Source organism: Yoonia sp. JB2-21 (assembly GCF_055693545.1).
On the sequence record NZ_JBVFUC010000001.1, the window covers coordinates 1512501 to 1569263 of the forward strand.

Annotated in this window: 53 protein-coding genes, 1 tRNA gene, 2 pseudogenes and 1 riboswitch (1 of these 57 cut by a window edge); of the genes and pseudogenes, 27 read left to right on the forward strand and 29 right to left on the reverse strand. The window is 56.1% G+C overall.

The annotated features are described in order from the left end of the window. Positions 1 to 278: 278 nt before the first annotated feature. On the forward strand, positions 279 to 752 hold the full coding sequence (locus tag ACZ1G5_RS07575) for a fasciclin domain-containing protein (RefSeq protein WP_472732259.1): 474 nt from the start codon (positions 279 to 281) through the stop codon (positions 750 to 752). A gap of 72 nt (positions 753 to 824) precedes the next feature. Continuing rightward, positions 825 to 2849: a fasciclin domain-containing protein gene (locus ACZ1G5_RS07580; RefSeq protein WP_472732260.1), complete on the forward strand. Its 2025-nt coding sequence runs from the start codon at positions 825 to 827 to the stop codon at positions 2847 to 2849. Positions 2850 to 2887: 38 nt separating this feature from the next. Here the strand turns inward: ACZ1G5_RS07580 and clpB are convergent, their stop codons facing one another. Further along, entirely contained in the window at positions 2888 to 5503 is a 2616-nt protein-coding gene (gene clpB / locus ACZ1G5_RS07585) for an ATP-dependent chaperone ClpB (protein ID WP_472732261.1), read from the reverse strand. Between the two features lie 373 nt (positions 5504 to 5876). On the opposite strand from clpB, the gene pyrF reads away from it, so the two are divergent. Continuing rightward, on the forward strand, positions 5877 to 6593 hold the full coding sequence (gene pyrF / locus ACZ1G5_RS07590; protein WP_472732262.1) for an orotidine-5'-phosphate decarboxylase: 717 nt from the start codon (positions 5877 to 5879) through the stop codon (positions 6591 to 6593). A gap of 37 nt (positions 6594 to 6630) precedes the next feature. On the opposite strand, the gene ACZ1G5_RS07595 is transcribed toward pyrF, so the two are convergent. From ACZ1G5_RS07595 to ACZ1G5_RS07610, 4 genes are all read right to left on the reverse strand, one after another. Then, positions 6631 to 6903 carry an NfeD family protein gene (locus ACZ1G5_RS07595; protein ID WP_472732263.1) on the reverse strand — a complete coding sequence of 91 codons (273 nt, stop codon included), beginning with the start codon at positions 6901 to 6903 and terminating at the stop codon, positions 6631 to 6633. Then, the gene (locus ACZ1G5_RS07600; RefSeq protein WP_472732264.1) at positions 6903 to 7796 is read right to left on the reverse strand and encodes an SPFH domain-containing protein; all 894 of its coding nucleotides are present in this window, start codon (positions 7794 to 7796) and stop codon (positions 6903 to 6905) included. Before ACZ1G5_RS07600 ends, ACZ1G5_RS07595 begins: the two co-directional genes overlap by 1 nt. Positions 7797 to 7838: 42 nt before the next feature. Further along, positions 7839 to 9089, reverse strand: coding sequence for a D-amino acid dehydrogenase (locus ACZ1G5_RS07605; protein ID WP_472732265.1), 1251 nt, complete (start codon positions 9087 to 9089; stop codon positions 7839 to 7841). A gap of 108 nt (positions 9090 to 9197) precedes the next feature. Beyond that, a riboswitch (glycine riboswitch) is annotated at positions 9198 to 9285 on the reverse strand. 94 nt (positions 9286 to 9379) lie between these two features. Then, a complete protein-coding gene (locus tag ACZ1G5_RS07610) occupies positions 9380 to 9838 on the reverse strand; it encodes an NUDIX hydrolase (protein WP_472732266.1) in 459 nt (152 codons plus the stop codon). Between the two features lie 94 nt (positions 9839 to 9932). Here ACZ1G5_RS07610 and ACZ1G5_RS07615 point away from each other — a divergent pair, with 94 nt between their 5' ends. After that, a complete protein-coding gene (locus ACZ1G5_RS07615; RefSeq protein ID WP_472734293.1) occupies positions 9933 to 11186 on the forward strand; it encodes a DNA polymerase IV in 1254 nt (417 codons plus the stop codon). A 215-nt stretch (positions 11187 to 11401) separates the two neighbouring features. After that, entirely contained in the window at positions 11402 to 12916 is a 1515-nt protein-coding gene (locus ACZ1G5_RS07620) for an ABC-F family ATP-binding cassette domain-containing protein (protein ID WP_472732267.1), read from the forward strand. A gap of 43 nt (positions 12917 to 12959) precedes the next feature. On the opposite strand, the gene ACZ1G5_RS07625 is transcribed toward ACZ1G5_RS07620, so the two are convergent. Further along, the gene (locus tag ACZ1G5_RS07625; RefSeq protein ID WP_472732268.1) at positions 12960 to 13820 is read right to left on the reverse strand and encodes an SDR family oxidoreductase; all 861 of its coding nucleotides are present in this window, start codon (positions 13818 to 13820) and stop codon (positions 12960 to 12962) included. Between the two features lie 78 nt (positions 13821 to 13898). Further along, entirely contained in the window at positions 13899 to 14762 is an 864-nt protein-coding gene (locus tag ACZ1G5_RS07630) for an N-formylglutamate amidohydrolase (RefSeq protein WP_472732269.1), read from the reverse strand. 154 nt (positions 14763 to 14916) lie between these two features. Between ACZ1G5_RS07630 and ACZ1G5_RS07635 the strand changes: the two genes are divergently transcribed. From ACZ1G5_RS07635 to ACZ1G5_RS07650, 4 genes are all read left to right on the forward strand, one after another. After that, positions 14917 to 14991 (forward strand) — tRNA-Val (locus ACZ1G5_RS07635). 81 nt (positions 14992 to 15072) lie between these two features. Further along, positions 15073 to 15198 carry a type B 50S ribosomal protein L36 gene (gene ykgO / locus ACZ1G5_RS07640; RefSeq protein ID WP_008231708.1) on the forward strand — a complete coding sequence of 42 codons (126 nt, stop codon included), beginning with the start codon at positions 15073 to 15075 and terminating at the stop codon, positions 15196 to 15198. A gap of 34 nt (positions 15199 to 15232) precedes the next feature. After that, positions 15233 to 16597 (forward strand): oxidoreductase, encoded by a 1365-nt coding sequence (locus tag ACZ1G5_RS07645; RefSeq protein ID WP_472732270.1) that lies wholly within the window; start codon positions 15233 to 15235, stop codon positions 16595 to 16597. 208 nt (positions 16598 to 16805) lie between these two features. Next, the gene (locus ACZ1G5_RS07650; protein ID WP_472732271.1) at positions 16806 to 17957 is read left to right on the forward strand and encodes a DVUA0089 family protein; all 1152 of its coding nucleotides are present in this window, start codon (positions 16806 to 16808) and stop codon (positions 17955 to 17957) included. A 101-nt stretch (positions 17958 to 18058) separates the two neighbouring features. Here ACZ1G5_RS07650 and ACZ1G5_RS07655 read toward each other — a convergent pair whose 3' ends face one another. The 6 genes from ACZ1G5_RS07655 to ACZ1G5_RS07680 all read right to left on the reverse strand — a co-directional run bounded on the left by ACZ1G5_RS07655 (position 18059) and on the right by ACZ1G5_RS07680 (position 25342). Further along, positions 18059 to 19111 carry a Hint domain-containing protein gene (locus ACZ1G5_RS07655; RefSeq protein WP_472732272.1) on the reverse strand — a complete coding sequence of 351 codons (1053 nt, stop codon included), beginning with the start codon at positions 19109 to 19111 and terminating at the stop codon, positions 18059 to 18061. 92 nt (positions 19112 to 19203) lie between these two features. Continuing rightward, positions 19204 to 20676 (reverse strand): peptidoglycan-binding domain-containing protein, encoded by a 1473-nt coding sequence (locus tag ACZ1G5_RS07660; protein WP_472732273.1) that lies wholly within the window; start codon positions 20674 to 20676, stop codon positions 19204 to 19206. 128 nt (positions 20677 to 20804) lie between these two features. Continuing rightward, a complete protein-coding gene (fdhF, locus tag ACZ1G5_RS07665; protein WP_472732274.1) occupies positions 20805 to 23573 on the reverse strand; it encodes a formate dehydrogenase subunit alpha in 2769 nt (922 codons plus the stop codon). A gap of 137 nt (positions 23574 to 23710) precedes the next feature. Next, positions 23711 to 24568 carry a PA2778 family cysteine peptidase gene (locus ACZ1G5_RS07670; protein WP_472732275.1) on the reverse strand — a complete coding sequence of 286 codons (858 nt, stop codon included), beginning with the start codon at positions 24566 to 24568 and terminating at the stop codon, positions 23711 to 23713. Then, complete coding sequence (locus tag ACZ1G5_RS07675; protein ID WP_472732276.1) at positions 24526 to 24927, reverse strand: PA2779 family protein; 402 nt, start codon at positions 24925 to 24927, stop codon at positions 24526 to 24528. The genes ACZ1G5_RS07670 and ACZ1G5_RS07675 overlap by 43 nt, the downstream gene beginning before the upstream one ends. A gap of 127 nt (positions 24928 to 25054) precedes the next feature. Further along, positions 25055 to 25342 (reverse strand): YggT family protein, encoded by a 288-nt coding sequence (locus tag ACZ1G5_RS07680; protein WP_472732277.1) that lies wholly within the window; start codon positions 25340 to 25342, stop codon positions 25055 to 25057. A 137-nt stretch (positions 25343 to 25479) separates the two neighbouring features. On the opposite strand from ACZ1G5_RS07680, the gene ACZ1G5_RS07685 reads away from it, so the two are divergent. The 7 genes and pseudogenes from ACZ1G5_RS07685 to ACZ1G5_RS07715 all read left to right on the forward strand — a co-directional run bounded on the left by ACZ1G5_RS07685 (position 25480) and on the right by ACZ1G5_RS07715 (position 31845). Further along, positions 25480 to 26025 (forward strand): acyl-CoA thioesterase, encoded by a 546-nt coding sequence (locus ACZ1G5_RS07685; RefSeq protein ID WP_472734294.1) that lies wholly within the window; start codon positions 25480 to 25482, stop codon positions 26023 to 26025. A gap of 66 nt (positions 26026 to 26091) precedes the next feature. Then, the gene (locus ACZ1G5_RS07690) at positions 26092 to 27468 is read left to right on the forward strand and encodes an MFS transporter (RefSeq protein ID WP_472732278.1); all 1377 of its coding nucleotides are present in this window, start codon (positions 26092 to 26094) and stop codon (positions 27466 to 27468) included. Continuing rightward, entirely contained in the window at positions 27453 to 28355 is a 903-nt protein-coding gene (gene mepA / locus ACZ1G5_RS07695) for a penicillin-insensitive murein endopeptidase (protein WP_472732279.1), read from the forward strand. Before ACZ1G5_RS07690 ends, mepA begins: the two co-directional genes overlap by 16 nt. Then, entirely contained in the window at positions 28356 to 29207 is an 852-nt protein-coding gene (locus tag ACZ1G5_RS07700) for an esterase-like activity of phytase family protein (RefSeq protein ID WP_472732280.1), read from the forward strand. A 77-nt stretch (positions 29208 to 29284) separates the two neighbouring features. Beyond that, positions 29285 to 29926, forward strand: a complete 642-nt coding sequence (locus tag ACZ1G5_RS07705) for a queuosine precursor transporter (protein WP_472732281.1) — start codon at positions 29285 to 29287, stop codon at positions 29924 to 29926. A 312-nt stretch (positions 29927 to 30238) separates the two neighbouring features. After that, positions 30239 to 30651: pseudogene (gene arfB / locus ACZ1G5_RS07710) on the forward strand (alternative ribosome rescue aminoacyl-tRNA hydrolase ArfB). Positions 30652 to 30747: 96 nt separating this feature from the next. Continuing rightward, entirely contained in the window at positions 30748 to 31845 is a 1098-nt protein-coding gene (locus ACZ1G5_RS07715; protein ID WP_472732282.1) for a GGDEF domain-containing protein, read from the forward strand. A 119-nt stretch (positions 31846 to 31964) separates the two neighbouring features. Here the strand turns inward: ACZ1G5_RS07715 and pncB are convergent, their stop codons facing one another. Beyond that, the gene (gene pncB, locus ACZ1G5_RS07720; RefSeq protein WP_472732283.1) at positions 31965 to 33257 is read right to left on the reverse strand and encodes a nicotinate phosphoribosyltransferase; all 1293 of its coding nucleotides are present in this window, start codon (positions 33255 to 33257) and stop codon (positions 31965 to 31967) included. Between the two features lie 70 nt (positions 33258 to 33327). Here pncB and ACZ1G5_RS07725 point away from each other — a divergent pair, with 70 nt between their 5' ends. Beyond that, positions 33328 to 33864, forward strand: a complete 537-nt coding sequence (locus ACZ1G5_RS07725; RefSeq protein ID WP_472732284.1) for a hypothetical protein — start codon at positions 33328 to 33330, stop codon at positions 33862 to 33864. 39 nt (positions 33865 to 33903) lie between these two features. Further along, positions 33904 to 34761: a DMT family transporter gene (locus ACZ1G5_RS07730; protein WP_472732285.1), complete on the forward strand. Its 858-nt coding sequence runs from the start codon at positions 33904 to 33906 to the stop codon at positions 34759 to 34761. On the opposite strand, the gene pncA is transcribed toward ACZ1G5_RS07730, so the two are convergent. After that, positions 34758 to 35351, reverse strand: coding sequence for a bifunctional nicotinamidase/pyrazinamidase (gene pncA / locus ACZ1G5_RS07735; RefSeq protein WP_472732286.1), 594 nt, complete (start codon positions 35349 to 35351; stop codon positions 34758 to 34760). The two genes, ACZ1G5_RS07730 and pncA, sit on opposite strands and share 4 nt — an antisense overlap. A gap of 113 nt (positions 35352 to 35464) precedes the next feature. Here pncA and ACZ1G5_RS07740 point away from each other — a divergent pair, with 113 nt between their 5' ends. From ACZ1G5_RS07740 to ACZ1G5_RS07750, 3 genes and pseudogenes are all read left to right on the forward strand, one after another. Beyond that, positions 35465 to 36712: an Hsp70 family protein gene (locus ACZ1G5_RS07740; RefSeq protein WP_472732287.1), complete on the forward strand. Its 1248-nt coding sequence runs from the start codon at positions 35465 to 35467 to the stop codon at positions 36710 to 36712. 23 nt (positions 36713 to 36735) lie between these two features. Next, a pseudogene (gene trhO, locus ACZ1G5_RS07745) lies at positions 36736 to 37640 on the forward strand (oxygen-dependent tRNA uridine(34) hydroxylase TrhO). 9 nt (positions 37641 to 37649) lie between these two features. Continuing rightward, positions 37650 to 38696 carry an AbrB family transcriptional regulator gene (locus ACZ1G5_RS07750; protein WP_472732288.1) on the forward strand — a complete coding sequence of 349 codons (1047 nt, stop codon included), beginning with the start codon at positions 37650 to 37652 and terminating at the stop codon, positions 38694 to 38696. Here ACZ1G5_RS07750 and gyrB read toward each other — a convergent pair. Together gyrB and ACZ1G5_RS07760 are read right to left on the reverse strand one after the other, a co-directional pair. Beyond that, positions 38693 to 41107 carry a DNA topoisomerase (ATP-hydrolyzing) subunit B gene (gyrB, locus tag ACZ1G5_RS07755; RefSeq protein ID WP_472732289.1) on the reverse strand — a complete coding sequence of 805 codons (2415 nt, stop codon included), beginning with the start codon at positions 41105 to 41107 and terminating at the stop codon, positions 38693 to 38695. The two genes, ACZ1G5_RS07750 and gyrB, sit on opposite strands and share 4 nt — an antisense overlap. 107 nt (positions 41108 to 41214) lie before the next feature. Further along, positions 41215 to 41805: an NAD(P)H-dependent oxidoreductase gene (locus ACZ1G5_RS07760; protein WP_472732290.1), complete on the reverse strand. Its 591-nt coding sequence runs from the start codon at positions 41803 to 41805 to the stop codon at positions 41215 to 41217. 104 nt (positions 41806 to 41909) lie between these two features. On the opposite strand from ACZ1G5_RS07760, the gene ACZ1G5_RS07765 reads away from it, so the two are divergent. After that, complete coding sequence (locus ACZ1G5_RS07765; RefSeq protein WP_472732291.1) at positions 41910 to 42509, forward strand: TetR/AcrR family transcriptional regulator; 600 nt, start codon at positions 41910 to 41912, stop codon at positions 42507 to 42509. Here the strand turns inward: ACZ1G5_RS07765 and ACZ1G5_RS07770 are convergent. The 9 genes from ACZ1G5_RS07770 to ACZ1G5_RS07810 form a co-directional block, all read right to left on the reverse strand. Next, on the reverse strand, positions 42493 to 43113 hold the full coding sequence (locus ACZ1G5_RS07770) for a LysE family translocator (protein ID WP_472732292.1): 621 nt from the start codon (positions 43111 to 43113) through the stop codon (positions 42493 to 42495). The two genes, ACZ1G5_RS07765 and ACZ1G5_RS07770, sit on opposite strands and share 17 nt — an antisense overlap. Continuing rightward, positions 43110 to 43541, reverse strand: a complete 432-nt coding sequence (locus ACZ1G5_RS07775; protein ID WP_472732293.1) for a VOC family protein — start codon at positions 43539 to 43541, stop codon at positions 43110 to 43112. The genes ACZ1G5_RS07770 and ACZ1G5_RS07775 overlap by 4 nt, the downstream gene beginning before the upstream one ends. After that, positions 43538 to 44638, reverse strand: coding sequence for a DNA replication/repair protein RecF (gene recF, locus ACZ1G5_RS07780; RefSeq protein WP_472732294.1), 1101 nt, complete (start codon positions 44636 to 44638; stop codon positions 43538 to 43540). Before recF ends, ACZ1G5_RS07775 begins: the two co-directional genes overlap by 4 nt. Beyond that, entirely contained in the window at positions 44635 to 45753 is a 1119-nt protein-coding gene (dnaN, locus tag ACZ1G5_RS07785; RefSeq protein ID WP_472732295.1) for a DNA polymerase III subunit beta, read from the reverse strand. The genes recF and dnaN overlap by 4 nt, the downstream gene beginning before the upstream one ends. A gap of 128 nt (positions 45754 to 45881) precedes the next feature. Next, a complete protein-coding gene (dnaA, locus tag ACZ1G5_RS07790; protein WP_472732296.1) occupies positions 45882 to 47219 on the reverse strand; it encodes a chromosomal replication initiator protein DnaA in 1338 nt (445 codons plus the stop codon). Between the two features lie 599 nt (positions 47220 to 47818). Continuing rightward, on the reverse strand, positions 47819 to 48082 hold the full coding sequence (gene rpsT, locus ACZ1G5_RS07795) for a 30S ribosomal protein S20 (protein ID WP_472732297.1): 264 nt from the start codon (positions 48080 to 48082) through the stop codon (positions 47819 to 47821). 160 nt (positions 48083 to 48242) lie between these two features. Beyond that, complete coding sequence (locus tag ACZ1G5_RS07800; protein WP_472732298.1) at positions 48243 to 49019, reverse strand: enoyl-CoA hydratase; 777 nt, start codon at positions 49017 to 49019, stop codon at positions 48243 to 48245. 63 nt (positions 49020 to 49082) lie between these two features. Further along, complete coding sequence (gene mutM, locus ACZ1G5_RS07805) at positions 49083 to 49934, reverse strand: bifunctional DNA-formamidopyrimidine glycosylase/DNA-(apurinic or apyrimidinic site) lyase (RefSeq protein ID WP_472732299.1); 852 nt, start codon at positions 49932 to 49934, stop codon at positions 49083 to 49085. After that, positions 49934 to 50599 carry a hypothetical protein gene (locus tag ACZ1G5_RS07810; RefSeq protein WP_472732300.1) on the reverse strand — a complete coding sequence of 222 codons (666 nt, stop codon included), beginning with the start codon at positions 50597 to 50599 and terminating at the stop codon, positions 49934 to 49936. Before ACZ1G5_RS07810 ends, mutM begins: the two co-directional genes overlap by 1 nt. 87 nt (positions 50600 to 50686) lie before the next feature. Between ACZ1G5_RS07810 and ubiE the strand changes: the two genes are divergently transcribed. Together ubiE and ubiB are read left to right on the forward strand one after the other, a co-directional pair. Beyond that, positions 50687 to 51439: a bifunctional demethylmenaquinone methyltransferase/2-methoxy-6-polyprenyl-1,4-benzoquinol methylase UbiE gene (gene ubiE, locus ACZ1G5_RS07815; RefSeq protein ID WP_472732301.1), complete on the forward strand. Its 753-nt coding sequence runs from the start codon at positions 50687 to 50689 to the stop codon at positions 51437 to 51439. Position 51440: 1 nt separating this feature from the next. Next, on the forward strand, positions 51441 to 52970 hold the full coding sequence (gene ubiB / locus ACZ1G5_RS07820; RefSeq protein WP_472732302.1) for a 2-polyprenylphenol 6-hydroxylase: 1530 nt from the start codon (positions 51441 to 51443) through the stop codon (positions 52968 to 52970). 10 nt (positions 52971 to 52980) lie between these two features. Here ubiB and ACZ1G5_RS07825 read toward each other — a convergent pair whose 3' ends face one another. From ACZ1G5_RS07825 to ACZ1G5_RS07835, 3 genes are read right to left on the reverse strand one after another with little or no spacing between them, the layout of a single operon-like run. Then, on the reverse strand, positions 52981 to 53400 hold the full coding sequence (locus tag ACZ1G5_RS07825) for a FlgD immunoglobulin-like domain containing protein (RefSeq protein WP_472732303.1): 420 nt from the start codon (positions 53398 to 53400) through the stop codon (positions 52981 to 52983). A gap of 46 nt (positions 53401 to 53446) precedes the next feature. Continuing rightward, on the reverse strand, positions 53447 to 53647 hold the full coding sequence (locus ACZ1G5_RS07830; RefSeq protein WP_472732304.1) for a flagellar hook capping FlgD N-terminal domain-containing protein: 201 nt from the start codon (positions 53645 to 53647) through the stop codon (positions 53447 to 53449). A gap of 9 nt (positions 53648 to 53656) precedes the next feature. Beyond that, on the reverse strand, positions 53657 to 54997 hold the full coding sequence (locus ACZ1G5_RS07835; protein WP_472732305.1) for a flagellar hook-length control protein FliK: 1341 nt from the start codon (positions 54995 to 54997) through the stop codon (positions 53657 to 53659). Positions 54998 to 55101: 104 nt separating this feature from the next. Here ACZ1G5_RS07835 and ACZ1G5_RS07840 point away from each other — a divergent pair, with 104 nt between their 5' ends. The 3 genes from ACZ1G5_RS07840 to ACZ1G5_RS07850 all read left to right on the forward strand — a co-directional run. Then, positions 55102 to 55398 carry a rod-binding protein gene (locus tag ACZ1G5_RS07840; RefSeq protein ID WP_472732306.1) on the forward strand — a complete coding sequence of 99 codons (297 nt, stop codon included), beginning with the start codon at positions 55102 to 55104 and terminating at the stop codon, positions 55396 to 55398. After that, entirely contained in the window at positions 55388 to 55729 is a 342-nt protein-coding gene (locus tag ACZ1G5_RS07845; RefSeq protein WP_472732307.1) for a hypothetical protein, read from the forward strand. Before ACZ1G5_RS07840 ends, ACZ1G5_RS07845 begins: the two co-directional genes overlap by 11 nt. Positions 55730 to 55933: 204 nt before the next feature. Further along, positions 55934 to 56763: the 5' portion of a flagellin gene (locus tag ACZ1G5_RS07850; RefSeq protein WP_472732308.1), read on the forward strand. The gene runs 709 nt beyond the window's last position; the window shows 830 of its 1539 coding nt (coding positions 1-830); its start codon is at positions 55934 to 55936; the stop codon falls past the right edge of the window.

Here is a 56763-nt window from a genome sequence, read left to right on the forward strand (position 1 = left end):
GGCTCTCCGTTCGTTTCGATTCTTCAGATCATATAGGTGAGAACGCCTGAAAGATGTCTCACGTTGCCGCCAGAACATTGAAATGTTCTCAAATTAGGGCGTTTCAATCACAAAAACTCACGCATCTGTGACTGGAAGACCGAAAAGGCCGGGGCTTAGGCGGACTTTCAAAAGGGTCAAGTCACATAGGCGGATTTACCCGATGATCTAAACCCAACCACCTCCGTAAAAGTTTCATTGCCAACAAGATGGCACAAACAAAATCTGGGAGATTACAAATGCTACGCAGAACTTTTATCGCACTGACAACAACCGCCGCTCTGACAACACCCGCTTTCGCGATGGACAAGAAAGACATCGTGGACACAGCTGTTGAAGCAGGCAGCTTTACGACGCTCGTTGCAGCCGTCGAAGCCGCTGGTCTGGTCGAAACATTGAAAGGTGAAGGTCCATTCACAGTGTTCGCGCCAACCGACGAAGCTTTCGCAGCCCTGCCAGAAGGCACAGTTGAGGGTCTGCTTGCTGATCCAGACGCACTGGCAGCGATCCTGACATACCATGTCGTCCCTGGCAAAGTGATGTCCACTGACCTGTCAAACGAAATGATGGCGACAACGGTCAACGGTGCCGACGTGACAATCATGACCGAGGGTGGCGTCATGGTTGACGGTGCAAACGTCGTGACGGCCGACATCGAAACATCAAACGGCGTGATCCACGTGATTGATGCGGTGATCCTGCCAGCAAGCTAATCGGCAGTATATAAGAGGCGGCCAGTGTGGCCGCCTCTTTTTTATTAATTTTCAAACACGGGTAGGGGCACCATGAAAACCTTTGTAGGCTTAGCCATATCTAATCCAGAATTCAGCATTCTGGTCCAAACTCTTCAATTCATCGACGCCAATTTACCGGAGTCCAACCTTGTTGGAACGTTGGACGATCCAGCACAATCCTTGACGGTTTTTGCACCAACAAACGCGGCGTTTGGCCAGTTGGCCGTTGATCTGGGCTTTGTTGGTGATGCATCAGACGCTGCCGCAGTTACGACATTTTTGACAGAAAACGTACCTGCTACGACATTGAATTCGGTTGTGACATATCACGTCGCGGGCGGTGCCCTGAAAGATACGGACATTGCAAACGCAGGCAGTGTGCAAACCATCCAAGGCAGTGCCATCGGTGCAGGTGCATTGCCCAGCCTGATGGATTTGGACCCTGATTTGGCCGACCCAACATTGATCGACACAAACATTAAGGCCGCCAACGGCATTCTGCACGTGATTGACCGTGTTTTATTGCCCATCGACCTGCCACCCGTCGCGCCACCGGCCGAGCCAGCAGCACCGACAATCGTTGATATCGCAGCGGGTAACCCCGATTTCAGCATTCTGGTTGACACACTCACATTCATTGACGCCAACCTCGAGGGGTCTGATCTGTTGGGCGCATTGTCCAACCCCGATGCAGGCCTGACCGTATTTGCGCCAACAAACGCGGCCTTTGGTCAATTGGCGGCTGATTTGGGCTTTGACGGCGATCCGGCTGACACTGGTGCGGTGACAACGTTCCTTGTCGAAAACGTCGATGTGGGGACTTTAAATGCCGTGGTCACGTACCATGTGTCACCGGGCGTACAGACAGCGGCGGACATCACGACCGCGGGGTCTGTAGAAACGTTGCAAGGGGCAAGCATTGGTACCGGCGAATTGCCAACACTGACCGACCAAGAACCCGATCTGATTGATCCATCCTTGATTGCCACAGACATCGAAGCCAGCAACGGCATCGTACATGTCATTGACCGTGTCCTGCTGCCCGTCGATCTGGAAGGCAATGACGCGCCCAGCATCACCGAAATCGTAGCCGCATCTGGCGAAGGGTTTGACGCTAATGCGGCGGACTTTGACATCCTGCTCGAAGCTGTGAAGACCGCAGGTCTTGCTGATACACTGGCAGACGCTAATGTTGATCTGACAGTTTTTGCTCCGACGGATGAGGCGTTCGTCAACCTTGCCCGTGACCTTGGGTTCCACGGCACAGACGAAGGTGACGCATGGGGTTTCCTTGTGGATGCGCTGACCGTCATTGGCAAAGGCGATCCAATCCCGTTACTGACCGAAGTGTTGACGTACCATGTGGCAGGCCAATCGCTGCAGGCCAGCCAAGTCTTGGGTGCAGACGCGATTGAAACCTTACAAGGCGGCACGTTGGGTGTCGAAGGCACCAGCATCATCGACAACGATCCCGACTCGTTTGACGCTGAACTGATTGCGACAGACATTCAGGCCAACAACGGTGTTGTGCATGTCATCAACGAAGTGTTGATCCCAACGGATCTGCTAGCTGGCAAGAAAACTGACTTGAAAATCGGTGATGATGGGCGGGACTTCTTCTCAACCGGACGCGGCGATGATTTCGTTTCGTCAAAGGGCGGTAATGACTTTGTCTTCCTTGGGTCTGGCGATGATGTGGCGCTGGCTGGCGACGGCAATGACTTTGTGTTTGGGGGTCGCGGCGCTGATCATATTGATGGCGGCGCGGGTCGCGATAAGATCTATGGCGGTTCCGGTAATGACACGATTACTGGTGGCACCGGCAATGACACCATGTTCGGCGGGCGCGGCGCAGACACATTCGTCTTTAACGAAGGCGATGGCCGCGACAAGATCTGGGACTTTAACAGCAAAGGTGACCAGATTGACCTCAGCGGAACTGACATCGAAAGCTTTGGTCAGCTCAACATCAGTGGTGGCTTCTTTGGCGCCCATATCGACCTTGGCAATGGCGACAGCATTGACCTTGCCGGGGTGCGATCATCCACCCTGAGCGAAGAAGACTTTATCTTCTGAAGCCAGAAAAAGGGCGCCTCGTGGCGCCCCTTCATCGTTTAATGAACCACTGCGTCTTCGGGTGGTTGTCTATTGCTCGATGACACCCGGTCACCCACCAACAGCCCATCAACACCGGCACTCACCGTGATTGCGTCGCCGTCCATAACATCACCGGCAAGGATCATTTCCGCCAGTTGGTCTTGTAACGCGCGCTGAATAACCCGCTTGAGCGGACGCGCACCGAACACCGGATCATAGCCTTCTTCTGCCAGCCACTTTAGCGCGGCCTCGTCCAGATCAAGCGTAATGTTCCGCCCAGCCAGGCGCTTTTCAAGCCGCTTAAGCTGGATCGTGACAATCCCGGCCATGTCTTCGCGGGCCAAACGATCAAAGATGATCGTCTCGTCCAGTCTGTTCAGGAACTCGGGCCGGAAGTGCGCGCGCACGGCATCCATCACATCGCGTTTCGCTTGTGTGGCATCCGCACCGTCAGGCAATTGGCTCAGCGCCTGCGCCCCAAGGTTTGACGTGAGGATGATCAGCGTTTGCTTGAAATCGACCGTGCGGCCCTGACCGTCGGTCAGCACACCGTCATCGAGCACCTGCAACAGTACGTTGAACACATCCGGGTGGGCCTTTTCGACCTCATCAAACAGGACAACCTGATAGGGCCTGCGACGGACCGCTTCGGTCAGCACACCGCCTTCGTCATAGCCGACATAGCCCGGAGGCGCGCCAATCAAACGGGCGACCGCGTGTTTCTCCATGAACTCTGACATGTCGATGCGAACCATCGCTGAGTCGTCGTCGAACAGGTAGTCGGCGACGGCCTTGGTCAACTCGGTCTTACCCACACCAGTTGGTCCAAGGAACAGGAAGGACCCCAAGGGCCGGTTCTCATCATTCAGCCCAGCGCGGGCACGCCGCACGGCGTTGGCCACAGAACGCACGGCCGGTTTTTGACCGATCACGCGCTTGCCAAGCTCTTCTTCCATGCGCAGCAGCTTGTCGCGTTCACCTTCCAGCATTTTCGAGGTCGGGATACCGGTCCAACGCTCAACCACCTCGGCGATCTGCTCGGGGCGCACGGCTTCTTCGACCATCAGATCGTCGTCGCCTTCTTCAACCTTGGCGACCAGACGTTCCAGTTCCGGGATCACGCCGTAAGATAGCTCACCCGCTTTCGCGAGGTTGCCTTCACGCTTTGCGATATCCAACTCAGCCCGCGCACGATCCAGCTTTTCCTTTGCGTCGCGCGTGCTTTCCAGCTTGTCCCGCTCGGCCTGCCATTTCGCGGTCATCTCGGACGCGCGATCCTGCAGGTCGGCCAGTTCCTTCTCCAGCTTCTCCAGACGATCTTTGGAGGCTTTGTCGTCCTCTTTCTTCAACGCTTCGGATTCGATCTGAAGCTGCAGGATCTGACGATCCAGCGCGTCCAGCTCTTCGGGCTTGCTGTCCACTTCCATGCGCAAACGGCTTGCGGCCTCGTCCATCAGGTCGATGGCTTTGTCGGGCAAGAAGCGGTCAGTGATATAGCGGTGCGACAGCGTCGCTGCCGCAACCAAGGCGCTGTCGGAAATGCGGACACCGTGGTGGAGTTCATACTTCTCTTTGATACCACGCAGGATGCTGACGGTATCCGTCACAGTCGGCTCCTCAACCATCAGCGGCTGGAACCGGCGGGCAAGGGCCGCGTCTTTCTCAACATATTTCCGGTATTCATCCAATGTCGTGGCACCCACGCAATGTAGCTCACCCCGCGCAAGCGCTGGTTTGATCAGATTGGCGGCATCCATCGCGCCATCGGCCTTACCTGCCCCAACAAGGGTGTGCATTTCGTCGATGAACAGGATGATTTCGCCCGCTGCGGCCTCGATCTCTTTAAGGACCGCTTTTAAGCGTTCCTCAAACTCACCGCGATATTTTGCACCGGCGATCAAGGCACCCATATCCAGCGCCATCAGTTTCTTGTTGCGCAGGCTCTCAGGTACATCACCGTCAATGATGCGCAGGGCCAGACCTTCGGCAATCGCCGTCTTACCAACGCCCGGTTCACCGATCAGCACTGGGTTGTTCTTGGTGCGGCGCGACAAAACCTGCATCGCGCGGCGGATTTCTTCGTCGCGACCAATGATCGGGTCAATCTTGCCCTGCTCTGCCGCTTCGGTCAGGTCGCGGGCATATTTCGCCAGTGCCTCAAAGCTATCCTCGGCCGTGGCACTGTCAGCTGTGCGGCCTTTGCGGATGTCGTTGATGGCTGCATTCAGGCTCTGCGCCGTGACATCGCCCGCATCCAAAGCATCCTTCGCTTTGGACTTCACCAAAGCAAGTGCTGTCAGCAGACGCTCAACTGGTACAAAGCTGTCACCGGCTTTCTTGGCGACCTTTTCCGCCTCAGCCAGAACCTTGGCCGTGATGTTATCAAGATAAACCTGCGCGCCCTCGCCCGTAACCTGGGGCAGCTTCGCAAGGCTTGCGTCGACAGCAGACAACACCGCCTGCGGGTTACCGCCCGCGCGTGTGATCAGGTTGGAGGCCAACCCTTCTTCGTCATCCATCAATGCCTTGAGCAGATGTTCAGGCGCGAATCGCTGGTGGTTTTCGCGCATTGCGATCGTCTGGGCGGCCTGTACGAAGCCGCGCGACCGCTCGGTGAACTTGTCTAAGTTCATGGGTCTCTCCTTTATTAAGCGCCCGGATTATGCGGTGCCCGCTATGCAGCACACCGTTGTTGGGCCTCATCAAAGAAAATGGGGGCTGGTTGCCCCACCTGCAAGACGTGACCATTGAATTTTCGACAACGGGGGGAGACCGGACGGATTATTCCCCGCGCAATTTTGACACGGATAGGGCAAAACGGCCTTGTTGAGACTGACCTTAAGTCTCTGGCCTAAATGCCACTCATACGACCCCCCTTCTTGGTCGTCTTTGGTGATGACGATCAAGACGCAATGGCGCAGCCCCGGGAGAGGCGGCGCCATTGCAATTTGCACCTTCCCACAGCAATCGCTAGACCCCTTGGAAATCAGCCAAGGAGCCCAGCAAATGTCCGATGACCGTTTGATCGTAGCGATGGATGTGCCGCATGTCCTTGACGGGCTAGAACTGGCGAAAACGCTAGGCGACAGCGTGAGCTTTTATAAAATCGGTCTGGGGATGCTGACAGGCGGCGGTCTGGCTTTGGCCAATGAACTCAAGCAAGAGCATGGCAAACGCATCTTTTTGGATATGAAATTCTTTGACATCGGGGCCACGGTCGAGGCCGCGGTGCGCGGTGTCGCACAATTTGATCTGGATTTCCTGACGGTACATGGCGATCCGCATGTGGTGCGGGCCGCGCGCGAAGGGGCTGGCGGGTCAGACATGAAGATCCTTGCCGTGACAATTCTCACCTCACTAGACCGCGACGATCTTGATGCCTCCTGTATCAAGGCAGGCAACATCGCGGATCTGGTGCAAGAGCGCGCAGGCCTTGCCCTCTCCAACGGGGCTGACGGCGTCATCGCCTCACCTCAAGAGGCCGCATTGATCCGCGCCCTGCCGGAAGCAGAAGGCAAGCTTATCGTGACCCCCGGCGTCCGCCCAGCCGGCGCCGCCTTGGGCGACCAAAAGCGGGTCATGACACCTGCCCGGGCGATCGCAAATGGTGCTGATCACGTCGTTGTCGGGCGCCCGATCTGGCAAGCCGAAGACCCCAAATCCGCAGCGCAAAGCATCTTGGCCGAACTGGCCTCCCCCCAAGCAAAAACCCCCAACCACTAGGGCCGGGGGCTTTTCATGTTGTGTCGTTTGATGAGGGTCAGTCGTTGACGTCAGTATCCCAGATTTTGACCTGACCGGTTTTCAGACCGAAATACTTGCGCATCGCCAAGTATGATATCAGCGACAGCACCGCAAAAATCACAAGCGTCAGTGCCAGACCTGATGCAGAAATTCCAAACAGGATCAGCAAGCCCATCATCGCCGCACCAATTGCAAACCCCAGAAAGATATAGCCGGGGACCAACACTTCAAGCGTTGCGAGGACAAGCGCCCCTGACATCCAAACCCACCATTCCGTCCAAAGTGGCATTATCCACGTCCTTTCAACATTGCGAAAGCATTTGAGAAAGCATCGACCGCATTGGCAGGCAAGACGACTGTCTGGCTACCCGCACCATCGCCCAGCTTCTGCAAAGCTTCGACCTGCTTGAGCGCGACCTGATATTGCGCCGCCTCCAAGCCATTTTCAGCAATCGCCACCGCAACAACCTGCGTTGCATAGGCTTCCGCGTCCGCCAGAATGCGACGCGCCTTCGCGTCCTGTTCAGCGGCATAGAGTTCCGCGTCCGATTGCAGCTCGACCGCGCGCTTTTGGCCTTCAGCCTCTGTCACCTGTGCACGGCGCGCACGTTCGGCGTTCAGCTGTTGCAGCATCGCTTCACGCGTTGCTTGGTCAAGGTTCACGTCCAGAATTTCGGCGCGCGTCACTTCGATGCCCCAATCATCAACCTGTTCGGCCACTTGTGACCGCACAGCATCAATCAGGTTCGAACGGTTCGCCTGCACCTGATCCAGCTCCATCCGGCCAATCTCGGAACGGACAATACCGGCAACAGTGGTCGAAATCGCACCATCAACGTCGCGGATACGGTAAACCGTCTTCTCCGGCTCAATGATCCGGTAGAACACCGACGTTTCAACCTGCACCAGCACGTTGTCCGATGTAATCGCATCTTGGTTCATGGACGGCAACTGACGCTCAAGGATCGACACCTTATGCCGAACCCGGTCCAAAAACGGCACGATAAAGTTGATACCTGGCCCAAGAACCGAACGAAGCCGCCCAAGCCGTTCCACCACGTATTTCTCTGACTGCGGCACAATGCGAACACCGGCCATAATGCAGACGATAATGAACACCGCCAGCATGAGCCAAAGAATGTTTTGGCCAAAGAATTCAGCAAATAAATCTTCAATCGGCATATATCTGTCCCTCTGTTGTTATGAAGGACAGATAGGTACGATTTAGGCCGATTTCAATGTATGCTGTTGTATACCGTGCGAATTTGCCTTGGAAATACGTGACTGTACCGCACTTGCAACGAGATCAGCGGTCGCCGCCGACAAGGTCCAGCCAAGATGTCCGTGACCGGTGTTGTAGAACACGCGTTCATGCGCGCCGCCGCCCACTCGAGGCATCATATTTGGCATCATCGGACGCAAACCGGCCCAAGGCACGACATTCTCGGTGCAGACGTCGGGAAAGTGCGTTTCACACCAGTCGACCAGAGGTTTTACCCGGTCAGCACGAATATCGCGGTTCTCTCCGTTGAACTCTGCCGTTCCGGCAATGCGAAAACGGTCGCGCCCCAAGCGGGACGTCACAATCTTGGCCTTGTCATCCAGCAGCGAAACGGTTGGAGCTGCGGCCTGTGATACAGCGTCGGGCAGGTTCACGGTAATGGAATACCCTTTCACCGGATAAACATTCACCCGGTCGCCCAGCTTTTTGGCAAATCCACGCGATGCCACACCGGCAGAAACAACAACCGCATCAAACCGGTGCTCATCCCGTGCACGCACCGTCACTCCACTGGTGTCAACCGATACATCCTCAACCGCACGCCCCATTTCAAACTGCACACCCTGCTTGCGCAGCCATCCGGCCAGCCCGACAGTGAATTTGTGGATGTCACCAGTGCTATCACTCTTGGTCCAGAACCCGCCCAGGATATCGCCGCGCAAAGTCGGCTCTTTGGCTAAGGTCTCCTCAGCGGTCAGCTCGCGGCGTTCCAGTCCACCTTGGGCCAGCAATTCAGTCACCTTACGGGCATGGGCAAAGTCTTTCTCGGTTTTGTAGAAATGCAGGATACCTGCAGGCGTGAAATCAAAATCAATTCCCGCATGATCAGCCATTTCAGACAAACCCGCACGCGCTGTAACGGCCAACCGGGCCGTTTCAATCGTATTATTCTTGTATCTGGGAATGTTCGCCAGAAACTCTGCCATCCAACTGATCTTGTGCCAGCTGGGGCGCGGGTTCACCGATAAGGGTGCGTCCTGCTGCAGCATCCATTTGATGCCCTTCAAGACGGTCGACCACTGGTTCCAAACCTCGGCATTCGACGCGCTCAACTGGCCGCCATTGGCAAAACTGGTTTCCATCGCCGCATACCGCTGACGGTCAAAAACGGTCACGTCATAACCGCGTTTATGGAGTGAATAAGCAGTGGTGACCCCGGTGATCCCGGCACCCAAAACAGCAACAGAAGGCATGGCAAATCTCCTTACCATATGCCCCCACCGTCTGCTGTACCTGAGAGATTCACCCTGTTCAGGGCTTGCTCCTTCGGCGGACCATCTAAGGTCTCTCTTCGGCGTATTGCACCCCAACCGGTCCTTTTGCCTGAGAGTGACCGGGGCGGTTGCTCCTTCGGCGCCAGACTGAACCGGTCTCTCCCGGTCAGCGTGTTTCCTATAAGAAACTCATAGACAGATTGTCGCACAAAGCAACAGAAATCTGCGGTGTATTTCAGCGGCTCACCAAACAGTTGCACGGTTGTGACCTAACCCGCCAACCCACCTGTTTCTGCCTGCCATTTCCGTAGCCTTGCGCCATAGGATGGCACACGGTCAGGCAGTGCCAGAAAGCTCTCCATATCATAGAGTGCCCAGCGCTGGCCTTCATCGCCAAAGACCACATCCTCCACTGCTGCGGCAGGTAGCTGCGCCACGAAAAACGCCACCCATTTGTCGGGGGCAAAGTTCGCCCGAAACGCGCTTTGCCAAAGTACCGTAGAGAGTGGCAAGATCAGCCCCAATTCTTCATGCACCTCGCGTGCGACGGTTTCAAAAGGGGTTTCGCCCGGATCACGCCCGCCACCGGGCAAATCCCACAGGTTCGGGTAGGAAATATGATCAAAATCATCGCGCAGGATGCTGATGATCTGATCACCCAAAAACAGGGCGACCTTGGCCCCATCATGCGGCCCGTGTTGCTGTAAATCCTGCACATGCTTTATCATCTTGCCCAAAAACTCCCGCCGGAGGCACCTGACTGCGCAACAGGCAAACTCATGGCCCGTTGTGTCCGCCATCGGCCCACCATATCCTGCCGCCATGCCCGCCCTTTGCCGCGATTGCCTGACGACCTTTGATAGCGAAACCCGCTGTCCCAACTGTCGCAGCCCGCGTGTGACGCGGCACCCGGAATTATTCAACCTTACCATCGCACACATGGATTGCGATGCCTTCTATGCGTCGGTTGAAAAGCGGGACAATCCCGCACTGGCCGACAAACCCGTGATCATTGGCGGGGGGCGGCGCGGTGTCGTCTCGACGGCCTGTTATGTCGCGCGGATCAAGGGCGTGAAATCGGCCATGCCGATGTTCAAGGCGCTGAAACTCTGCCCCGAGGCGATCGTCGTGCGCCCCAACTTTGAGGCTTACGTCGAGGCCTCAAAAGCGATCCGCGCCATGATGGATGAGCTTACGCCTGTGGTGGAACCACTGTCACTGGATGAGGCGTTCATGGATCTGACAGGCACCGAACGGCTGCATCACGCACCACCTGCGGTGATGCTGGCACGGTTGATCAAACGAATGAAAGATGAGCTGGGGCTGACGGGATCAATCGGACTGAGCCACAACAAGTTTCTGGCCAAGGTGGCCTCTGACCTCGACAAGCCGCGTGGCTTTTCGATCATCGGCAAAGAGGAAACAACCGGCTTCCTGCGCCCCAAATCCGTGCGCCTGATCTGGGGGATCGGCCCTGCTGCGCAATCGAGCCTGAACAATGCCGGCATTCGGACATTTGATGATCTGCTGCGCTGGGATCGGCGTGATTTGCACGAGCGGTTTGGTGGGATGGGCGAGCGACTTTACAGCCTTGCGCGCGGCGAAGACGGGCGGCGGATATCACCGCATACTCCGGTCAAGACACTGTCCAACGAAACCACCTTCAACGAAGACACCGGCGACGTCGATATTCTTGACGGGCATCTGTGGCGGATGGCCGAAAAGGTCAGCGCGCGGGCCAAGGCCAAAGATAAGGCCGGGCGGGTCGTCACCCTCAAACTCAAGACATCTGACTTCAAGCTGATCTCAAAACGCCAGAGCCTGCATCACCCCACACAGATTGCAGACACCGTGTACCGCACCGCGCGTGGTCTGTTTGATCAGGTAAGTAATCGTGGGCCATTCCGGTTGTTGGGGGTCGGTCTGTCAGACATCACGTCAGATGCCGATGCAGACCGCGAAGGCGACCTGCTGGACCCCGGCGCGCAAAAACGGGCAGCGGCCGAAAAGGCTGCAGATAAGATTCGTGAGAAGTTTGGGAAGGATGCGATCATCAAAGGGCGCGCGCTGCGATGAAAGTAAGGTGGGTCTTGACCCACCTTACTTGCCGGACATACGGTGATCTAAAGTCACACAAACCAAAAGGAGGACAGCGCTGAACATGACATTCACCCGTCGCCTTCAGCATGGTCCCCGTTCCGCCCTGTAAATCCGTTTGCAGGGCTGATCAGTCCACGATCTGCCCAGACGCCGCCTTTGCGGCATCCAATTTTTTGTGACTGAGACTTCAAATGACAATCATCAATATCAATGCCCTTGGCGTCACGCTGGGCGATCCGCTATTTACCGACCTGAACCTCACTATCTCAAAGGGCGATCGTATTGGCCTCGTTGCCGCCAACGGCAGGGGCAAATCCACGCTGATGGGCTGCATCGCCGGCAGCTTTGAGCCCACCACCGGTGACGTGACCCGCGCGCGTGGCTTGCGAATAGGCTATGTAGAGCAATATGTCCCCATCGGTGCGCAGGACCAAACCTTCTACAACATGGTTCTCGCCGCGCTCCCGCAAGAGCAGGCCGACTACGAAAACTGGCGCGTTGATGTGGTTTTGGACGACCTCAAAGTCCCCTACAACTTACAGCAAAAACCACTAAAGGAACTCAGCGGGGGCTGGCAACGGACCGCATTGCTAGCTGCTGCGTGGATCACAGAGCCGGATATGTTGCTCTTGGATGAGCCGACAAACCACCTTGACCTTAATAGGATCGGTCTGCTGCAGGACTGGCTTGGCGCCCTACCGCGGGACACGCCCGTGATGATTACCAGCCACGACCGCGCCTTTCTGGACACCGTCACGAACCGCACATTGTTCTTGCGGGAAGACCGGTCGCGCGTGTTTCAACTGCCCTTTACCCAAGCGCGAGCGGCGCTGGCAGAGGCAGACGCCGCAGATGAACGCCGCTTTGCCAATGATCTGAACAAAGCGCAGCAGCTGCGTAAACAGGCGGCAAAGCTGAAAAATATTGGTATCAATTCGGGCTCTGACCTGCTGATCAACAAAACCAAACAGCTTAGCGAACGCGCAGCCAAAATAGAGGCCGCCGCGAAACCTGCGCACAGTGAGCGTGGCGCTGGCGACATAAAGCTGACCAATAGCGGGACGCACGCCAAAGCACTTGTCGGGCTGGACGATGTGGAGGTCAAAACACCGGATGGCCAGCTGCTCTATCGGACGGGCAAGAAATGGATTGGTCAGGGCGACCGCGTTGTTCTGCTTGGCACGAACGGAACGGGAAAGACGCAGCTGATCAAACGGGTTCATCGCGCAATCACTAATCAGGCCGATGGCATCAAAATCGCACCAACACTTGCGATGGGCTATTCGGATCAGCATCTGGGGCAACTGGATGACAAAGATACGCCAATGACGGCCGTGGCCGGCCAGTTTGACGTCGGCGACCAGCGCGCACGCGGATTATTGGCCGGCGCTGGCGTCAACATCAGACTGCAAGACACCCCTATTGGGGCGCTCTCAGGTGGTCAAAAGGCACGGCTTGCGATGCTGGTGTTACGCCTGCGGCAGCCTAATTTCTATTTGTTGGACGAACCAACCAACCATCTTGATATCGAAGGCCAAGAAGCGCTGGAGGACGAGTTGAAAACCCACGTTGCGACCTGCCTATTGGTCAGCCATGACCGTCGTTTTCTACGAAACGTCGGGAACCGGTTCTGGCAAATCGAACGTAAGCGACTGGTTGAGGTCGATGATCCAGAAGGGTTTTTGGTTGGTGAAATGGAGTCGTAAACTGGTGTTGTTGCGTGATCTTCGTTGAAGCGGCACGCCGCGATCAATCGCCAAGGAACTGATCGATCACCTGCTGTTGCAGTTTCTTGCCATCAGGGTCGAGGCCGGTCTTAAGCGAACAGAATTCTTCACCCCACTTTGATGTGCGCACACGGATCGGCGGCGCATCGGCCGCAATACATGCCATCACAACAGTAGCGACTTCATTGGGCGTTTGATAAATGTCACCGCCGGTCTGGCGGTGCTGGGCTCCGCCCACGTACTTTTGCAGGATCGGCAAATACTCATCATCAAGCATGCCACCCGTCTCTTCGACTTGCTTGAGCACGCTTGCCGCAAACTCTGACTGGATACCTCCAGGCTCAACAACGGTGAAGTTGATTCCAAAGTTGGGCGTGATGTAGGATGCCATCGCCTCCATATAGCCCTCGACAGCAAATTTTGCCCCGCAATAAATCTCATTAAACGGTTGACCGACAAGCCCGCCAACTGACGAAATGCTAATCACATGCCCGCTGCGTTGCTGGCGGAAATGCGGGATCACCGCCTTTACACAGCGCATGACACCCATAAAGTTGACGTCCATAACCCATTGCACATCTTCTTCGCTCGCCTGCTCTGTGGACCGCACGTATCCGGCGCCGGCATTGTTGATCAGAACATCGATGTGCCCGGCATCTGCAAGGACCTGATCAATACAGGCAGACACAGACGTTGTGTCCTGCACATCAAGGGGTAGCGTCTTGATCGTGACATTCGCCGCAGCAGCCGCCGCATCGAGCGCATCACGCTTGGCAAGATTGCGCATTGTGGCATAAACAGAATGCCCAGCCTCAGCCGCCAGAATTGCAAGACTGATCCCAAGGCCCGATGAGCAGCCCGTGATGAGAATGACTTTCGACATATGGATCGCCTTTTCGTTGAAAGAGAAAAACCGATAACAGCGTACTCAATACGCTGAAAACCTCAAACGGTACTTGCGCTATTCGGCAGCGACCTTCTGCGCATCATGTCGCCCGATATCCGCAACTTCAGCAATGACGCCACCCAATATCGTCTTGAAAGCATCGAAGTCATCATTGGGTTCCAATGTCCGCTCATTCATATAGAGCGCGCGGTCAATCTCGACTTGGATCGCATGTTGCTGCCGTGACGGGCGACCATAGTGTTGCGTGATGAAGGCACCGGCGAACGGCATATTGCGTGCGACCCGCAAACCCGCGCTGGCAAAAGCCGCCTCAACCCGCTCCACGATAGATCCCGCTGCTGTCGCGCCAAAACGATCGCCAATTACAACATCCGGTCGCGCCGCACCGGGTGGGCCGACATTTTCAAGCGCCTCATGCGGCATGGAGTGACAGTCGATCAGGATCGCCTCACCAAAGCTGTTGTTGCTTTCATCCAATAGGGTTTGCAATTGATCATGATAGGGCCGCCAATAGTGCGCGATGCGCTGGTGGGCTTCCACCAGCGTCAGTTTGCCCCGGTAAATCTGCCGACCATTCGCGACGACGCGGGGGATGACACCAAGCCCGCTGGCAATGCGTGGATTGTGTGCGCTGCGACGCACCCCTTCAATCAGGGCAGAATCCAGTTCATCAGCACCACGGTTCAAATCAAGGTAGGCCCGGGGCGCGGTTGCCGTCAGCAGGGGCGCGCCATGGGTCGGCACCTCTGCAAAAAGCTGGTCAACGAAGGCATCCTCTGACGAGCGTATCTCGCTTGCATCCAGAACGGCGCGACGCAAAAAGGACGCAGGGTAGTCGCGCCCGCTGTGTGGCGACGCAAAGACAACGCTTGTCGTGCGGGTCTGTGGTCGGGTCAGATTGTAGGCTGATTCAAGCAATAAAGTCGTCCCTTCCCGACTAGAGATAGCCCATTTTGGGAAAATACCAAAAGCCCTTGATCCCTTCATCGACTCCTTTTATAGACCGCACGACTGACGCGGTTCGCCCCGCGTCCTATTTCGTTATGGGATGTTGGCGACACGCAGACGACATGGATGATTAGCTCAGCGGTAGAGCACTTCGTTGACATCGAAGGGGTCACTGGTTCGATCCCAGTATCGTCCACCACGAATTCAACGTCCCGGACCTGATCCGGGATGAAACGCAACCCAAGGCGCAATGCGCGCCGTGACATGAAGGAACACGACCATGAAGGTACGTAACTCCCTCCGCTCGCTTAAGCAGCGTCATCGCGATTGCCGCATCGTCCGCCGTAAGGGCCGCGTCTATGTGATCAACAAGACGCAACGCCGGTTCAAGGCCCGTCAGGGCTAAGCTAGCGACAAGTGATTTGACAAGGGTCGTGCCGATGGCGCGGCCCTTTTTCGTTCACAGCAGTTCAAGAAAATTCATCGGTTATCGGCGGATTTACAAGCGGCACAGAGACAGAGTTATTGTCGGTGGCTTTATCGCCAGCGACACCGTCAACGATCCATCAACAGATGTGATTGACACTGCGGCCCTAAGCGCCAACCGTCGGGTTATGCTGTCGAACACGCAACTGTTTTCCCCTTTGACCCTGCCCTGCGGTGTCACTCTCAAGAACCGGCTTGCAAAATCTGCGATGTCGGACTCGTTGGGCGATGGGCGGGGCAATCCAACGCCCGACCAGATCAGGCTTTATGAACGCTGGGCAGAAGGCGGTTTGGCGCTGTCCATCATTGGCGAGGTGCAGGGTGATCCGCATGCGGCCGAAAAACCCGGCAACCTCGTGCTGGGGCCACAGTCTGATGATACCCTGCTGCGAGAATTGACACGACGCGCAACTGTCGGTGGATCACTTCTGTTCGCACAACTTGGTCACGCTGGTGCGATGACGCATCCTCCCATTGGCAGGCCGAGAGGGCCCAGCGCGCTGGACCTGCCGGGACTGACATGTGCAGCACTGACTTTGAATGAGATCGCAAAGCTTCCGGCGCAGTTTGCACACACCGCGCAGCGGGCCAAAGCCGTTGGATTTAGCGGTGTGCAGATCCATGCCGCTCACGGCTTTTTGCTAAGCCAATTCCTGTCACCGCTGTTCAACAAGCGCGATGATAACTATGGCGGCACCCTATCCAATCGGACCCGTCTTTTGCGCGCTACCATCACAGCAATGCGCGATGCGGTTGGCCCCGACTACCCTGTCGCAATTAAGCTGAACGCAACGGATCAACTTGAGGGCGGTTTTGGCGAAACCGAAGCCCTACAAGTCATCGCAATGCTCGATCAGACATCGGTTGATCTGATTGATATCAGCGGCGGCACCTATTTTCCGGGGGCAAAGTCAGCATCTGATAGCGCCGGTGGGGGACCGTATTTTGCACAGTTCGCCAAAGCGGCCCGGACCAAGACAACAAAGCCGATCATGATCACGGGCGGTGTGAAGGCCGCACAACAAGCCGTCAGTCTCATTCAGGATGGGTGCGCCGATGTCATTGGTGTCGCGTGCGGCTTCATTATTGATCCAGACCTGCCCAACAGGTGGCGACAAACCACAGAGGACATAAAATTCCCGCGTTTTTCTGACCCGCCAGAGGGCGGGATTACCGCATGGTACACGCAGCAGCTTGCGCGGATTGGGCAGAACATGGCAATTGACCCCAAAGCTGATCTGGAGCAGGCGGTTGCGGCCTACAACGACCGTGACGCACAGCGCATTCCAGTGTGGCATACACAGTTTGGCAAGCCCTGAAACATTTCACGCCGCGACCGCAGGCATTCGGATTGGTGATCTGTGCACAGCGTCAGCCGCAAATGGTCAGGTTTTCAGCACTTTTGAGGATCGACCCTAGCCATCACGTTCGTACTCACGTTAGGTTGCCCGCGATATTCATGCGCAAAGACAAAGGAAAGTCTCTCATGCCCCCCTGAAATTAAGAACGACAGCTTTCGCCGCATTGATGCTTGGCGTTGCAACGCCCGCACTCGCGCAGGATATCTGCGGCGGCTTTGGCAACAACGGTATTTGGATTGGCGGCGATGAAGCCACCTCTGACATCTCAACAACCGAGACCTATCAGGAACAGATGGCGCTTGTTTTGGGCGGTAATGAATATGTCTCATTGTTCACTTTGTCAGAACCGACCGACGTCAGAGTAGAGGCTGCCGGACGCGGTTCGGGCGATCCCGTCATTGACCTGATCGACAGCACGGGCGGCATCATCCTGTCGGATGACGACTCCGGTGGGAACGCGGCGTCACGCGCCGAGACGTCCCTTGACGCCGGAACATACTGCATGTCGATGCGCAGCTACGATGGCGGCCCAATGACAGCTTTCGTGCGGATCGCGCGGCAAGAGCAAGAGCCATTGACAGAAGGCGTCAGCACAGGCGGCGGCGCGCCAGACGGCAGCTGCGACGAAGCCGTACCTTTTGGTGCACTTGGCACTAGTGCTTCGGCGTCTGTCAACGACACACCGTTTTGGAGCTTTGCGCTGGAAACGGCGACACCGATTACGATCACAGCAGAAAATGAAACCGCGGATCCCGTCATCACGCTTTACGGCCCCGGCGAAGTCTATATCGACGAGAATGACGACTATGACGGGCTTAACTCGCGCCTTGATATGACAGACCCACTGGCCCCGGGCACATACTGTCTTGCTGTAACATCGCTCAGCGATGACAGCGCACCCATCAACATCAGCATCAGTGAATATGACGCCGCAGAAGCACTTCAAACGCTCTATGATCGCGGTGAAGCCGCGCCGCCACTTGATGGCAGCGTCGACGTCACCGATCTGGGCATTCTGACATCGCGTATTCGCCAAGACGTACAAGCAACCGAAGATGTCACATGGTTCAGCATCGAATTTGATGACGCGGGCCTACTTGTGGTCGAGGCCATCGCCAACGGCAACAGCGATCCGTGGTTGGTCGTCTATGACGATCTTGGCCGCGAAGTTGGACTAAGCGACGACTATGGCGACAGCCTTGATAGTTTGGTCGCCGCCCGTCTACAGGCCGGAACCTATATCATTGGCGTGCGTCAGTACGACGGCGGCCAAGGGTTCATCCGGCTGTTGGCAGAACGGTATGTTCGGGCGCAGTAAGGCGCGACTGAATTGATTGCTAGGGGCGCGCCACAAAAGGCGCGCCCTTTTTACTATGTTGGTGCGTTGTCACCGCCGCAATTGTCGCGGTCCAAACGTCGTCAGTTCAGCCGGTCCGGTAAAGCGGACAGCAATGGTTTCTTGTTTTTGCGATGACGTGCGACCAGATGTTTGATATCCGCACCCTTCCCCGGAACAAAACATGCGGGCATCGGGGTAAAGCCCGGCGCAAGGACCTCTGGGAATAGTGCTTCTATCTCTGCGCGCGCCTCCTCAGAGACCGCCTTCAGTGCCTCGGGACCTGTCAACAAACTCTCTGTTGGCGCACCATTGGAAAAGATGACTTGGTGCTGGTCAAACAAGATATGGAAATACGCGATTTCCTCGATGTCCGTTGCCACCTCAATGCCGTCCAGTTCAACCAGTTTAATGGCCGGGACCAGCACCTCATCTGTAGCAAATATGCGCGATGCGATCAACGACTTCACCAAAATACGATGCTGCGGCGACACAATGAGATCTTCAGTTGGAAGGTCACAACCAAGTGCGCCTGCTTTGATGCGTATCGGCCTCAATTTCGGATTGGCCATAAGGCCAAATGCAGTCACTTTTCGGGATCCAATCCAGCGAATGCTGTGGGCGACGCCGCCTTGCGTGAGTACCTGATCCCCAACTTCCAGACATTCGATTAGCGTTTCGGTGCCGTCATGCAGTCTGATCCGCGTCCCCGCACCAAAACAAACGATCGATGAATAGGGCAACGTGCCGTCTGAATTGAGCAACGCAAACGACCGACTGGTGCTATCGAATATCCAATCCGGCGGCGGCGACGTAAAAATGAATAGTTGTTCAACGGGGTTACCAGCAGTTTGAGAGAATACCTCTGTGACGTCGTAAATCTCTCCTGTGACATTGTTGGTAAACCGGAATATGCCCCGCGCCCTGATGGTATCCCCGACATCCAGTTCCGCCACCGCCGAAGCTATGATTTCTTGATCCCCGTTTGTCTCGCTCGAGCCGGCCTGCTCAATATCATCCAAAATATCGTCACGAAAGCCGTCATCGTCCCGTACCGTAATCGACCCGGCGGACTGCAATCCGTCGGTTCCGCCGATATCTGCGATCCGGTATACTTGAAAGGTATAGTCAGGCATCTGTCTTGCTCTCTTCTCGGGTCGGTCGAATTAGACCCGAGAATCGGTCACTTTGCCAGCGCTCTGTTATTCGTCCCCCGCAAACCGCCGCATTATCGCCCAAAGGTATCCGCAAGAAGCCGTGCCAAGGTTGGCTGGTCCAGGAACCCTGTCGCGGTCAGGCCACCCTGCGCCTGATACCTGCTGATGGCACGGCGCGTGTTGCGATCAAAACGTCCATCAACATTTCCCGGGTTAAACCCCAGTTGGGACAGCCTGTTTTCAATCAAACGCCGCAGGACCGGGTTGATGTTCAGCGCGTCTTCTCTCGCGCGCGCTGCATCATTGTTGTTTGTCTGCTCAGCGGCTTGCAACTTGCTGCGCGCCTCACCAGCAAAGATACCGTCCGGGTAGCGGTCCAGATACGCGCGGTAACCTGCTTGCGTGCCACGGGCCCCGGTTTCTTCCCAATAGTCGCGATCAAGGGCGATCGCCTGCTCGCGCGCACGTTCTTCCTCTGCCGCGATTTCGGCGGCGAGACGGCTGGCCTGTGCGTCAATCCGGTTGATCTGTTCTGTGGTTAGATAAGAAGTCTGGGCAAACCCGTTGTTCTGCTGCCAATTGCGGATGGCCCCGCGCGACCCCGGGCCAAAGATACCGTCAACGCCGCGAGTGCTAAATTCCAAGAGTGTCAGATTACGCTGAATAGCCCGGCGTTCGTTGCGGGTCAGGTTCAGTCTGTCTTCCTCGATCTCAGCCAGCCGGATCGGATCACTTTCGATCTGATCGAGCCTGCGGCGCGCTTCTTGCGCATAGGGACTGCGGGGGTTTTCAAAAATAAAGGTGCGATACCCGTCTGCGGTATTGGCCTCTTGTGCATCGTTCCATGCGCGCAAGCTTGGCTCAACTGTCGGCCTTGGTGCCGCAGACGTACGTTCTGATGTCTGCATGACCAGGCTTTGCGGCGTAAACCCGGTCGCACTCAACCGGCGAGTCTCGCGGACAAACTGCATCACATTGCCATCGGGCACGGTCAGCGCGTCGATGACCACGCCATCTGTCATGTCTGGTTCACCATAAAGAACGGTCACACCCTGTGGCACATCAAGCTGACCAACGCCCTGACGCAGATAGGCACCAATGCTATCGTCGGCATCCTGATCATAGCCAAGGATCAGAACTGCCTGTCCGGGTGTCTGCGCCAAAACATGCATGACTGTGTCGACCGATATCGCGTCATCCAGCCCAAAAGGCGACGGGCGGTTTGCGTCTTCGGCCAGAAACCAGCTGCGTGTGCCATCCGTCACAAACCGCCCCGCCAATCCGACAACCAATCGCTCAGCCGAAGTTGCATCCACAGCAAAGCGTTCAAGCAGACGCTCCATGTCGTTGGCAGATCCATTTGCCAGCGTGCTGACCGTGTATCCCGCCTCACGCAAACTATCGGCAGAGTTCAGGACATCCTGCCCATTGCTCACCCGCCGAAAGTCATCATAGCGCGACACGCCCATCAAAAGGGCGGCGTCGTCAGCCAAAGCAGGCAGGGCAATGCTGGACAAAGCAGCGATCAGGGTCAATTTACGCACGGCGCGTCTCCTTGGTTATTCACGGCAAAGGAGCAGCCGCTATGACGCCCCCAGCATCATGAATGCTAGGCCGCAGGACCGCTGCTATTCAATAGCGTGGGATAAACCAAAGGCGGATAAGCCGATTGTTACTCCGCGGCGACCTGCGCATCGGCCTTTTCGACCCGGACCGCCGCGAACTTGAACTCGGGGATCTTGCCGTAGGGATCAACGGCCGGGTTGGTCAGGATATTTGCCGCAGCCTCAACGTAGGCAAAGGGCACAAAGACCATATCAGGCGCAACCGCCCTGTCTTCGCGCGCCATGATCGTGATGCTGCCCCGCCGGGTCGACAGTTTGACCAAACCACCCGGTTCAACCCCGAGCTTTCGCAAAGTCGATGGATGTAACGAACAGTTCGCCTCTGGCTCTACCGCATCGAGCACCTTTGATCGCCGTGTCATCGACCCGGTGTGCCAATGTTCAAGTTGCCGCCCGGTCGTCATGATCATCGGATAGTCGGCGTCGGGCGCTTCATCAGGCGCGATAACACTGGCGGGTGTAAATTTGGCCCGCCCGTTTTCACGCGGGAAGCCATCACCAAACACAATCGGTTGGCCCGGATCGTCGGGTGACAGTGATGGATATGTGACCGCGTTTTGCGCCTCAAGCCGGTCCCAAGTGATGTTGCTCAGCGATTTCATGGACAGCGCCATCTCTGCAAAAACTTCGCGTGGATGTGCGTAAGTCCAGTTCAGACCCAACCGCTGGGCAAGCGCGGTTGTGATCCACCAGTCTTCTTTTGCCTCACCCGGCGGCGGCACAGCAGGGCGGCCCATCTGCACCTGACGGTTCGTGTTGGTCACCGTGCCAGACTTTTCGGCAAAGGCAGAGGCGGGCAGGATCACATCGGCAAAATTTGCCGTCTCAGTAATGAAGATATCCTGTACCACCAGATGCTTCAGCTTTGCCAAAGCATCGCGGGCATGTTCCACATCGGGGTCGGACATCGCCGGGTTTTCCCCCAGAATATACATGCCATGAATGTCACCCGCATGCACCGCGTCCAGAATTTCAGTGACCGTCAGGCCCTTGTTGGGATCAATAGACCCTTCTTGCCAAATCTCTTGAAAGGCCGACCGCACGCCATCATCACCGACCGGCTGATAATCGGGCAGGAACATCGGGATCAGGCCCGCGTCAGAGGCCCCCTGCACGTTGTTCTGCCCCCGCAACGGGTGCAAGCCTGCACCGGGGCGCCCTACTTGGCCGGTCATCAGCGCAAGGCTGATCAGGCAACGCGAATTATCGGTGCCGTGGATGTGCTGGCTGACACCCATGCCCCAGAAAATCATCGCAGCCTTGGCCCCGGCAAAAGTGCGGGCGACGTCGCGCAATGTCTCGGCGGGGATGCCGCAAATGTCTTGCATTTTCTCTGGGGTGAAATCAGCCAGATGCGCTTTCTCGGCTTCCCAGTTTTCGGTGTAGGCCTCGATATATTGGCGATCGTAAAGCTCTTCTTCCACAATCGTGTGCATAATCGCATTCAGCATCGACACATCCGCGCCGGGGCGGAATTGCAGCATGTGGGACGAGAACCGCTTGAGCGCCTGACCGCGCGGGTCCATCACGATCAGTTTGCCACCGCGTTTGGTGAATTGCTTGAAATAGGTCGCAGCCACGGGGTGGTTCTCAATCGGGTTGGCCCCAATGACGATGGCGACGTCGGCGTTTTCAATCTCGTTGAATGTCGCAGTCACAGCGCCAGAGCCGACGTTTTCCATCAGTGCTGCAACGGATGACGCATGGCACAGCCGCGTGCAGTGATCGACGTTGTTGTGACCAAATCCCTGGCGGATCAGCTTTTGGAACAAGTACGCCTCTTCATTGGTGCATTTGGCAGAACCGAAACCGGCAACACCCGTGCCGCCAATATCCTTCATGCCGCCAGCGGCGACATCCAACGCCTCTTCCCACGTGGCTTCGCGGAAATGGGTTTGCCAGTTGGCAGGGTCGACGTTCAGCCCCTTGGCCGGTGCATCCTCGCGACGGATCAGCGGCTTCGTCAGACGGTGATCGTGGTGGATGTAGTCGAACCCAAAGCGCCCTTTAACGCAAAGGCGGCCTTCGTTCGCGGGACCATTGATGCCTTCGACGAATTTGACCTTGTTGTCTTTGATCTTCAGCGACACCTGACAGCCGACGCCACAGAAAGGGCAGACGCTTTCCACCTCTTTGTCATAGTCCTTGGTGTCACCCATCTGGTTTTCGTCCGTCACCGTGGCAGGCAACAGCGCACCTGTTGGACAGGCCTGCACACATTCGCCGCAAGCCACACAGGACGAGGCACCCATCGGGTCGTCCATATCGAACACGGGGTAGGCATTGCCACCACGCTCGGCCATGCCGATGACGTCATTGACCTGCACTTCGCGGCAAGCGCGCACGCAAAGCCCGCATTGGATGCAGGCGTCAAGGTTCACCGACATCGCCACATGGCTATCATCTAGCAGTGGAATGTGATCGGGGTCTTTCTGCGGAAAACGGCTTTCGCTGACGTCTTGCGTTGCGGCCATATCCCAAAGATGTGCCGATTTATCGTGGGCGACTTCTTGGGCAGGCTGATCAGCGACTAGCAACTCCATCACCATACGGCGCGCTTGTTTCTCGCGCGGCTGATCGGTGGTCACAACCATGCCTTCGACAGGTTCCCGGATACAGCTGGCAGCCAAGGTACGCTCCCCGTCGATCGCAACCATACATGCCCGGCAATTCCCGTCCGACCGGTAGCCGGGGGCGGGTTTATGGCACAGATGTGGGATCACCAGACCGCGACCATTGGCGACCTCCCATATGGTTTCGCCGGGTGCAGCGGTGACGGTTTCACCGTTCAGCGTAAAGGTAATTTGGTCAGACATGTCTGCGACTCCGGCATTTGCTGAGGCAAACTACACCATTTGCGCGGATTTCCCGAAAGGTCATGCGCGACCGCAAGTAGCGTTTTTGCGCCATAGGGAATTTCCGATGGGTGGCAGGCGTTTCTGTTGCGGCCCATTCAGCCCGAGAGTGCGGCCTCGACAAATGCCAAGTTCGCGCGCACTTCGGGGATGTCCGGTCCCAGTTTGCGCGCCTCTCTGAGCGCGCGACGTGCACCGCGCAGATCGCCCTGAGCGTAGCGCGCATTACCAAGGCCAAATTGCCAAAGCCAGCTTTCCGGCCATTGCGCAGCACCCGTTTCATAAAGCGTTTCAGCAGCTGCAAACTGCTCCACCCGTTCCAAGGCAGCGGCGGCGGAAAGGACATCCGTTTCGGCGACGCTGACGGGCAGATCGTCGGGGGGCAGAACCACCAGTCCCCAATAATCACCGCGCGCCCATGTGCGTTCAAACACGGCGAAGGGCATCACCATTTGGTCCAATTGGCCCGAGTTGAGATAGACCTCGTCCTTGTCCAAATCGTATCCGGTGACGACGCCGTAGTGCCAGACGGGCAAGACCGCGACGCCAAGGTTTTGAAACACGATCACGGGGTGTCCGGCGGTGACCTCGGCCAACAACTGATCAAAGTCCGTGATTTCGACGGCAAGCTGGCCCAATCTACGGCTGCTACCAATCATATCGGCCAGATACGTCCCCTCAGCACCCGGGCTGAAGGCGAGTGCCGCCACGTCCTGTTGTGTGACATCCGCGCCGGCCCACTGCATGACCATTGCGATGGATGCCGGGCCGCAAAAGAAATCTTCTTGCCGGATCAACGGCACACCGACGACTTGCACGCGGGTCGGCGCGTCAAATGTCAGCTGTTCATCGGGATCAAAAGGTGCCGCACATGCCGCCAGCCAGCCAAAAGCCAGCAGGCAGCAAAAGCGCTTTAGCGCACGCAACGTGTGAAGTTGAAGACGCGGGTAAAGCACAACAGATCAGTGACCAGCAAGATGATGAAAACCGTGAACAACGTGCCCACGATATCCGCACCTGCGTTGTCGCGTTCCATCTGTGTCAGCATTGCTGCAACTTCGGCGTCGGACAGTGCGGCCAACCGTGCCTCTGCCTCAACCGGGTCAATCCCAAGTTGAACAATGCCAGCCTGCACGTCGGCGCGCTGCATTTCGTTCATCAGCGCATCGCGATTGGACAATGCCGCATACTTTGTGATCGCGGCATCGGTACCAAGCATCTCTGCCTGGGCCATCGTAACGGCCTGTGTTGCCAGAACTAGTTGTGCCGACAGCATCACCGCGACGCCTTTTTTGCTGATATTCAAGAAACCCATGTCGCTATTCCCGTCTTGGCGGCATTGTCTGCAATGCCGCGTTGCCCCAATTGGCATAGTTTTCAGGAATTTCGGTCATGACGCAACCGTTTGGCGCATCACAATCCGACAATTGGCGAAAATCGGACTATGCGAAAGCCATCATATTGTTGGTCAGGAAGATACGCAGAATTTCGATACCAACCAGAACAACAATAGGTGAAAGATCGATCCCACCAAGGTCAGGCATGAAACGACGCACACGACCATAGATCGGTTCAAGGATACGTTCCAAGCCGTACCAAACCTGGCCCACAAACTCTTGACGAATATTAAGCACTTCGAACCTGATCAACCAGCTCATGATGAAGTGGGCGATCACGAAGAACCGAATGACGCCCAGAATGAGCAGGATAGCTTGGAAAATCGTCAACATAGTCAGTAAGCCCTTCGTTTTGTCAGCTCTGACCTAAGCATTTGCGCACCTACCCACAAGCCCAAGGTTGCCGCGAGGTCAAAGTTGACGTTTACGTCAAGTAGAGCCATCTCATGACGCAAAGGAAGGCTCTGATCATGTATCCGATGGTTCGCTTAATAAAAGATTTTGTTCTGGCAAGCCGGATGCCGGCACTCGACCCGCTGGGCACGCATGTGTCGCATCATCGGTGCTGGCCCCAGGACCTCGATTACTTCATGGAAATGAACAATGGGCGTATCCTGACGATATTGGACCTTGGCCGCACGGGCCTTGCCCAACGTGTGGGGTTGCTGGGGGCTTTGCGCAAGAATCGTTGGGCGTTGACCGTCGCTGGATCGTCAGTGCGGTATCGCAAACGTATCAGACCGTTCGTCAAATTCCGCATCGTCAGCAAGGCCGTCGGCTGGAGTGAGCGTTTCTTTTATCTCGAACAAACCATCTGGATTGGCAAGGACTGCGCAGTGCAGGCGCTCTATCGCACGGCTGTGACTGACAAAAACGGGATCGTAAACCCGGCCCTTGTCTTTGCCGCCGTTGGGATGGATCAGCCATCGCCAGAAAAACCAGCGTGGGTGCAAGCATGGATTGACGCCGACAATACCCGCCCCTGGCCGCCCGAAGACGACGGGACGTCGCGATAAAGATTTCTTGCCAGCCAAGTCCTTATCTGTGTCTTATCCCGTCTAGGGATGAGCAGGAATAAGAATATGGCAGTCGCAAAGAAACGCATCTGGGGATGGATGGCCTTTGATTGGGCCTCACAGCCGTTTTACACGCTTGGCCTGACCTTCATTTTTGGCCCCTATTTTGCGGTCGTTGCGACCGAATACTTTCTCGGCACCGGCCTTGATCGCGACGCAGCTAATGCGCAATCACAGGCAGTTTGGTCCGCAGGTCAAACCATTGCAGGCATCTTAATTGCAATCACTGCGCCGTTTCTTGGCGCCTTCGCCGATAACTCTGGCCGGAAGATGCCGTGGATTGCCTTTTTCTCGGTCGTGTATGTGGTGATGTCATTTATGCTTTGGGGGCTAACGCCGGATGGATCAGCGCTGATCCTGATGCTGGTCTTTTTCTATGTTGGCTTTTTTGCCGCTGAGAGCGCGTTGAACTTTGTGAACGCGATCCTGCCGTCCCTCGGCAACGATGAGGAGGTGGGACGCATCTCTGGCTCTGGCGCTGCTTTTGGCTATTGGGGCGGTGTAACGTCGCTTTTCATCATGCTGCTGCTTTTGGCCGAAAATGATCAAGGTGTGACGCTTTTGGGAAACCCGCCCCTTTTTGGGTTGGACCCCGACATGCGCGAAGGCACCCGGTCGGTCGGTCCATTTATCGCCATTTGGTATGCAATCTTTATCATCCCGTTTTTCATGTTCGTGCGTGATGACCCAAAGGCGGAAAAGAAACCGACAAACCTTGGTGCCGTGGCGGGTGAGTTGTGGGAAACACTCCGCTCGGTGTTCCACCGCAAAAGCCTGCTAAATTTTCTTGTGGGGTCCATGTTCTACCGTGACGCACTGAACGCGCTTTATGCTTTTGGCGGTGTCTATGCGGCTTTGGTGCTGGATTGGCAGACGATCCAAATTGGCGTGTTTGGCATTATTGCGGCGATTGCCGCTGCCATCACGACATGGCTGTCAGGTCTGGCGGATTCGCGATTTGGGCCGAAGCCGGTCATCCGCATCGCTGTTTGGGTGCTCATTGGCGTGTCAGTGATCATCGTGGGCATGTCGCGCGAGGCGCTCTTTGGCGTACCGCTCGCCGAAGGGTCCAGCCTGCCGGACATCATCTTCTACATCTGTGGTGTGTGCATTGGTGGGGCCGGTGGTGCGGTTTATGCATCGTCACGCTCAATGATGGTGCGGCACACCCATCCTGACCGCCCCGCCGAAGCTTTCGGCCTTTTTGCGCTGACGGGCAAAGCGACAGCATTTCTTGCCCCAGCCTTGATTACGCTGTTCACGTTGATGACCGGTAACAATCAATTAGGGTTCCTGCCTGTAATCTTCCTTTTCCTGATTGGTCTTTTGTTGCTACGATGGGTCAATAAAGACGGAGATCGCGCAGAATGGTCCGCTTCATAATCGCAGCAGTATTTTTGGCCGGATTGGCCGCTTGTCAGACGGACGAGCCGCCGACGGCTGAAATTGTATCGCAGAATGCGGGTGACAACCGTGTCGCAAAGACGCTGTTCGGGGCGGAACCCGTCAGTTCGCCGCAACCGCCCCAACCTTTTGGTGGCTATGCCCGTGGCTGCCAGGCTGGTGCGCAGCAGCTTCCTGAAACTGGACCCACATGGCAAGCGATGCGCCTTTCGCGCAATCGCAATTGGGCACAGCCCGCCACGATCAACTATGTACGTGACCTCAGCGAATTTGCGGCAACGCAACCCGGTTGGAACGGGCTTTACATCGGTGACATGAGCCAGCCGCGCGGTGGCCCCATGCTGACCGGGCACCGCAGCCACCAGACCGGCCTTGATATTGATATCTGGATGCTACCGGCTGACAGGCTTGATCTGACGGTTGCAGAACGCGAAAGCATTTCGTCCATCTCTATGCGTCGCAACGCAGGCGCCTTTACCAACGACCGCTGGACAGCGCAGCATGAGGCCATTTTGCGCGCTGCCGCATCTGACCCGCGCACGGCCCGCATTTTTGTGTTTCCGGGTGCCAAGGTGGCCATGTGTAACTCCGCAACCGGTGATCGCAGCTGGCTGAACAAGATACGCCCGTGGTGGGGCCATCACTATCATTTTCATGTCCGGTTGAACTGCCCCGCTGGTGCGACGGGCTGCACGAACCAAGCGCCACCGCCACCTGGTGACGGCTGTGCTGACGCCCAAGGATGGGTCGATCGCATCCTGAACCCGCCACCGCCTGACCCCAATGCACCAGCGCCCGCACCGCGCGCAGAACTGACGATGGCGAACCTTCCGGGCCAATGCCTGAATGTGCTGAACGCCGAATAAGTGCTGCGATTTCTTTGTCTGATTGCCTTTTTCAGGGCCCTGCCCGTCTACGCGGAGGCCACCTTCGTTGGCAGCTACACATGGTCGGCCAACGACGAAAGGTTTGGTGGTTTTTCGGCTATTGAAGTCACGCCGGACGGCACGGGTTTCATTGCTGTGAGTGACCGCGGCCACTTTGCCCAAGGTTCGTTTGAACGGGATCAGGGCGTCATCGTTGATGCCCAACTGGTCGGGCTTCATCGCCTTTATCGCGGAAACCGCGCGCCCCTGCCCCGTGGCGAAAACGACAGCGAAGGTCTGGCGGTCGCGCCGGACGGGACGCTTTGGGTATCGTTCGAGGGGGTCCACGGCATTCGCCGGTTTGACGGCGTCAACGAGCCCGCATCGCCGCTGATGGCATCGCCGATATTCGAAGACCTGCAAGCCAACTCATCTCTCGAAGCACTTGCTGTGGGACCGGACGGGGCGCTTTACACGATGCCAGAACGGTCAGGACGCGCGACCCGGCCGTTTCCGGTCTACCGGTTGAAAGATGGCGTATGGGATCAACCCTTTGCGATCCCCCGGAGCGGACCCTACCTGATCGCAGGCGCCGATGTCGGCCCTGACGGCATGCTGTATGTTCTGGAGCGCGACTTCGCAGGGATCGGTTTTCGCAATCGGATCAGGCGCTTTGCCTTGGACGGAAGCGGCGAAGAACTAATACTGGAAACAGGCTTGCGCACGCATGATAACCTTGAAGGTATCAGTGTTTGGCAGGACGAGGACGGTCTGCGCATGACCCTGATATCAGACGACAACTTTCGCAGTTTTCAAAGCACTCAGATCGTTGAATACCGATTGACGGACTAGACCGACGGCGTTAGATCGCCCTGTCCCCGATGATCGGGGGCCAAGTGCCGCACCCTTGTCAAAACGGAAATTAACAAATGTCACGTATCCTTCCCGGCGTTCTCGCCATGGCCGCAATTGTTGTGGCGTCCAATATCCTTGTGCAATTCCTCATTCTTGATGGGCTGCTGACCTGGGGGGCGTTTACCTATCCGCTCGCGTTTCTTGTCACCGATGTGATGAACCGGGTCTATGGGCCAGGCGCGGCACGCAAGGTCGTATTCTGTGGTCTGGTCGTTGGGATCATCTGTTCGTTGATCGGCAGCCAGATCATGTTGCAGGGCGATGGGTTCGCATATCCAGCCGTTGCATTGCGCATCGCAATCGGGTCGGCGACGGCATTTTTGGTCGCGCAACTCCTAGATATCGCTGTGTTTCATCGCTTACGCGACGGATCATGGTGGAAGGCACCGTTGGGCAGCACCCTTGTCGGTTCAACCGTCGATACAGCGATCTTTTTCTCGATCGCTTTTGCCGCTGTCTTTAACGGGTTCAACCCAGCCGCCGCAGAGGAAGTCATGTGGGCGCAAGATGCAGTGCCATTCCTCAACAGCGGTCCGATGGTGCCATTGTGGGTTTCGTTGGCCGTGGCAGACTGGGGCGTCAAGCTGTCGGTTGCGCTGCTCGCGCTTGTGCCGTTCCGCTTCATTGTGACACGCTTGTTGCTGCGCGGCGCCTAAACGCCACATCAAGTATCTTTTTACTTGAAATATACCAAATCTGTGCGAACCTTCCTTCAGGCGAAACATTTGAAAGGAGGTGATCCAGTGCATCATGAGGTATTGGAGAAGTGTGTCGGGACAACTTGGGAGGATCGCAGCTAGGGCAGCCCTTGGCTGACGAATACCCAAGGTGGAGATCCTAACCGACCCACCTCCGTAATTCAGGAAAGGGCCACCCCATCGCCGGGGTGGCCCTTTTTCTTTGGCGAAATCAGCGTATGTATCGGGTACATACAGCGTACAGAATCTGTACATACACGTGGACCTACCATGCGGATCAACGATCAGATTGAACTAGCCGATTGGGAGCTGACAGAAAGCTTTGCCCGATCCTCTGGTCCGGGTGGGCAGAACGTCAACAAGGTGTCCACCGCGGTAGAATTGCGTTTTGAGGCCGCCCGATCACCAAACCTGCCTGACCATGTCAAATCCCGCCTGAAACGGTTGGCCGGGCGACGGTGGACGCAAGAAGGCGCCATTGTCTTGTTTGTTCAGGAAACGCGGAGTCAGGCCCGCAACCGTGAAATCGCCAGAAAACGTCTGGCTGAATTGATCAAACGCGCTTGCGAAAAACCCAAGCGCCGCATTCCAACCAAGCCCACCTATGGCTCTGTAAAACGGCGGTTGGCCGGGAAAAGGCGCGCAGCGAAGTGAAAGCACTCCGGGGCAAAGTAACGGACTAGAGCGAAAAAAATAAGTCGCAGAGCCCGTGGATGACTCATCGGTTGTTAAGAAATTTGGTTAATAGCTAGGGGCATTCGATCTGTGGATGCTTCGCTATGTTACAATTTCAAGTTCTACTAACCCCTGTTGTGGCCCTTTTGGGGTTAGCATTCTTGTTTAACGCAGTGCTGCGCAAATTTCATGAAACGAATAATGAACAACTTGCATTCGGGGTTTTGTTTGGCCTGGCCATCACACTTGGCATGACCAATCCTTTGACCATTGGCGAAGGTTTGATTTTTGATACACGGACTCTGTTGTTGGGGAGCGCAGTTGCGTTTGTTGGACCTGTGGCTGGTTCAATAGCCTTGGGTTTTGGCCTTGTTTGCAGATTGGTGATCGGTGGCGCAGGTACTGCTGCGGGCATCGTCGGGCTTGTCATGGCGTTTGGCCTTGCTTTGATGTGGGCCCGGTTTTTTCAACGCCGGATCAAGAACATGTTCCTCAGTGACGCGCTTTTGGGCCTTTTTATAACCCTGTCGATTTTCGGCCTGTTTGTGTTGCCGTTCGAGTTGGCACGCTCGCTTCTATTCTCCATCGCGCCCACGCTCGTGGTTTGCAATGTCCTTGGTACGGTCGCTATTGGCTGGGTGTTCCGGCGAGAAGTGAAGCACTTCGAAGCGACCAAGAAAATGCAGACCTATGCACAAACCGATGCCCTGACAAATCTGTTCAATCGGCGCGGGATGGATAGCGAAGTGGATGCTGCAAAGTTTGATCCTGAGCGTGGACATGCCCTATTTTACTTCGATATTGATAACTTCAAGTACATCAACGACACGTTCGGACATCTTGCCGGTGACGCCGCGCTTGCGATTGTGGCAGCGCGCATCGGCGAGACCATCCGTGGCGAGGCAATTTTTGCACGTCATGGTGGGGATGAATTCTCGATCTATATGCCGGGCTTGGATGCAGATGACGTGCAGTGCGTCGGTAACAGACTTTGTGCCGTCATATCAGCGCAGAAGTTCGTCCATGACAAAGACATTTTTCCGGTATCAATCAGCGTTGGTGCGTACTGGACCAAGCAGGACATGTCGTTGCAAGACATGATTGATCGCGCGGACGCGCAGCTGCTCTTGGCAAAAAGTGCTGGAAAGAACCGGGCTCAGGTTGCCTATGGAAATGATACGAACGCATCCGCCGTTGCCTGATCTAGACCGGAACACGTGTCCGCAGGGCCGCATCCGCACAACCTGATCACGCAGCGATGTTAAGGATGACGCGAATAATGACGATCTAGAATAGCGGTCGGCTGAACGGCAAGATCCGGCTAGACAACAACGTCGAGCGCATCCTGCTCTCCGACATCGAAGACCCGCTTGTAGCGCGCGATCTCATCCTTCGGACCCATTGCTTTTTTAGGGTTATCACTGAGCTTTACGGTCGGTTTGTCATTGGCGCGTACCGCTTTGCAAACCAATGAGAAAGGGGCCAGTGCGTCATCTGCAACCAACCCTTTGAAGTCATTTGTCAGCATCGTACCCCAGCCAAAGCTGACCCGGCACCGACCTTCGAATTGCCGGTGCAATTCTGAAATCTTTTCAACATCGAGCCCATCCGAAAAGATAATAAGCTTTTTGCGTGGATCCTCGCCGCGGGAGGTCCACCAGTCGATGGCGGTCTCGGCTCCGGTTGCCGGATCACCGCTATCCACGCGAATGCCCGTCCATCCAGCGAGCCAATCAGGCGCGCCTTCAAGAAAGCCCTTCGTGCCGTAGGTATCAGGCAAAATGATGCGCAAATTGCCATCATGCTCTTCCTGCCAGTCGGCCAAAACATCGTAGGGAGACTGGCGTAATTCCGCATCCGTCTGCGCCAATGCAGCGTAAACCATGGGCAATTCGTGCGCATTGGTCCCGATTGCCTCGATTTCGCGCATCATCGCAATCCGGCAATTCGACGTCCCGGTGAAATTCCTGCCCAAACCTTCCATCATCGCCTGCACACACCAGTCCTGCCAAAGATAGGAATGACGGCGCCGGGTTCCGAAATCCGCAACGCGCAGATCTGCAATAGGTTTCAGATGATCGACCTTTTCCCATAACTTGGTCATCGCGCGCGCATAGAGCACCTGAAGCTCGAATTTGCCCATATCCTTGAGAACGGCACGGCTGCGCAACTCCATGATCACGGCAAGCGCTGGAATTTCCCATAACATGACTTCCGGCCATGACCCCTCGAATGTCAGTTCATATTGCCCATCTTTCTTTTCAAGGTGGTATGGTGGCAACTGCAGGTTCTCGAACCATTCCATAAAGGCCGGCGTGAACATCTGCCTCTTGCCATAAAACGTATTGCCGCGCAGCCACGTGCTTTCGCCACGCGTCAGCCTGAGCGACCGAATATGATCAAGCTGTTCGCGCAACTCGCCTTCGTCAACCAGCTCTGCCAACCGAATGGTTTTGGTCCGATTGATCAGCGAAAACGTCACCTGTGTATCGGGATGATTGCGAAACACGGACTGGCACATTAACAGTTTATAAAAGTCTGTATCAATCAACGACCGCACGATTGGGTCGATCTTCCATTTGTGGTTCCAGACCCGCGTGGCGATGTCGACCATATTCAGTTCCCCCTCTTGGCGCTTACGTGTTAGATCAAGTGGGCGCAGGGGTGGCAAGGGGGCCTTTACGATGGCATTGCGTTACGATTTTGACATGGTTTCAGTAACACCGACGGGCTTGCCAGACACATTTGATGATCTGGCAATCACAGGCCTCGACGCCGAGAAAGTCGCGATGTTTCGTGATCCGAAAACCGTTGCAGCACTTCAGCAAGCGGATGAGGCGGTTCGGGCTTTCCTCACCGATAGCGGTTTTGCATTGCAACATTTTGACAGCGGTGCGCCGCCGGGTCGTTTCGTCATAGGTGACGAGGGCGCCCGGGCCACCGTGATTGAAAGGTTGTCAGCAAACTTGGGGAGCTACAATCTTAGTGGCGCCAGTTGGGGCGGCTTTGAGTTCGAGGCCTTTATGGATGCACTATCCTCGGCTGAGCCTATTGAGGAAGAGTTGCTGGCCCCCACTGCCCAATCCCCGGGGTTTGATCGTGAGTTGATGATCGCGCGCATCGCCGCCCGAAAAAAGAAGGGCCGCAGAATGATGGCTCTGGGTGGTCTTATGCTGGGTCTGGTCCTGCTGTTCTATGTCGCCACACAAACGCTGGCATGATCTAACTGACGCAGATTTTCGGACAAGGCACCGCACAGCATGACGGCATCACCTTACTCTGCCCGTTTGGTTGGTGCCGTCTTGTTGGCGATGACACTCATTGTCGGAGGTGATGCAGCAGCAACGGTGCTGACCGGCGCCGGGTTTCCACAAACCTTTGTTGCATGGACGCGATTTGCGCTGGCGGCCGCTTTGCTTGCCCCGTTTTGTGGACTGATGCGCGCGGATCTTTCGTCATTTCGCGACTGGCGCCTCTACCTTCGGACCGGCCTGATCGTCGCGGGGATCGTCAGCATCCTGACTGCACTAAAAACCGAGCCGATGGCCAATGTCTTTGCCGGCTTTTTTGTCGGTCCGGTCGTTTCTTATTTCCTATCGGCCCTGCTATTGGGCGAGCGGATTACACCCGTCCGCACATTCCTCTTGCTGATCAGCTTTGCGGGGGTTCTGCTCGTGGTCCGCCCCGGATTTGGTATGACACCCGGCATGGGCTTTGCCATTTTGGCGGGTTGTTTTCATGGCGCATATCTTGTCGCGACACGCTGGCTCGCCAGTGGCTTCCGTCCCCGCTTTTTGCTGTTTTCGCAGCTGATCATCGGGGCCATCTTGCTGTTCCCTTTTGCCTTCGCGCCGGTTCCTGAAATGTCACTGCCTATTGTGGGGCTGATCACGATCTCGGCTTTGGGCTCGGCGGGGGGCAACCTGTTACTGGTGCTGGTGAACAGGACGACCCCGGCAGGCGTTATCGCGCCTCTTATTTACAGCCAGCTTCTTGCCGCGATGCTGATTGGGTGGGCCGTCTTTGGACAGTGGCCCGATGGGACGAGCCTTTTGGGTCTGGCCATCATTATGATCGCTGGCGTGTCATCGGTCTGGTTCGCAGGCAAAGGCCGTTAGATCAGCGTCACCCCCGCCGCCGCCATACCTGTCTTGGCCGCGTCGAGCGATCCATCAAAGTCAATCGCCCGGCACAGTGCCAGATCAACAATCACAGAAAACCCCAGCTTTGCGGCGTCAACGGCCGAGTAGTTGACACAAAAATCGGTCGCCAAACCAACCAGCGTCAGCTGATTGATCCCGCGTGTCCGCAGATACCCTTCCAGCCCGGTGGGCGTCGTTTTATCATTTTCAAAGAACGCTGAATAACTATCAATCGCCGGATTGTAGCCTTTGCGGATCATCATGTCGGCACGATCAACATTCAGGTCAGCATGGAACGCGGCGCCGTTGGTGCCCTGAATACAGTGATCCGGCCAGAGCACTTGCGGACCATAGGGCATCTCTATCATGCTCATCGGTTCTGCATCATGGCTGGTGGCGAAAGATGAATGTCCTGCGGGGTGCCAATCCTGCGTCAGAATAACGGCATCAAAGTCAGCCATTGCCGCATTGATCCCCGGCACAATGTCCGCGCCCTCTGCCACAGCCAAGGCACCGTCTGGGCAAAAATCATTCTGCACATCGATTACAAGCAAAGCACGGGTCATGGCGTTTTCCTTCGTGGGTGGTTTCACTCAGTTTGCAGGGACCGACTGGGGGTTGCAAGCCGCGGTTGGATTTCATATCAGCCGCGTCTTTGGTTCAGGATAGGCAGGCTGACATGGCGATATTGGGGATCGACTTTGGCACCTCAAACACGGCGGCGGGGGTCATGAAAAACGGTGAACCGCATTTGATTTCGGTTGAACCGGGGCAGACGACACTGCCAACATCGGTATTCTTTGACTATGATCGCAAGGAAACCACCTATGGTTCGGTTGCGAATGCGGCCCTGATTGATGGTCGCGAAGGGCGATTCATGCGGGCGCTGAAATCAGTGTTGGGCACACCGCTGATGCGTGAAAAACGCCAGATCGCATACGAACGTCTGACCTTGATCGAAGTTGTCGCAAGGTTCCTAGAGATGCTACGCGAACGGTCCGAAGCCGAAACAGGCATATCGTTTGATGTTGCTTTGTCCGGGCGTCCGGTCCGGTTCCATTCGACCGACGAAAACCGCAACGCCCAAGCCGAAATTGATCTGCGCGAGGCCTATATGGTGGCTGGCTATCGCGATGTCGCATTCATGTACGAACCCGAAGCCGCCGCATTGGCCAGTGGTCCCTTGGCCAAGGGTGATCTGGGTCTTGTCGTTGATATCGGGGGTGGAACGTCCGATTTTTCTGTCTTTGGCCGTGATAGAGCCACCACACAGATCATCGCCAGTCACGGTGTCCGCGTGGGCGGTACGGACTTTGATCGCGCGATCAGCATTGCGAATATCATGCCACTTCTTGGACGCGGCGCTGAAGTGCGCAATGCGCTCGGACCGGGACGGCATGTTGCGCCCAACGCGATTTTCAACGACCTGGCCACATGGCAGAAGATTCCATTTGTCTATACGCAGCAAAACCGACTGATGGCCGCAGACTTTGTGAAATTGGGCCTGAACCCGGCATTGTTTAACCGGTTGAAAACAGTGCTTGAGATGGAACTTGGCCACGATATCGCCTTTGCCGTTGAGGGCGGCAAGATCGAGATCAACCAGCCACATGCCACAACAGCCGCCATCGACTTGAGCGTCATCGAACCCCGATTGGCGGCAGATATCACGAAGGCCGCAATGAACGCTGTCTTGGCCGACTATGCAGCACAAGTCGCTACCTGCGCGAATGAAACCCTTGAAATGGCGCAAGTGAACCCTGACCGCATTGCTAAAATCGTCTTTGTCGGAGGGTCCAGTCTTTTGCATATCGTCGAGGACGTCATGGTCCGGACTTTCCCCAATGCGCGCCTCGAACGTGCGGAAGCCTTTACCGCCGTGGCCGACGGTTTGGCGATTGCGGCCAACCGCGACTTGCCCCGCTGAAATTTGCGGCGTATTTGACGCTTATGTTTACCGTCGCTGCCCTCTATCACTTTACCCGATTTGATGATCCATCACGCCTGCAAGTACCACTTCAGGACCTATGCAAAGCGCAGGGGATCACGGGTACACTTTTGCTGGCCGGCGAAGGTATCAATGGAACAATCGCCGGTCGTCGCCCCGGTATTGATGCAGTGATCCAACATATTCGTACGCTCCCCGGCTGTGCCGATTTGGAGTGGAAGGAAAGCACGGCAACGACCCCCCGTTTCACCGCATGAAAGTGCGGCTGAAAAAGGAAATCGTGACGATGGGCCAACCGGATGTTGACCCGGTTGCGCGCGTGGGCAACTACGTTGACCCCGCCGAATGGAACGACCTGATCAGCGCACCGGATGTGGCCGTGATCGACACGCGCAATGACTACGAGGTCGCTATTGGCACCTTCGACGGTGCAATCGACCCATCCACGAAAAGCTTTGGTGAGTTTCCCGCTTGGTGGGCCGAGAACAAGCACCGGTTCCACAACAAAAAGATTGCGATGTTCTGCACTGGTGGCATTCGTTGCGAAAAATCCACGAACTACCTAATGGGCCAAGGGGTCGAGGATGTGTATCACCTCAGGGGCGGTATTCTGAAATATCTCGAAGAGGTGCCACAAGAAGACAGCAAATGGGATGGAGAGTGCTTTGTCTTTGATGCCCGCGTCAGTGTCGGGCACGGTTTAAAGGAAGGGCCGCATATCCTGTGCCATGCTTGCCGTCGCCCCCTTCTTCCTGAAGATCGCGACAATCCTGCGTTTGAACAAGGCGTATCCTGTCACCAATGCATTGATGAGACGACCGAGGATGATAAAAGTCGTTTTCGTGAACGGCAAAAGCAAATGGTTCTGGCCAAGGAACGCGGCACACATCACATCGGTGGTGCATAGGCTGTTGCATTGAACCGGCATAGGTCCCTGCCGCCACAACTGGTCGCATTGGCGATTGGTGCGCTTGGCGGGCTGGCCGCATATTTTGCTGGTATGCCGCTGCCTTGGATGCTTGGCCCGATGATCGCAAATACAGTTGCTGCGATGCTACGCGCACCGGTTGCGGGCCCGGACCAAATGCGGATGTATGTGGTCCCGGTTATCGGGGTGATGTTGGGGTCAGGTGTCACAGCCGAGATATTCGAGTTGATTGGGACATGGGCGCTGACGCTGATGGTCTTGCCCATCTTTCTGGTATGTGCTGCGGGCATCTCTTACGCCGTCTATCGACGAATTGGCGGTTATGATCGGACAACAGCATTCTATTCCGCCATGCCAGGCGGTCTGAATGAGATGCTGATCCTGGGTGCCGAGGCGGGCGGGGATGAGCGCCGGATCGCATTGGCCCATGCGGCGCGCGTCCTGATTATCATTGTCTTTGTCGCGATTTTCTTTGGTCTGTTTGTCGGGGTGACAAGCGGAGGAGGTGGAGGCGCCACCGCTTGGATTGGACTGACCGATATCACCTTGACCGACTATGGCATTCTGGGATTCTGCGCGGTGGTTGGGGCGATGATTGGGCAGCGGTTGGGGCTGCCAGCGGCACCGGTTTTTGGTCCCATGATCCTGAGCGGGATTGCGCATATCGCGGGCTGGGTGACTGTGGCCCCACCAACCCTGTTTGTCATTGCCGCACAAGTTACTATTGGCACTGTCATTGGTACGCGGTTCGTTGGCGCGACTGTGGCCGAAGTCAAGCGGGATATTGGCCTGTCGACTATCGCTTCGCTCTTGATGCTGGTCGCTGCTGTCGGGTTCGCCGAAGCGATCGCATTCATCAGTGGCATACCTCTGGCGCAAGCGTTCCTTGCCTTTTCACCCGGCGGGTTGACCGAAATGTCATTGCTGACTTTGGCAATGAATCAAGACGTCACTTACGTGTCTTTGATGCACATCATCCGCATCACGTTGGTGATTGCAGTCGCACCCTTCATCTTTCGGATGACCCGCCTTTAGAAATCCAGGTTCTCTACGTTTAACGCGTTGGTTTGGATGAACTCGCGACGTGGCTCGACAACGTCACCCATCAGCTTGGTGAAAAGATCGTCCGCTTCAGCGACATCTTCAACCTTGACCTGCAACAGCGTGCGCGCATCCGGGTCCAGCGTCGTTTCCCACAACTGATCGGGGTTCATTTCGCCCAGACCCTTGTAGCGTTGCAATGACAGGCCCTTTTCGCCTTCTTCCAGGATCGCTTTCAGCAGGTCCAACGGCCCGTGGATCACCTGACTACGGTCCTTACGCACCAAAGTAGCGGGCAGGTTATAGACGTCCTGTAGGCTTTGCGTGAATGTCCCCGTCCGCCGCGCTTCGCCACCGCGCAGCATGGTACCGTCCAGCGTGCGTACTTCTTCGACGCCGCGCAGGATACGCGCCAGACGCATGCCTTTGTCTTGCGTGATCCGGCCTTGCCAGCCGCGCTCCCACTCCAGCGCGATCAGCTCAAGCCGCTGGGCCACGCGATCCGCCGTGCCTTGCAGGTCACTATCCACAACACCGGGCACAAAGGCCCCTGCGATGGCGGCCTGTTCCAGAATGTGGCGCGGGTAATGCGTTGGGAATGCTTCCAACACACGTTTCAATTGACGCGCCTCATCGACCACACGGCGCAGATCGTTGCCCGAAATTTCTTCGCCATTGCCTTGGCGCAGCATCGCACCATCAATGCCCTGCTCGATCAGATATTCATCCATCGCCGCCTGATCCTTGAGGTAAACCTCGGATTTGCCGCGCGCGACTTTGTAAAGCGGCGGTTGCGCGATGTAGAGGTAGCCACCCTCGATCAATTCCGGCATCTGGCGGAAGAAGAAGGTCAGCAGCAGCGTACGGATGTGCGCGCCGTCGACATCGGCGTCGGTCATAATGATGACCTTGTGATACCGCAGCTTGTCGATATTGAACTCATCACGTCCAATGCCGGTGCCCAGCGCCATAACAAGGTTGCCGATTTCCTGACTGGACAGCATCCGGTCAAACCGCGCGCGTTCGACGTTCAGGATTTTACCTTTCAACGGCAGAATGGCCTGCGTGCCCCGGTCACGGCCCGTTTGGGCCGAGCCGCCAGCGCTGTCACCCTCGACCAAGAAAACTTCGGTCTTTGACGGATCTTTTTCAGAGCAGTCCTTCAACTTGGACGCGTTAAAGTTCACATCCATTGCAGATTTGCGGCGAATTTCGCGGGCTTTGCGCGCCGCCTCGCGCGCGGCGGCGGCTTCGACGATCTTTGAGATGATCATCTTGGCCTCATTCGGGTTTTCCTCGAACCATTCGGTCAGTTTTTCACCCATCAGGTTTTCGACCGCTGGGCGCACTTCGGAGCTGACAAGCTTGTCTTTCGTCTGGCTAGAGAATTTCGGATCAGGCACTTTGACAGACAGCACGCAAGTCAGCCCCTCGCGGGCGTCATCGCCGGTAAGCGAGACTTTTTCTTTCTTCGAAATCCCCGTTTCCGTCGCGTATTTCGCGATTGCGCGGGTCAGCGCGCCACGGAACCCGGCAAGGTGCGTGCCACCATCGCGCTGCGGGATATTGTTGGTGAAGGGTAGCACCATTTCGTTGTAGCTATCGTTCCACCACATCGCGACCTCGACCCCGATGTCGTCGCGTTCGCCCGCGACATAGATTGGGGCGTCCATCAGCGCGGTCTTGGACCGGTCAAGGTATTTGACGAATTCCTTCACGCCGCCTTCGTAGAACAGATCTGCCTTCAGCGGTTCCGCCGGACGCAGGTCTTCCAGAATGATGCGCACGCCAGAGTTCAGGAACGCCAGTTCGCGCAGACGCTTTTCCAGCGTGCTGAATTCAAAGTCGCGGTTGCTGAACGTATCGGTTGAGGCAAGGAACGTCACCTCAGTCCCCTTGCGACCATTGGCATCGCCTTCAACGCGCAGATGTTCTGTCGTAAAACCACCCTCGAACCGGGCGTAGTGTTCTTTCCCGTCACGCCAGATGCGCAGTTCCAGAAAATCTGACAGGGCGTTGACAACAGACACGCCCACGCCGTGCAGACCCCCAGAGACCTTGTAGGAGTTGCTATCAAACTTACCACCAGCGTGCAGTTGGGTCATGATGACCTCTGCCGCCGATACACCCTCTTCCTCGTGGATACCCACCGGTATGCCACGCCCGTTGTCGCCCACTGTGACCGACCCATCGCCGTTGATTTTCACATAAACATGGTCCGCGTGACCGGCCAAAGCCTCATCAATGCCGTTGTCCACGACCTCATAGACCATGTGGTGCAGACCGGACCCGTCATCGGTGTCGCCGATATACATGCCGGGACGCTTGCGGACCGCCTCTAAGCCCTTGAGAACTTTGATAGAATCGGCGCCGTAGTCTTCTTGGTTTTGGTTGTCGTCGGCCATGGGGGTAATCCTGTATTCTTATCCCCAAAATATATGCGTTTTAGGGTCCTTTGTCACGCAAATGACACAAGATTTTGTGGTTTTTAGTCGGCTTACGATGCGTCCAACTAGGCCGCCTTCTGGCCAAGTTCCGACACGGCGTTCGTCCACTTGCGGATTGTCGGTTCTTTCGCATCGGACGCACCCGCAAAATAGGTGTAGCGGACAGGTTTGATGCCGACGAAACCAAGTATCTGTTTGTCCAACTGTCGCATGATCGCATTGCGGTAGATCAGGCGTTCGAACCAGCGTGGCGTATCAGATGTCATGATGACACGGGCGGTCTTGCCTGTCAGCATCGGGGTTGGCATGCCAATCTTTTTCACCTTGGTGTTAAAGGTGCGGTTGGGCAGGAACGCGCGATCAAACAATCCCTTTAGCTTAGCGGGAAGACCACCCCACCACATTGGTGTCATGATCACAAAATGTTCGGCCCATTCAAGATCAGACAAGAAGGTTTCAAGCGGGGGTTCAAGGGGTTTGAACTGCGCATAAGAGCCTTGGCCAAAATCCATGTCGAAAGACATCTCGGGCAGATGGTGAACACGGATTTCAGCACCTGACTGCGCGGCGGCTTGCGAGTATCGGTCAGCAAATAGGCGCGATAATGAGGTTTCGCCTGGATGGCCATTGAGGATGAGGATGCGTTTTTGTGACATTTCGATTCCTTTAAATTGACTATGGTCATTTTCTTAATCTATAAAAGTGACCGTGGTCAATTAATAAATTTGACCGTGGTCAGAAATGTGCATATTTATATGTCATGGAAACACGCGCGCCACAAAAACGCCGGCTGGAAACACGGCAAAAGCTGATCGAAGCCGCACGACAAATCGTCGACGAAAAAGGTTTTGTTGGCCTGCGCGTTGAGGACGTCGTTTCCTTTGCCGGTGTGGCAAAGGGGACCTTCTTTTCGCATTTTGATGACAAAGACCGCCTGATGGCCTTGCTGATCGGACAAGAGCTTGAACGGATCCTCGGGCATATCGCAGATGGGCCTTCACCCATATCTATTGCTGATTTTGCGGATCGATTGCAGCCACTCATGGACTATATGGCGCAGGACCGTATCGTGTTTGACGTCATCTTGCGGTTTTCAGGTGCCGCTGCGATCGAGACGACAGAACTGATATCATTGAACTTCCTGCATCAGATCGAGCTGCTCACGACATGGATCAGCGCCCTGCAAGGTACGGTCATTCGGACAGATGTTGATGCGGTGCTTTTGGCCGAAGGTGTTCAGGCATTTGTCATTCAGGCAATGGCGCTCAAGTTCTGTGCATTGCACAACACCAACCTGACACATGAACGCCTTGCCCCCTATCTTGAACCTTGGCTTGCCCCGGTCATGTCAGCCCGATAACAACACCAACGCCAATCAAAAGAACGCCCGCAATGATGTTCATCCGGCGCACTGCGGATGGTGATTTCAACAGCCCCCGCACCCGGTCCACAGAGGCCGCGAGGATCAGGTTTCCGACCAGTGGCACCACGAAACTGAGCGTGCAAATCGCGACCATATCAAGCGCCGTCACAGCGCTGAGGTCAAAGAAACCGGGCAGGATACCCATGTAGAAAAGTGCAGCCTTCGGATTGCCTACGATCACCGCAACACCGGCGACAAAGCCCGCCCACATGCCGGGCCGTGTCAGCCTGTTGCTGGCGTCGAGCGCATGGTCTGCATTGCGGATCAGTGCCCCGCCCATCAGCATGAAGACCAGAACCGCGACGTATTTGAGGATGATCATGAACCCTTCAACCTCGGACACCAGCCAGGCCACGCCAAGAACCGCCACCAAGGGCCACAGGATATCGCCAATCGCCACACCAATGGCCAAAGGCCACGCGGCCTGAAATCCGCCAGACAGAGAACGCGCAAGCAAAGCGACCCAGACCGGACCCGGCGTCATGAACAGGATGACCAGCGCGCCTGCGTAAAGCAGCATGTCGTAGACGGTGATGGTCATGACGCGGGCAATGTCAAACTGCCGTCAGGGTTCAGTTCCCAAAACGGATTTTGCGCAATTTCCCAGACGTGCCCGTCGGGGTCAGCATAGTAGCCAGAGTACCCACCCCAAAAGACCTTTTCCGGGACCTTCAGTGGGGTTGCGCCCGCATCAAGAGCCAGCGCATAGGCCGCATCGACCTCAGCGTCAGTTGTGAAATTCTGCGCAAGTGTCATCGCCCCTGTCCCAAGTGTGGCGTCGGGTCGTCCCTGATCCTGTGCCAAAGGCCCGAGCCCAAAAAAACCCAGCACCATGCCGTTGATTTGATAAAAGACCACTTCATCCGGCATCTCTCGTGTCGGCACCCAGCCCAACGCCCCATAGAACGCCTTGGATCGGTTCAAGTCAGCTACGCCAAGGGTAATTAATGTCACGCGTTGCGGTGTCATGGCTTGTCCCTCTGGGTGACCACGGATTGTCCATCACTCTCTGTCACTTCGGCAAATTGGGCGCGGCCGCCAAGTTCCGCAAACAATTCGGGCCCTGTACCTGTCATGAAGGCTTGGGCGCCCAGTGCGCAGATTTCGTCATAGAGCGCGGCACGGCGGGTCGCGTCAAGGTGGGCCGCAACCTCATCCAGCAGCAGAATAGGCGGCGCACCAAAATCGCGGGCCAGCGCCCGGCCATTCGCAAGGATCAAACTGATCAAAAGTGCCTTCTGCTCTCCGGTGGAACAATCCTTGGCCGGCACGCCCTTGTCCGCGAATACTGCATCCAGGTCCGCACGATGCGGGCCAATCAATGTACGCCCCGCCGCCATGTCACGGGGCCGGTTATCGGCAAGGGCTGTCTGCAAATCGTCAGGGATAGGATCGGCTGAGGTCAGAGCCAGATTTGCTGTCGGAAACATAGTTTGTGTCGCCGCTTGCGCCGTGGTCAGCTCTTCTATCGCACGCAACCTGTTGCGTTGAATTGCCGTTGCAGCCTCTGCCATCTGCGCCTCTATCGCAGTGTACCAATGCGCGTCGCGCACCATATCCTTAAGCAAACGGTTGCGTTCGCGCATCGCCTTTTCGTAGGTCAGCACGGCCTCTGCATGGGTCGGTTCAAAGCTGAGCGTCGCGCGGTCAAGAAACCGCCTGCGTCCCTCTGCACCTTCGATCCACAGCCTATCCATCGACGGCACCAGCCAGAGGATGCGCGCGATACGCCCCAAGGCAACCTGGGGCGCGGTCTTGCTATCAATGCGCAACTGGCGCGGGCTGCCAGCCTCGGCCCATGTTTCGATTTCATGCGTTTGATGCAGCGATTGCAGGACGCCGGTGATTTTCCAGCCCAGCGCCTCTGGCCTGCGGGTCAGATCGTCTGCGCCTGCCCTGCGCAAACCGCGGCCGGGCGAAAGAAGCGAAATCGCTTCGATAATGTTGGTCTTGCCAGCCCCATTGGGCCCAAACAGGGCCAAAGGCCGCGCATCAAGCGTCATCGCTACGCGTTTGTGCGAGCGGAAATGCGAAAGGTTGAGACTGTTAAGCGCGAGCCGCGTCAAACGCGCATCGGCATAACGACATAGACGGCAGAGGTGTCATTGCCTTCGCGCATCAGTGTCGGGTCGCCGGAAGAGTTGAACATAAACACCGCATTTTCGCGATCGACCTGACTTGCGATTTCCAGCAGGTATTTGGCGTTAAAGCCAATTTCAAGCCGCTCATCGCCATAGGCAACCGCCAGCTCTTCTTCGGCGGCACCGCTGTCAGGGGCGTTGACGGAGAGAACCAACTTGTCTTCGTCCAGTGCCAATTTCACAGCACGGGACCGTTCAGAAGAAACGGTCGCCACGCGGTCCACCGCCTTGGCGAATTCGCTGGCGTCTACTTCCAATTTGCGTGTGTTGCCCTGCGGGATGACCCGCGTGTAGTCCGGGAACGTCCCGTCGATCACCTTGGAGGTGAGAGTGATGTCAGGTGTCGCAAAGCGGATTTTGGTTTCCGAGACCGAGACAGCGATCTGCATGTCATCGTCATCCAACAGCTTGCGCAATTCTCCCACGGTTTTGCGTGGTACGATCACGCCAGCCATGTCAGCCGCGCCATCGGGCAAATCCGCATCAATCCGCGCCAGACGGTGGCCATCGGTGGCGACGCAACGCAGCACTTTGCCGCCTTCGCTGTCTGATACATGCATGTAGACGCCGTTGAGGTAGTACCGTGTTTCTTCGGTCGAGATCGCAAATTTGGATTTGTCAAAGAGGCGGCGCAGTACAGGCGCCGGTGCCGAAAAGTTGGCTGCATATTCCGACGATGCCATCACCGGGAAATCTTCTTTTGGCAGGGTCGCCAGTGAAAAGTTAGAGCGCCCCGCTTCAATCGACAGACGGCCCGATGCCCCATCTTCGGCGAGCGTGACAAGCGCGCCATCAGGCAGTTTGCGGACAATTTCATTCAGCGTGACAGCCGAGACCGTCGTGGCACCCGCGCGTTCAACCTTGGCCGGGGCTTTATCGACAACTTCGATGTCCAGATCAGTGGCACGGAAGTGAACCTCGTCCCCTTCGGCTTCGATCAGAACATTCGCCAGGATTGGGATGGTATTGCGCCGTTCGACCACAGATTGGGCCTGTGCGACCGCCTTCAAAAGCACCGCGCGTTCAATGCTGAATTTCATGTCCCAATCTCCGCATATCTTATTGCCGGGCGTGGCCGGGATGCGGAATGTACCCTATCCTGCGCCACTCTCAAGCGTTTTGTTGGACTGTTGACGATGGGTTTGGCCGCGTCAAGCGCCGGGACTGCTTATTCCTGCAAAGCGCGGCGCAAGAGTTCCAGATCATCGGCGATCTGGCTATCCAGCGCTTTGAGTTCTTCAATGCGTTTCACACCATGCATGACCGTTGTGTGGTCACGACCACCGAACCGGCGTCCGATCTCGGGCAGCGACCGGCTGGTCATTTGTTTCGCCAGATACATCGCAATCTGACGTGGCCGGGCATAGTTACGCACCCGCTTTGGTCCAATCATGTCAGACAAGCGAATGTTGTAATGCTCAGACACTTTGCGCTGGATTTCTTCAACCGTGACCTTGCGATCAGAGGCTTTCAGCACATCAGACAGACAATCTTGCGTCAGTTCCAGAGTGATCTCGCGCCCAACAAGCGACGCAAAGGCAAAAAGACGGGTCAGCGCCCCTTCCAAAACCCGCACGTTGGTCGAAATCCGATGCGCGAGGAATTCCAACACCCCGTCCGCGATCACCAATTCGGGATATTGCGCGGCATAGACGTCAACCTTGGACTGCAAAATACCAAGACGCAGTTCGTAGTCGGTCGGGTGCAGATCCACGACCAAACCACATTGCAGGCGGGACTTAATCCGCTCTTCCAAATCCTTGATCTCGCCCGGGGCCCGATCGGCGGAAATGATAATCTGTTTCTGGCCGTCAACGAGAGCATTGAAGGTGTGAAAGAATTCTTCCTGCGTGCTGTCCTTGCCGCCGATGAATTGCACATCATCGACCATCAGCACGTCAACGGAACGGAACAGCTGTTTGAAATCCATCATCTTACGTTCACGCAACGCCGTAATGAAGCGGTACATGAATTGCTCGGCAGAGAGATACAGAACGTTCAACTCGGGCGAACGTTCTTTCAGCTCTGCCGCGATGGCATGCATGAGGTGGGTCTTGCCCAGACCAACGCCGCCATAAAGAAAGAGTGGGTTAAATGTAACCGGCCCACCTTCGGCGACGCGGCGCGCGGCGGCATGCGCAAGTTCATTCGGCTTACCGACGACAAAAGTGTCAAACGTAAACCGCGCATCCAGCGGGGCACCTGAAGCGGCATCGTTGCCGGCTTGTTTGGGCGTGGCTTTTGGCTTCGTTGCTGGGCGTGCTTGGCTCGGGACACGAAATTGCAGACGCTGGACGTCTTCGCCCGCCTTGTTCATGTGGTAGATGATCTGATCACCAAAGTTCTGGGAAACATAGTTGCCGATGAAATTTGTCGGAACATCAAAGATCGCGACACCGCCGGACAATTGGGAAAATTCGAGAGGTTCAATCCAGCTGGAATAGCTATTTGCACCCAATGCACCCTTGAGCGCGCTCAACACCTTTGCCCAGATATCGTTAGTCATTTTGTCCCTTTGTCCCAAACATTTGCCATCACCACACAAGAGCACGCAATGCACGCCCACGACACAAAGCCGGGATCAAAAGAAGACCGCCGCTCAGGTGCCCTACCCGAACGAATTGCCTTCCACCCAAAACCATAGACCGTAGCGCGTGAACGGCATCCGCAGGATACCTATCAGCGCCAATCGGCAGCAAAAGGGCCACAAGCAGCGACCAATACCAAAGAGCAGCCTCTGGTTTTGGCGCAGACACAATCAGGATGGTAAGCGCGACCAATGCCGCATTTCCCACCCCGAATTCGCATGAAGTTCAGACACAAAACCGATCACCGCGTCCCGCGCCAAACAGGGACGGTCCCGACCAATTTCTATGCAAACCCCCTCATGTCCCCCCGGAACGATGTGAATCGCATGGTCAACGTAGCAAGGGCTTTGGGCGCGCTTCAATACAACATCGCGCTTGACTCGGAGTTTGTCGAAAAAGAATCTGTCGGCCCTTTGAAATGTCTCGATTTCTGCGCGGACCGATCACACCACAACAAAAAAAGCGCGCCCTGTCTGGACGCGCTTGAATTTTCATTTTTCCGCCGATTGGGGAAGAATCAGCCGATCGCTTTGACGCGTGAAGCGAGACGCGACATTTTGCGCGACGCTGTGTTCTTGTGCATCACACCTTTGGTCACGCCGCGCATCAGTTCTGGCTGTGCAGCCTTGAGAGCCTCTGCCGCGGCCTTCTGATCGCCGGATGCAATTGCTTCTTCGACAGCGCGCAGGTGGGTACGGATACGCGAGCGACGCATCTTGTTGACTGCAAAGCGCGCTACGTTTTGACGGGCGCGTTTTTTCGCCTGAGGTGAATTTGCCATGTGGTCGTTTCCTAAGCTGGGCCTGTGATTGGGCCAAATTAAAATTCAATAGCGCAGCAAGCCCAAGCCCCGGGTTTACGAACCGGTGATTCTGGCCAAAGCGGGCCTCACGCGCATGTCTGACGCGGCTGATAGGATAGATTGCGATGAAAGGGAAGCCCTAACGATCCCGAAACTGCGCCTCGCGCTTTTCAGTAAAGGCGGCCATGCCTTCGCCCTGGTCCTCGGTCGCAAAAAGAGAGTGGAACAAACGGCGCTCGTAGTTCAGCCCTTCGGCCAGCGTTGTTTCATATGCGCGGTTCACTGCATCTTTGGCGGCCATGGCCGCGATCTGTGATTTCTCGCTGATCTTTTCGGCGGCTGCTTTCGCTTCGCTCAGCAATTTCTTGGCGGGGACAACCCTGCTGACCAGTCCGCAACTCTCGGCCTCGACCGCATCCATAAAGCGCCCAGTCAGATGCATATCCATCGACTTCGATTTTCCGACAAACCGTGTCAGGCGTTGCGTACCACCCAAGCCGGCAATCACACCTAGGTTGATCTCTGGCTGGCCGAATTTGGCACTATCTGCTGCAATGATGAAGTCACACATCATCGCCAGTTCACAACCGCCGCCCAGCGCATAACCGGCGACCGCTGCAATGATCGGCTTGCGGGTACGATTGAAGCGGTCGGTTTCATTTTCGAAGAAGCGCTGCGTGTACATTTCAACAAAGCTTTTGTCCGCCATCTCGCTGACGTCAGCGCCCGCCGCAAAGGCTTTCTCGGATCCGGTGATGATGATGCAGCGCACCTTGTCGCTGGCGTCTGCATCTTCCAACGCTGTGCAAAGCTCGCCCAGCAACTCACTGTTGAGCGCGTTCATCGCGTCCGGTCGGTTGAGCGTAATGGTCGCGACATAGTCGCTGATGTCCACGATGATCTTATCAAAGGCCATGCTGCTGTCCCTATTGCCGCTGGTCAGGCCCTAAGGCTTAGCAAAGCGTCGCTAGGGATCAAGTTATCTTTGGCATTGCGGACAAAAGAAAGATGAGCGTCCAGATTGAACGATTCGGTTGATTGTTCTGTCACATCGGGGGGTTACGCAGGGTTCGTCTTCGCGGTCATACACCTGAAAAACATGTTGGAAATAACCCAGTTCGCCATCGGATTGCCGATAATCCCGCAGTGATGACCCACCGGCGGCGATGGCTTCGGACAAAACATCACGGATCAGCGGAACCAGCGTCGCGACCCGAGCAGCGCTGATCCGCCCAGCCTTGCGCGCAGGATGGATACCGGCACGGAAGAGGACCTCGCACACATATATATTGCCAAGGCCGGATACGATGCGCTGATCCAAAAGTGCCGATTTGATCGGTGTGTTCCGCCCTTTTAGCCGGTCAATTAGATAGCTTTCGTTGAAGGCATTGCCCAAGGGTTCAGGCCCCAGATCGCGGATCAGCCAGTGATCATCCTGTGATGCGGTGTCCATCAGGTCCATCGCACCAAACCGCCGGGCATCATTGAAAGTAATGCGTGCGCCGTTGTCGATGTGAAAGACAACATGGTCGTGTTTGGCGGGGACAGGATGCGGGTGATGGAATTCACCCACCGTGTGGCCAGACACCAACATGCGGCCCGACATGCCCAAGTGAATAAGCAATGTCTCTGTGCTATCGAGATCGACGAGGATATATTTCGACCGGCGGCGCAGACCCAAGACGCGCTTACCCGTCAGCCGCGCGGCCATCCGTTCTGGAAACGGCCAGCGCAGATCAGGGCGGTTCACGTCAGCTTGCGCAATAACGTGGCCTTCCATCACCGGGGCAATACCCGCTTTGACCGTTTCAACTTCTGGTAGCTCGGGCATTAATACGCTTCATTGTTCGAGATCGACGTTCTGACAGTTCGCACGAAATCGTCGATGCCAATCAAGTGCTTTGGCACATAGGCCTTTTTGCCGTTATCGCTATGCAGGATATAAAAGTACATCCCGTCATCGCGAATGCTCAGTAACCGCGACAAAGGGAGTTCCAGCCGCTGATAAAACCACGTCCGGTGAATGATGCGCGTGCCGTCGTAGCGCAGTTCGTAGACGTTAAAGTAAATGATGTTATGCACCATCACCAACAGCAGACCAATTGCAAAAATCTGCGTCAGTTGGTCATTCTCTAGATCGAAGCCATGGGTCGCCTGCATCGACTGGACGATCAGAAAAAGAACCACCGGAAACCCAAACATCATAAAGCGTAGCCCAATTGTGGGCCGCAGATACCTGTCGCCAAATGTTTGCGCCACCGCGGCGTTGCGGCCTGCATTGGCGATCAGGCTGAGGTCGGGTGGTAGCCCACCATCGAGCGACCCAATCATCGTCTTTTGTATACCTTCGGTGGGATCGGATGGGCGACCTGACAGCCGCCGCCGCAAACGCGCGACAAAAATGATAACAAGAGCAAGGACCGTCGGGCCCAATGCCCAGGCAATCTTGCTATAGACGTCCATGATGCTGTGGACGTCAAAGGCGTTGGCGTTCATTTCGCCCTCCGTGGCACATTGACAGTTTGTCTCTCCCCGCACTTGGGTATAACCCCTTTTGGGACAGTATTCAGGCGAAAGCATGACATGACCGACAAGCCAGAGAACACCACCCACTTCGGGTTTGAAACCGTTCGCGAAGATGAAAAGGCGGGGCGCGTGCAAGGTGTGTTTTCATCTGTCGCCAGCAAATACGACATTATGAATGACGTCATGTCCGGTGGTGTGCACCGTATCTGGAAAGATGCGATGATGGACTGGCTGGCCCCGCGTCCCGGGCAACGGCTGCTGGATGTAGCAGGCGGGACCGGCGACATTTCGTTCCGATTTCTAAAGCGGGCAGGTCATGGTCAGGCCACGGTTCTGGATCTCACAGAATCGATGTTGGTCGAGGGCCGCAAGCGGGCCGAGGCCGAACGTATGTCAGATAGCCTTGAATGGGTTGTGGGCGATGCGATGGCTTTGCCGTTTGAAGCAAATACATTCGATGTCTACACAATCAGTTTTGGCATCAGGAATGTGACCCGTCCACAAGATGCATTGGCCGAGGCTTACCGCGTCCTCAAACCCGGTGGCCGTTTGATGGTGCTGGAGTTTAGCCAGCTTCCCAATCCGATGATGCAGGCCGCTTATGACGCTTACTCTTTCAATGTAATCCCCCGGATGGGTCAGATGATCGCGGGGGACCGCGACAGCTATCAGTATCTGGTGGAATCGATCCGCAAGTTTCCCGACCAGGACACATTTCTAAGCATGGTTCGGGACGCTGGTTTCGGTAATGCGAAATATCGCAACCTCACGATGGGCGTGGCTGCATTGCATTCGGGCTGGAAGCTCTAGCATGCGTGGGCCTCACAATATTATTCGCCTGATCCGCACGGGCGCGACACTCGAACGCACGGGGGCGATGAAAGTCGTGCTCGATGCGTTTGATACGGGCCCTGTGCTGCGTATCATATTTCGTGCGCTGGTGTGGCCGTTCCAATGGCTGGGCTACAAAGGCGACGTCACGATGCCGCCGGCGGTTCGGGCACTTACGGCACTTGGCCCGGCATACATCAAATTTGGTCAGGTTTTATCAACGCGCCCTGATGTCGTAGGCGATGAACTGGCTGTGCAACTGCGCGTTTTGCAGGACAAGTTACCGCCGTTTTCGATGACTGAGGCCAAGAAAGCGATCCAATCCGAACTCGGCAACTCTTTTGATCAGCTTTTTTCATCCTTTTCAGAACCCGTCGCCGCCGCTTCATTGGCGCAGGTTCACAAGGCCCACTTGGCCGACACCGGTCAAGCGGTTGCGGTCAAGATATTGCGCCCCGGTATTGAACGCGCCTTTCGCACCGACATAGACGCCTTTTATTTTGCCGCCCGCACGATCGAATTCCTGTCGCCTGCATCGCGGCGTTTGCGCCCGATGGATGTGATTACCCATTTTGAAGGCGTCGTCATGGGTGAATTGGATCTGCGGCTTGAAAGCTCTGCTGCGGCAGAGTTTGCCGCCAATACCGACGGCGATGCGGGGTTTCAGGTGCCGCGCGTGCTTTGGCATTTGTCAGGCCGTCGCGTGATGACAATGGATTGGGCGGAAGGCACGAATATTGGCGTCAACGACGCCTTGGATGCCGCGGGCCATGACCGGGTCGAACTTGCCACACGCGTACTCCAACTCTTCCTGAACCACGCTTTGCGTGACGGCTACTTTCACGGTGACATGCATCAGGGCAATCTGAAGGTCGCTGCGAACGGCGACATCATCGCCTATGATTTTGGGATCATGGGGCGGATCGACGAATACACTCGCCGGGTTTACGCGGAGATCCTGTTTGGATTTATCCGCAAAGACTATCAGCGCGTCGCTGAGGTGCATTTTGAGGCGGGCTATGTGCCGGCGGGGCAGGATGTTGATGAATTTGCCCGCGCGCTGCGCGCCGTCGGAGAGCCGATTTTCGGGATGGACGCGAGTCGGATTTCGATGGCCCGGTTGCTCAGCTATCTGTTCGAGGTGACCGAACGCTTCGGCATGGAAACCCGGACTGAATTGATCTTGCTTCAGCGCACCATGGTTGTGGTTGAAGGTGTGGCCCGATCGCTTGATCCGCATATGAACATCTGGCAGGTCGCAAAACCTGTTGTCGAAGACTACATCAAGCAAAGTATTGGCCCAAAGGCGTTGCTCCGCGACCTGGCAAAAACTGCCAGCATTTTGGCGCGTTTTGGCCCGCAACTGCCCAGGTTGGCCGAAGATGCGCTCATCCGGTTGAACAACCCGCCACCGCCACCAAAACCGCAACGCCGCATCGCGCGTTTGTCGTGGATGGCGTTGGGCGGGGTTCTGGTGGGCGGCGCCGTCTGGATCAGCAGCCTGTTCTAGAGGGCTGACCCTAGCTGTCGCGCAGCGCCGTCACTTCGCCACTGGCGATAGAAGCCCCACCCGACAGGATCAAGGTTGTCTGCCCGCCATCCAGACGAACCTCTGTAACGGTACTATAGGTACTCACCGCGTCTTGGGCGACGATTTCGTTGTTGATCTTGCCGATGATTTCAAACTGATAAAGACCCGCAGGCATCGGTGCACCACCGGGGCCAACGCCCGCCCATTCCAACGTTTCGGCACCCGGCTGAACTGGTAGGCGCTGCACCTCTTCACCGGCTTCAGTGCGCACCACCAGTTCGGCCGTATCAGCGGCGGCTGACCGTTGCGGGATCAATGTGATCGGCTGCCCATCAAAGAACGCAGGTGCAGCTGACCGGACCTCTTTTCCGACCAACGCCGCCATATCAACCAGACCACCTGAATTCATCTGGGCCGTCAGGGACTTGAGCAGGTCATTGGTGAGGACCGCCTGCTCAACCCCAGAAAAGGTTGCCAGTTGCGTTGCATAATCTGTCGAGATCCACCGGGTTCAACGGGTCCTGATTTTGCATTTGGACCGTCAGCATCCTTAGAAACATCTCGAAATCCGAGTTGACTTCAGCGGTCGCATTTCCTGCGGCATCTAGCACCGCCTGCGCGTTGTTTGCTGTGGGGGCGAGTTGTGAAATATCCATTTTGTGTCCTTATATTCTGAGGTCAAGACCGGACGACTGCACCTGTGCAGCAGCCACGACAGGGTCCTGACTATCGGTTGTTTCCGCATTGGATGGGCTATCCATATGGGTCGGATCGGCATTCTCTTTGGCACCATTATCCTGTCCGAAGGAAAAGGAAATCGTGTCATAGCCAAGCTCACGAAACTCCTGCGCAAGCACATCCAGATGCCGCCGTAACAGATCCTGCGTCTCTGGCCGTTCCGTTGACATATGCAGCGTGATGGCCCCGTCTACGGCGGTCATAGTCAACCGAACACGGCCTAATTCTTCGGGGTTCAGCGCAATTTCGGTGGCCTTACCGGGGTTGTGGGTCACAGCCACAGCGATCTGTGTCGCCGCATGCCGCGCCACCTCGCCGCCCGCGGCGGCTGCGCCATAGGCTGGTGCGGCAACGGTACTGGCCGACGTATTGCGTTCGCTACCTGCTGCAACCACTGATACCTCAGCCTCAGCTACGCTTGCCTGCGGTTCATTGGCGGGCAGCGTTGGTTTGGCAAGAGATTGCGCAATCGCCACAGCCGGCGGGGGACCCACCAAAACCGACGCGGGCCTTATATCTGCAGGCACGTTCGGCTTTGCATCAACAGTTTTGTCTGCCTGCCGCCGCTCACTCTTTTCGATTTCAGCTTTGACAAGCGCATCCTGCGGCAAGGTTTTCCCAACCGTTTCCAATGCGATTGACGATGATGCGGTGGCCTGCGTCGGTTTGAGCGTAGGAGGGATTGGCGTGTGTGCGGTCTTTGGTGCCGGGCCGTCTGCCACACGGACACCCTTTTCCCGATCAACACGAGAAGCCATGTCCGCTTCGGGCAATGGCGCGTCAGGTTTCGGCATTTTGCTCTCGATCGCAGATTGGGCAACGGATGGGCGGGCCACGGGTGGTGCCACATCTTTGATCTTTTCGGGTTGCGCCAAAGACTTTGTCTCAACCGGCGTGCCCGAAGCGCCTTTGCTAATTCGAGGGTCTGAAACAGTCACTTTCTCTTCCACGCCCGTAGGCTTTGCCACTTCATCCAGATTTTGACGCGGCGCAGCGGCCAACTGCGCGGGTTCAACCGCTTTGGTGAGTTTCGCCGCAACCTCAGAATCGCTAACGACAACAAGTGACGGGTCTTCTGCGCTATCTTCAGCGGTGCCGATCACCGGCAGCGGCAAGTCAACGTCGTCATCAGGCACGATCTGCGCATCAACCTGGGATGCCAGGACATCAGCAAACATCGCGTTGCTGTCAGAGGGCGTGTCAGACGCCACCGGAACATCAGCAGACGCCCCCGTCGCGGCAGTTTCAGGCATAAGTAAAGGTATCATCGGTTCTCCGATAGATTCGGTGTTGAAGTCCTTCTTCGCCGAAAAAAATTACTGAATGTTTAGGACTGTCCATCAAGCTGTCGAAATCAACGACGGAGAATCCGATGGAAACGATCCCAGTATTGCCGCCCCCACGGCCGGCCACCGCACTGCCCGCGTATGCACAATCTGACGCAGCTTTGCTTGGTGCTGCACAAAAGCTAGAGGCCACATTCCTTGCGGAAATGTTGAAATCCGCCGGTTTGGGGGCGCCGCGCGATGAATTTGGCGGTGGGGTTGGAGAAGAACAATTCTCGTCCTTCCTCAGAGAAGCGCAGGCCAAAGAAATGGTCACCGCCGGTGGCATCGGTCTAGCAGAAGCACTTTTTGAGGCGATGAAGGTGCGTATGGATGCAGCATAACGCAATGCAGAGAATAGACGAAATTCTGTCACAAGAGAAAATCGCACTGCTCGCCGGTCAATATGACGCGCTGGCATCGCTGGCTGACCAAAAGGGGCGGGCGTTGATCGCGCTGGGAAACAGCAATCCATCGAAAAAGATCGTTACAGATGTCCAATCCCGTATCCAGGAAAATCAGGCGCTGTTGGCTGCTGCCATTCGTGGCATACGCGCAGCACAGGGGCGCATCGAGGACCTCAAGAAAGTCCAAAACAGCCTGACCGTTTATGACCATTCCGGCAACATGGAAGTCGTCACAACCCGCACCGGCGCCATTGAGAAGAAAGCCTAATTTGGTTCAAATTTGCCGTATTCTGTGCGCGCGAATTAAGAAGTTGTTTAGTCCGAATTGGTTTGAGTACGACATCGCCATAAAGGCTGACTGCGCGAGATTTGCGCCAGTGACATCCGTCAGAATGACGTTTCAAACCACAGAAAATCTGTGGATTCCCAAACCAACCCGGCGCAAAGCGCCAAATATAAAGGGCCATGAAATATGTCCAGTATTCTGACGAACAACAGCGCGATGGTCGCGCTTCAAACGCTGAAATCCATCAACATGGATCTCAACAAAACCCAAGCCATGATCTCTACCGGTAAGGAAGTTGGCTCCGCAAAAGACAATTCTGCCGTCTGGGCGATTTCCAAAGTCATGGAATCGGACGTGAAGGGCTTCAAAGCGATTTCTGAAAGCTTGTCTTTGGGCGGTTCATCCGTGGCCGTGGCACGCAACGGCGCTGAAACGGTGACCGATCTTCTCAATGACATGAAAGAAAAGATCGTGGCCGCTCAGGGCGAGAATGTTGACCGCACAAAGCTGCAATCAGACGTTGACGCCCTCTCTGACCAGATCGCATCGGTTGTTGGTGCTGCTCAATTCAACGGGCTAAACATGTTGGCAGGCACCGACAGCGTGAACATTCTGTCGTCACTTGACCGTGCCAGTGATGGGACTGTGACCTCCTCTAATATCACTGTGTCCCGTCAGGACCTTAGCTTTGACAACGGTGTGTTTGGTCCGGGTGCAGACCTTAGCGCGAACGTCACAACAACACTTGGTGGCAACCTGGCCGCTGATGGGACTGGTGACGCCTTCTCAAACGGTGCGAACGTCTTGGATGCTGTTGTATCCGGCACAATTGTCGCCGGAGAAACGTACAACTTCCAGGTTTCAGGTGAAACTGTCAGCTTCACCACGACGACGACAGCGGTGAACGATCTGGCTGCTGGTCTGACTGCAGCAATCAACGCCGCCGGCATCGAAGATATCACGGCAACGGTCAACACCGCGACAATCAGCATTGCGTCCACATCGAAATTCGATGC

Excerpts from the sequence above, each read along its gene's own strand:
- ACZ1G5_RS07760 (WP_472732290.1), bottom strand. The coding sequence starts at position 41,805 with ATGTCACAAAAACGCATCCTCATCCTCAATGGCCATCCAGGCGAAACC.
- ACZ1G5_RS07625 (WP_472732268.1), bottom strand. The coding sequence starts at position 13,820 with ATGTCGAAAGTCATTCTCATCACGGGCTGCTCATCGGGCCTTGGGATC.
- ACZ1G5_RS07775 (WP_472732293.1), bottom strand. The coding sequence starts at position 43,541 with ATGACACCGCAACGCGTGACATTAATTACCCTTGGCGTAGCTGACTTG.
- ACZ1G5_RS07690 (WP_472732278.1), top strand. The coding sequence starts at position 26,092 with ATGGCAGTCGCAAAGAAACGCATCTGGGGATGGATGGCCTTTGATTGG.
- ACZ1G5_RS07575 (WP_472732259.1), top strand. The coding sequence starts at position 279 with ATGCTACGCAGAACTTTTATCGCACTGACAACAACCGCCGCTCTGACA.
- mutM (WP_472732299.1), bottom strand. The coding sequence starts at position 49,934 with ATGCCCGAGCTACCAGAAGTTGAAACGGTCAAAGCGGGTATTGCCCCG.
- ACZ1G5_RS07840 (WP_472732306.1), top strand. The coding sequence starts at position 55,102 with ATGGAAACGATCCCAGTATTGCCGCCCCCACGGCCGGCCACCGCACTG.
- ACZ1G5_RS07655 (WP_472732272.1), bottom strand. The coding sequence starts at position 19,111 with ATGCCTGACTATACCTTTCAAGTATACCGGATCGCAGATATCGGCGGA.
- gyrB (WP_472732289.1), bottom strand. The coding sequence starts at position 41,107 with ATGGCCGACGACAACCAAAACCAAGAAGACTACGGCGCCGATTCTATC.
- ACZ1G5_RS07650 (WP_472732271.1), top strand. The coding sequence starts at position 16,806 with ATGCTTGGCGTTGCAACGCCCGCACTCGCGCAGGATATCTGCGGCGGC.
- ACZ1G5_RS07830 (WP_472732304.1), bottom strand. The coding sequence starts at position 53,647 with ATGGATATTTCACAACTCGCCCCCACAGCAAACAACGCGCAGGCGGTG.
- fdhF (WP_472732274.1), bottom strand. The coding sequence starts at position 23,573 with ATGTCTGACCAAATTACCTTTACGCTGAACGGTGAAACCGTCACCGCT.
- dnaA (WP_472732296.1), bottom strand. The coding sequence starts at position 47,219 with ATGACTAACGATATCTGGGCAAAGGTGTTGAGCGCGCTCAAGGGTGCA.
- ACZ1G5_RS07770 (WP_472732292.1), bottom strand. The coding sequence starts at position 43,113 with ATGACCATCACCGTCTACGACATGCTGCTTTACGCAGGCGCGCTGGTC.
- pyrF (WP_472732262.1), top strand. The coding sequence starts at position 5,877 with ATGTCCGATGACCGTTTGATCGTAGCGATGGATGTGCCGCATGTCCTT.
- ACZ1G5_RS07680 (WP_472732277.1), bottom strand. The coding sequence starts at position 25,342 with ATGTTGACGATTTTCCAAGCTATCCTGCTCATTCTGGGCGTCATTCGG.
- ACZ1G5_RS07595 (WP_472732263.1), bottom strand. The coding sequence starts at position 6,903 with ATGCCACTTTGGACGGAATGGTGGGTTTGGATGTCAGGGGCGCTTGTC.
- ACZ1G5_RS07675 (WP_472732276.1), bottom strand. The coding sequence starts at position 24,927 with ATGGGTTTCTTGAATATCAGCAAAAAAGGCGTCGCGGTGATGCTGTCG.
- ACZ1G5_RS07740 (WP_472732287.1), top strand. The coding sequence starts at position 35,465 with ATGGCGATATTGGGGATCGACTTTGGCACCTCAAACACGGCGGCGGGG.
- ACZ1G5_RS07685 (WP_472734294.1), top strand. The coding sequence starts at position 25,480 with ATGTATCCGATGGTTCGCTTAATAAAAGATTTTGTTCTGGCAAGCCGG.
- ACZ1G5_RS07600 (WP_472732264.1), bottom strand. The coding sequence starts at position 7,796 with ATGCCGATTGAAGATTTATTTGCTGAATTCTTTGGCCAAAACATTCTT.
- ACZ1G5_RS07800 (WP_472732298.1), bottom strand. The coding sequence starts at position 49,019 with ATGGCCTTTGATAAGATCATCGTGGACATCAGCGACTATGTCGCGACC.
- ubiB (WP_472732302.1), top strand. The coding sequence starts at position 51,441 with ATGCGTGGGCCTCACAATATTATTCGCCTGATCCGCACGGGCGCGACA.
- ACZ1G5_RS07605 (WP_472732265.1), bottom strand. The coding sequence starts at position 9,089 with ATGCCTTCTGTTGCTGTTTTGGGTGCCGGGATCACCGGGGTCACCACT.
- rpsT (WP_472732297.1), bottom strand. The coding sequence starts at position 48,082 with ATGGCAAATTCACCTCAGGCGAAAAAACGCGCCCGTCAAAACGTAGCG.
- ACZ1G5_RS07810 (WP_472732300.1), bottom strand. The coding sequence starts at position 50,599 with ATGAACGCCAACGCCTTTGACGTCCACAGCATCATGGACGTCTATAGC.
- mepA (WP_472732279.1), top strand. The coding sequence starts at position 27,453 with ATGGTCCGCTTCATAATCGCAGCAGTATTTTTGGCCGGATTGGCCGCT.
- ACZ1G5_RS07615 (WP_472734293.1), top strand. The coding sequence starts at position 9,933 with ATGCCCGCCCTTTGCCGCGATTGCCTGACGACCTTTGATAGCGAAACC.
- ACZ1G5_RS07580 (WP_472732260.1), top strand. The coding sequence starts at position 825 with ATGAAAACCTTTGTAGGCTTAGCCATATCTAATCCAGAATTCAGCATT.
- pncA (WP_472732286.1), bottom strand. The coding sequence starts at position 35,351 with ATGACCCGTGCTTTGCTTGTAATCGATGTGCAGAATGATTTTTGCCCA.
- ACZ1G5_RS07725 (WP_472732284.1), top strand. The coding sequence starts at position 33,328 with ATGGCATTGCGTTACGATTTTGACATGGTTTCAGTAACACCGACGGGC.
- clpB (WP_472732261.1), bottom strand. The coding sequence starts at position 5,503 with ATGAACTTAGACAAGTTCACCGAGCGGTCGCGCGGCTTCGTACAGGCC.
- ubiE (WP_472732301.1), top strand. The coding sequence starts at position 50,687 with ATGACCGACAAGCCAGAGAACACCACCCACTTCGGGTTTGAAACCGTT.
- ACZ1G5_RS07645 (WP_472732270.1), top strand. The coding sequence starts at position 15,233 with ATGGCGCGGCCCTTTTTCGTTCACAGCAGTTCAAGAAAATTCATCGGT.
- ACZ1G5_RS07715 (WP_472732282.1), top strand. The coding sequence starts at position 30,748 with ATGTTACAATTTCAAGTTCTACTAACCCCTGTTGTGGCCCTTTTGGGG.
- ACZ1G5_RS07835 (WP_472732305.1), bottom strand. The coding sequence starts at position 54,997 with ATGATACCTTTACTTATGCCTGAAACTGCCGCGACGGGGGCGTCTGCT.
- ACZ1G5_RS07610 (WP_472732266.1), bottom strand. The coding sequence starts at position 9,838 with ATGATAAAGCATGTGCAGGATTTACAGCAACACGGGCCGCATGATGGG.
- ACZ1G5_RS07620 (WP_472732267.1), top strand. The coding sequence starts at position 11,402 with ATGACAATCATCAATATCAATGCCCTTGGCGTCACGCTGGGCGATCCG.
- ACZ1G5_RS07845 (WP_472732307.1), top strand. The coding sequence starts at position 55,388 with ATGCAGCATAACGCAATGCAGAGAATAGACGAAATTCTGTCACAAGAG.
- ACZ1G5_RS07705 (WP_472732281.1), top strand. The coding sequence starts at position 29,285 with ATGTCACGTATCCTTCCCGGCGTTCTCGCCATGGCCGCAATTGTTGTG.
- pncB (WP_472732283.1), bottom strand. The coding sequence starts at position 33,257 with ATGGTCGACATCGCCACGCGGGTCTGGAACCACAAATGGAAGATCGAC.
- ACZ1G5_RS07765 (WP_472732291.1), top strand. The coding sequence starts at position 41,910 with ATGGAAACACGCGCGCCACAAAAACGCCGGCTGGAAACACGGCAAAAG.
- ACZ1G5_RS07730 (WP_472732285.1), top strand. The coding sequence starts at position 33,904 with ATGACGGCATCACCTTACTCTGCCCGTTTGGTTGGTGCCGTCTTGTTG.
- ACZ1G5_RS07825 (WP_472732303.1), bottom strand. The coding sequence starts at position 53,400 with ATGAATTCAGGTGGTCTGGTTGATATGGCGGCGTTGGTCGGAAAAGAG.
- ykgO (WP_008231708.1), top strand. The coding sequence starts at position 15,073 with ATGAAGGTACGTAACTCCCTCCGCTCGCTTAAGCAGCGTCATCGCGAT.
- dnaN (WP_472732295.1), bottom strand. The coding sequence starts at position 45,753 with ATGAAATTCAGCATTGAACGCGCGGTGCTTTTGAAGGCGGTCGCACAG.